Origin of the sequence: Flavobacterium aquaticum, assembly GCF_003259835.1 — a bacterium.
In the GTDB taxonomy this organism is placed as follows: domain Bacteria; phylum Bacteroidota; class Bacteroidia; order Flavobacteriales; family Flavobacteriaceae; genus Flavobacterium; species Flavobacterium aquaticum.
The window spans coordinates 115343-173013 of record NZ_QLMI01000006.1; the positions used below are offsets into that span (position 1 = coordinate 115343).

A 57671-nucleotide genomic window follows, 5' to 3' on the forward strand; every position below is an offset into this window, starting at 1 on the left:
CAAGAGCAATGGGAGGTTTGTCAATTACTGGAGACAGCATTCAATTAGGATTAATGAATCCAGCCTCATATTCAAAACTAAAATTAACCACTTTTGCAGTTGGAGGGACAAATTCATCAACAAATTTCTCAACAGATACAGAAAAAGAAAAAGCGCAAAGAACCAGTTTTGATTATCTTGCCGTAGGATTACCTTTAGGGAAATTTGGAATGGCATTTGGATTGATGCCTTATTCTGCTGTTGGTTACAAAAACGAAAACACGGTTGAATCAACAGAAGGTACTCGATATTTTAGATCACAAGGAAATGGATTTATCAACAAAGTATTTGTTGGTGGTTCTTATACCTTTAACGACAACTTAAGTTTTGGTTTTGACTTCGCATACCATTTTGGCGACATAATAAATGAATTTACAGAAAAAGCACTTTCTCCTGAATTAACCCAATACACAACTCGCGAAAAAAACACAACTGAATTAAATGGTGTTTCATTCAACATAGGATTATTGTATAATAGACAAATAAACTCTAAACTCACATTCCACTCAAGCTTAACCTATTCGCCTGAAAGTAAATTAAGTACCACAAATTTTAGAAACATTGCAACAGTTGTTTATACTATTGATGGAACAGAATTATCTAACGACGATGAAGACATTAACTTACCAAACAAGGAATTAACAATCCCAAGTAGATTAAGCTTAGGCTTTGGTTTAGGTGAAAACAAAAAATGGTTGCTTGGTTCAGAGCTTACATTCACACAAAACAAAAACCTAGTAAATAGATTTACAGAATTAACGCAAGTTTCTTATGAAAACTCAACTCGTTTTGCTCTTGGTGGTTATTACATCCCTAAATATGATTCTTTTTCTAATTATCTTCAAAGAATTGTTTATAGAGCAGGTTTTAAATATGAAAATACCGGTTTAGTATTAAATAATAAAAGTATAAACGATTATGGCATGAATTTTGGTTTAGGCTTACCACTAGGTTTCTCTAGAATCGATTTAGGTTTTGAATTTGGGAAAAGAGGAACTACATCAAACGGTTTAATAGAAGAGAATTATTTTAACATTAGTGTTGGATTAAATCTTGGCGCTAAATGGTTTGAAAGAAGAAAAATTGATTAATAATTATTTATAAGCAGAAAAATGAAAACGAAATTAACATTATTATTTATAGCTTTAACTAGTTTTTTTGTTCAGGCTCAAAATACGGAAGCTTGTACAGAAACACTAAGCTTAATGTCAACTTCTGTAAAAGCAAAAGATGTTACGGCTTACGACTATTTAACAACTTTAAGAAAAGATTGCCCGTCTTTCCATAAAAGCATTTACACTTTAGGAGAATTTGCAGTTAAATTGAAAATTGAAAAAGCAACAACTCCTCAAGATAAAGAAAAGTACGTTCGTGATTTATTGAAATTATATGATGAACACGACCAACACTTTCCTGGAAATGGCGCTGGAAATAAAATGAAAAAAGGTTTAGTATTGTTTGAAAACAAAGTTGGAACGACTGATGAAGTATTTCAATTGTTAGATGTTGCCTTCAAAACTGATTATGCAAACTTTAAATATGCAAAAGCAATGTATGTTTACTTCGAAATTTTAGTAAACAACCACAAAGCTAACAAAGGTGTAGAATTACAACAAGTATTCGATAAATATGACGATATTTCTAAAAAACTTGATGAAGAAGAAAAAGAATTATCTGAAGAAAACGATACTTTTTTAACAAAAGAAGAAGCAGGACAAGCATTAACTGACAAAGAAAAAACAAGAAAAGCTAGAATTGAAAATAGTTTGGAAATTTTTGGAAATGTTAGAAATGACATGGACAATATTGTTTTAGAATTATCTACTTGCGAAAAACTTATTCCATTTTACCAAAAAGGATTTGAGTTAAACAAAACTAACGAAGAATGGTTAAAAAGAGCCGCAAATCGTTTAGATGCAAAAGGATGTGATTCTGACCCAATATTCTCAAAAATATCAGAAGCACTTTACAAATTAAACCCAAGTGCTGATGCAGCATATCAATTAGGTGTAGTAGAAATTCAAAGAAAAAATACTACTAAAGCTTTAGATTATTTTAATCAAGCAGCTAATTTATACACTGACAACACTAAAAAAGCAAATGTATATTACAGAATTGCAGCTATGTATAGTAAATCAAACAAAGTTCAAGCTCGTACGTATGCAAGAAAAGCTCTATCTGTAAAACCATCATTTGGTAAAGCTTATTTATTGATTGCACAACTTTACGGAAGTAGCATCAACGAATGTGGTAATGACCAATTTGAAAAAAGAGCTATGTACTGGTTAGCTGCACAATATTGTGACAAAGCTGGAGCCGTTGATTCATCAATCAAAGCAACAGCTAACAAAACAGCTGCAAGCTATAGAGCAGCCGCTCCTTCTAAAACTGAAATTTTCCAATCAGGAAAAGCAGGACAAAGAGTTGCGTTTAACTGTTGGGTTGGAGAAAGTATTGTAGTTCCAAGCTTATAAGATGAAACTATTCATTAAAAATAATATTTTAAACATGGTCACGATATTTATCGTGACTATGTTTTTTTCATGTGAAAGCGACATTAAAAAGGTGCAACAACTTAGCGAAACAAGTTTTATCCCTACAGGTGAAGCCGACACTTTAAATTTAAAATATACAGATTCTGGCAAAATCAGATCAATTCTAAAAAGTCCAAAAATGATGGACTATAGTAACATTTCAAATCCTTTTACAGAATTTCCAAAAGGAATTCACGTAACCTTATTTGACAACAAAGGAAACACTACAACTATTGAAGCTGATTATGCTATTTCGTATAAAAAAACAGATATAATTGACTTACAAGGAAATGTTACTATTAGCTCTCAAAATGGCAAAAAACTAGAAACTTCTCAATTATATTTTGACCAAAAAAACGAATGGTTCTTTACAGAAAAACACTTTAAATATACTGATGAAGGCGGTAGTTATTTAGAAGGCCCAGGAGTTGACTTCAGCAAAGATTTCAAAATTTTTAATATGCAACAAAGTAGCGGAGAAGTTAACACTACCGACAAATAATTGTTTTACATTTTCCTTTTCATTACATTTGATAAAATTAACACACCATGACTTATTTAAAATTCATTCAATACATCTATCTAATATTTGCAGCTTTCTTTTTATACGATGCATTTAAAAAATATTCAGAAGGCAAACCATTTAATGACATTCTTTTAAGTATTATCATTGCGGTAGTTGCTGTTGGCATGTTCTTTTTTAGAAGACATTTCCAAAACAAGTATCAAAACAGAAAATAGCTAAATGGAAATCGCCATTATTGTAATTTGTTTATTGCTTTCAGCATTCTTTTCAGGAATGGAAATTGCTTATGTTTCTTCTAACAAAGTGTATTTATCTATCGAGAAAAGACAACAAAACTTTAATGCTTCTATACTAAATAAACTTACCGAAAAGCCATCTCAGTTTATTACCTCAATGCTCGTTGGAAACAATGTTGTATTAGTAATTTACGGAATTTATTCGGGCGACTTAATTATCGATTGGTTAAACAACTACTTCGAGCTTACTTCATTTGTTGGATTATTGCTTCAAACTCTAATCTCAACAGCCATCATTTTATTAACAGCTGAATTCCTTCCGAAAGTTTTCTTTCAAATTTATGCGAATTCTTTTATTAAGTTTTTTGCTGTTCCAAGTTATTTCTTTTACCAATTATTCTTTTGGCCTACAAAGTTTATCATTTGGATTTCAGATATTATCTTAAGAACATTCTTTAAAACTCCTGGAGATCAAGTTCAGGAATATTTCAGTAAAGTAGAATTAGGCAATTACATTACCGAACAAATGAATAATGTGTCGCATGAAAACGAAATAGACTCGGAAATTCAAATTTTTCAAAATGCTCTTGAATTTTCCGACTTAAAAGCAAGAGATATTATGACGCCAAGAACCGAAATTAGTGGTGTTGATATTTTAGATTCGGTTACTGAACTTAAAGAAACTTTTATTAAAACGGGTTATTCTAAATTGTTAATTTATCAAAATTCAATTGATGATATTTTAGGTTATGTACACTCATTTGAACTGTTTAAAAAACCAAAAACTATCAAAAGCATAATGATTCCTGTGGAATATATTCCAGAAACCATTTACATTAAAGATGCTTTGGATTTACTAACCAAAAAAAGAAAAAGTATCGCAGTTGTGTTAGACGAATATGGAGGAACTTCTGGTATTATAACTGTTGAAGATATTATCGAACAATTGTTTGGCGAAATTGAAGACGAACACGATTTAGATGAAGAATTAATAGATGAAATCATAGAAGAAAACACCTTTTTATTCTCTGCAAGACTAGATGTTGAATACCTTAACGAAAAATATAATTTAGAAATTCCCGAATCTGATTCTTACTCAACATTAGGTGGATTTATTGTAAATTATACGAAAGAAATTCCGTTAAACGAAGAAAAAATCAATATCGAAAATTTTGAAATAATCATTCATTCCGCAAGCAATAAAAAAATCGAATTGGTGCGTTTCTCAGTAAAAGAAGAAAAAAGATAAAAATCTTTAAAAAAAACAAGTAAAATATAACTTTACTATTTTATTATTAAATAGATAATTGTATTTTCGCCCTCTGAAAAAAATTAAACACAAATAAAAATGGCAGTTTTATCTAAAATTAGACAACGTTCATTCTTCCTAATTATTATCATTGCTTTAGCATTGTTTTCATTTGTATTAGCAGATGTTATTCAAAGCGGAACATTTAGCTCTGATGCTAACAATGTAGGCTCTGTTAATGGAACAGATATTGATGCGCAACAATTTATGCAAAATGTTGCAATGATTGAAAAACAAGGACAAGGAACTACTTCAACACAAGCTCTTAACAGCGCATGGGATCAAGAAGTTAGAAGAATTATCCTTACTGAAGAATTTGAAAAATTAGGCTTAAAAGTTGGTAGCGAACAATTAATCAACGTTATCAAGCAAAATCCTAACTTAGCTCAAAATCCTCAATTTTTAAATGCTGCTGGACAATTTGACGAAAACAAATTTAAAGAGTCTTTAAAAGGAATCAAAAATGCTCCAGACCAAACGCAATGGTTACAATGGAAAGAATTTGAAAAAAACATTGAAAGATATGCTGTTGAACAAATGTACAACACGATGATCAAATCGGGTGTGTATACAACAAAAGCTGAAGGTAAATTCCAATATAAATTAGAAAACGATAAAGCAAACTTTGATTATGTAACAGTAGCTTTTTCAACTGTAAACGACGATCAAGTTAAAGTTACTGATGCTGAGATTATCGATTTCATGAAAAAATCTCCAAAAAAATACAAGTCAGACAACACTACAAGCGTTGATTTTGTATTGGTAGAAAACAAACCTTCTAAAGAAGACGAGCAAGCTATGTTATCTTCTATTGGTGATGTTAAAGTGAAATTTGATTCTGTTGCGAATGTAGGTGAATTTGTTAATGCTAATTCAGACATTAAATTTGACTCTACTTATGTAACTAAAAAAGATTTACCTATTGATTATCAAGAACAATTATTCAACTTACCAGTTGGTGGTGTTTTTGGACCATATGTTTTCAACGGACACCAATGTATTTCTAGAATGATTGCTAAAAAAGGCAATGCAAGTGCAAAAGCAAGTCACATTTTATTAGCTTACAAAGGAGCTCCTCAATCTACTGCTACAAGAACAAAAGAAGAAGCTCAAGCTTTAGCTAATGATTTATTAGCACAAGTAAAAGCTAATCCAGGAAACTTTGTTATGTTAGCAATGGCTAACTCAGACGATCCAGGATCTAAGAACAATGGTGGTGAGTATGACAACATTACTCCTGGACAAATGGTTCCTCAATTTAATGATTATGTATTCAACAATCCTGTTGGTTCTATTGGTGTAGTTGAAACTGATTTTGGTTTTCACGTAATCAAAGTAACGGCTAAATATGATGCTGTTTTAATGGGAACAGTTGCTCAAAAAATTCAACCTTCTGAAGCTACAATTGATGCGATTTATACTAAAGCGAGTCAATTAGAAGCGGATGCTAATGAAAATAAAGATTTTGCTGCAATTGCTAAAAAAGCAGGATTTGAAGTAGTTCCAGCTACAAATTTAAAAGGTTCAGACGAATACGTTCAAGGTATAGGTTCTCAAAGAGAAATTGTAAGATGGTCTTTCAATAAAGATACAGAAATTGGAGATGTTAGACGTTTTGAAGTTCCTCAAGGTTTTGTTATTGCAAAATTAAAAGATAGAAACGAAAGTGGTTTATTACCAATTGATATTGCAAAACTACAAGTAGAACCAATCATCAAAAATCAGAAAAAAGCTGAAATTATCAAGAAAAAAATGAGTGGTAGTTCTTTAGAGGCAGTTGCAAAAGCTTCTGGTGCTTCTGTTCAAATTGCAGCTGGAGTTTCTTTAAAAGCACCAGTAATTCCAAATATTGGGAATGAGCCTAAAGTTGTTGGTAAAGCATTTGGTTTAACTCCTGGAAAAACTTCTGAAATTATCGAAGGTACATCAGGAATGTTCATGGTAAGAGCTAAAGCTGTAACTAAAGCTCCAGAAGTTCCAAGTTATGAAACTTACATTACTCAAGACAGATCACAAAATAGATCTTATGCTATCTCAATGTCTTATATTGCATTAAAAGATAAAGCAGAAATTAAAGATAATAGAGCAAACTTCTAAGAAGTTACGCTTAAAAAATAAAAGGCTATCCGAAAATCGTGATAGCCTTTTTTTATTTAATTTGTTTTATAACATAGGTCACAATTCCCCAAATTATAAACTCATTATGCGGTTCTATTTGAATTGGAGCATAATTTGGATTCTCGGGAATTAAAAAAATAGCTTCTTCTGTTTTCTTAATTCTTTTTACGGTAAACTCGCCATCGATAAAACAAACTGAAACGGCATTATTTCTTGGTTCTAGACTCCTGTCGATCACTAAAATATCACCATCATCAATCCCTGCTCCTATCATAGAATTTCCACTTGCTTTAGCATAAAAGGTTGCTTCTTTGTTTTTAATCAACAAATGATCTAAACTTACCTTTGATTCTTCAAAATCGGCTGCAGGCGAAGGAAATCCTGCTTTAATTTCGCTCGAAATAAATGAAGTTTCCATCGGATTATCAAAATCGGGAACAAAAAAAGTTATTTTCGGATTTACTTGCATTTTACTTCTAGTAATTCGTTAAAATTCGTAGTATATCGATTGGATAAATGATTCTGTTTCATTTTCCAAGTGCGTTTTAAATCTTGTGAAGCTAATCGAAGTTTACGTTCGCCAGTTTTATCCTGAACCGCATCCATAACTTCCATAAGTTTTTGGTACTTTGGATTCTCTTCGTCAAAAAGTTTAAATTGACGTTGCGAAGAAGGCACAATTTCCGTAACAATAACACCCGCTTTTTTATAAGCAGTTCCTTCTTGATACAAATCTTTTAACATAGAAATCGCTGTTTGACTAATTGAAAAAGACGTATTGGACGAAAAAGGCAACGTTTGCATGCGATAAAAACTATACTTTTCACCATTAGTATTAAATGGATCTTTTCGCAAATACAAAATAACCGCATTACAAAACGAATTTTGCTTGCGTAACTTCTCAGAACAAACACTTGCAAATGTAACCACGCGCTCTTTAAGTTCGTTGAAATCAGATATATCTTTCTCAAAACTTCTTGTAACCGCAATATTTTTTTTGGCTTTTGGTTCTTCCATTTCTAATACCGATTTTCCTTCTAATTCATATTTCAAGCGCATTCCAACCACTCCCATTTCTTTGCGAATAAAAGCTTCGTTATGCGGAAGAGTAAAATCATAAGCCGTTTTAATATTTTTAGATTGCATTTTTTTAGTAAGACGAAAACCAATTCCCCAAACATCTTCAATTTTTGTCCATTTTAAGGCTTTGATTCTTTTCTCATCAGTGTCAATTACATAAACTCCTTGTGTTCTTTCGTGAAATTTCTTTGCAATGTGATTGGCAATTTTAGATAATGCTTTGGTAGGCGCAAAACCGATTCCTGTGGGAATACTTAACCATTTAATAATACGTTGTCGAATTTGCAATCCGTACTCGTGATAATCGACTATATCTTGACCTGAAAAACACAAAAAAGCTTCATCAATACTATACACCTCAACATTTGGAGTAAAATGTTCGAGTGTTTTCATCACACGACAACTCAAATCGCCATACAAAGCGTAATTAGAAGAAAAAACCTTTATGTCATGTTGCTTAATCAAATCACGAACTTTAAACTCGGGCGCACCCATAGGAATTCCTAATCCTTTGGCTTCATTACTACGCGAAATAATACAACCATCATTATTAGACAAAACCACAACAGGTTTACCATTTAATTGAGGTTGAAAAACACGTTCACACGAAACGTAAAAATTATTACAATCGACTAAAGCATACATCTTGTAAAGTTACTTTAACTTTTACAAAAAGAAAATGAGTCAATTGTTAATGTTAATAAATTATCGCTTCAAAGAAAAATGGGCTTTGAAAATTTGTCCTAATTGTAAATTTTGGGATAAACAATCCGTCTAAACTATCTGAGCATAAAAGCATATTTTTCTTTACATTTGACAAAAACAGATGACCATACCCTATGAACCAGTTGTTTTCAATTATAAAATAAATATTCATTTAATTCTTGAATATTTGGCTTTTTTTATTGCATTTAGATACTATATTTTTTTAAGAAAGCAAACAGAAGACACTATTCCAAACTCAAACAGACTTTCAATAATATTAGGCGCTGCGTTGGGAGCCTTCTTAGGATCACGAATAATTGGCTTCTTAGAAAACCCAATATATCCTACAGATATTAGTTCATTTATTACTATTTTAAACACAAAAACCATAATGGGTGGTTTGTTTGGAGGCTTATTGGGAGTTGAACTGGCGAAAAAAATTATTGGCGAAAAACAATCTTCGGGCGATTTATTCGTTTTCCCAATTATTGTTGGGATTTTTATTGGACGAATTGGTTGCTTTTTATCTGGAATAAACGAATTCACCTATGGAAAAGTGACAAATTTATTCGTTGGAATGGATTTAGGTGATGGTTTAAAAAGACATCCTATTGCGCTTTATGAATTACTATTTCTCATTTGCTTATTTGCATTTTTGTGGAAAACGAAACTAAAAAATATAAAAAATGGCATACTGTTTAAATATTTTATGATTAGCTATTTTTCCTTCCGATTTTGCATCGAATTTTTAAAACCTAATACCTTTTTTATTTTAGGCTTAAGTTCTATACAGATTTTATGCCTAATTTGTTATCTTTATTATTATAAAACCATTTTAAATTTATTCAAAAATGCCCGTTAGAAATTACACCTATTACGACTATACTTTAAGCCTTTGTCCAGAATGTTTAAAGCGAATTGACGCAAAAATTGTTTTTGAAAACGATAAGGTATATATGCTAAAGCGATGCCCCGAGCATGGAAAGTCTAAAGTTTTAATCGCAGACGACATTCCGTATTATAAAAACATAAGAAATTATAATAAACCTTCGGAAACTCCTTATAAATTTAATACCAAAACCGATTATGGTTGTCCGTATGATTGTGGATTATGTCCAGATCATGAGCAACATTCTTGTTTGACAGTGATCGAAGTAACCGATAGATGTAATTTAACTTGCCCTACTTGCTACGCAGGCTCATCTCCAACTTATGGTAGACATCGGACATTAGATGAAATAAAAACAATGTTAGACACCATAGTTATAAATGAAAAAGAACCTGATGTTGTTCAAATTAGTGGTGGAGAACCAACTATTCATCCCGATTTTTTTGCAATTTTAGATTATGCAAAATCACTTCCTATTCGACATTTAATGCTAAACACAAACGGTATCAAAATAGCAAAAGACAAAGAATTTGCAAAAAAACTGAAAGGTTATTCGCCAGATTTTGAAATTTACCTACAGTTTGATTCTTTCGAGAATAGTGTTTTACAAGAATTAAGAGGTGCCGATTTGAATGAAATTAGGAAACAAGCTATTGAAAATTTGAATGAACTTAATCTTTCAACAACATTAGTAGTTACCTTACAAAAAGGGTTAAATGACAACGAAATTGGGAAAATAATTGAATTTGCGTTACAACAAAAATGTGTTAGAGGAGTAACTTTTCAACCAACACAAATTGCCGGAAGATTAGACAACTTCAACCCAGAAACAGACAGAATGACTTTAACAGAAGTTAGAAGAAAAATATTGGAACAAACAACCATTTTTAATCCAGATGATTTACTTCCTGTACCTTGTAATCCAGATGCTTTAGTTATGGGATATGCATTAAAATTAGACAACGAAGTATTTCCTTTAACACGTTACATTAATCCAAATGATTTATTAGACAATAGTAAAAACACTATTATTTACGAACAAGATAATGTACTTCAAGAAAAAATGATTGAATTATTTAGCACTGGAAATTCTGTAGAAGTTGCAGAAGAAAATTTAAAATCAATCATGTGTTGTTTACCAAATATTGATGCTCCTAATTTAGGATATGACAATTTGTTTAGAATCATCATTATGCAATTTATTGATGCTTACAATTTTGATGTTAGGGCAATAAAAAAATCATGTGTTCATATTGTTAATAAGGACAATAAAATAATTCCTTTTGAAACAATGAATTTGTTTTATAGAGATGACAAATCAGTACAATTAGAAAAACTTCGCAATGAAATTAAATTTTAAAATATGAAAGCATTAGAAATAGGAAATCTAAATGGTATATTTATTCTAATCATAATAATAATGATTGGCCCACCAATATTGTTAACTTTAATTGGATTTGGCGTAAAAAAAAGCAACCCTAATGCTGCAAAAGTATTATTCATTTTAGCAGCAGTATATTTATTGGTTGGCTTAGGAATATGTGGAAGTTTAATGATTTAATTTTATCGTTTCAAAGAAAAGTGTGCTTTAAAAATTTGCTTTGTAGTTCCATTCTGAGGCAAATATTCCACCGTAAACCAATAGTCCGTAGAAGGCAGTTTTTCACCATTATAAATTCCATCCCAACCTGAACTAGCTGGCGACATTTGTTTTAAGAATTTTCCGTAACGATCAAAAATATTAATCACTGCATCAGGCTGATGACTTAAATCCCAAATATTCCAATTATCATTAGTACCATCTGCATTTGGTGTAAAGTAATTTGGATAATTGATGATGTAAATAGGACCAATAATTGTTGGATTACAATCTCCTAAAACATCATAAATATTTACATAGTATTCGCCTGTAGGCAAATTAGCAAATACATTACTCGATTGATACTCAGTTACGCTTCCATCAGGATAAACTAATTGATATAGATAATCCCCGAATCCACCAGTTAAATTTACAGTAATAAACGTGTTGTTTTCGAACGGAGTACTCACAGTAAAATCAGCAACAGCAGGACTCGATTGTACAATAGTTACTGTTGTTGTAGCGTAATTACAATTCGCTCCCACATCAGGTGTAAGTTTTATAAATTCAACCGTATAAACTCCAGCTTGCGAAGCAGTATAGCTAGGCCCTGTTCCCATTAGCGTACCATTTAAAAACCAATTAACAGTAAAAAATGCTGGACTTAATCCAGAATTCATAGTAAATGTTCGTAATACATCACCTGTTTGAGAATCCACACAGATAATTCCGCCTTGAATCGTAATATTTAAAAGAGGATGAACTGTGAATGTAAACGAAATTTCGTCGTTACAATTAGGGTTTCCAATGGCTGAAGCATGTACATAATACGTATAAGTTCCCGGAGTTGTGATATTCAAATTCGTAATTAAATCAGCCGTATTTCCACCTGGTTGCGAATAATAATTAATATTGTAAGTTGTTGTTGGTAATGTTGGTAAAACATAAGTTCCGCATTCTTCATTATCGAAAACCAAACCTAAAGTAGCTAAATTAGGTGTTTCGGAAACGATGATATCAAAACTATCTTCTTGTGTACAAGTAGTTCTAACATCGGCATTCACCGCATAAACATAGATAGTTGTTGTATTTGGCGTATTGAAAATGGTTCCAGGAGGTACAGGATTTACTCCATTAGGATCATAAAAATATCCAATGGTATAATTAAAAGGTGTTGGTGCTACATGTGTTAAGGCTGGTAATTGATAATTTTCAAATTCACACACATTTACGTTTGGATAATCCGGTAAATTAATTCCATTATAAGTAATTGTAAAAGGACGATTAATTTCGCAACCTGTAGTAGTATCAATATTATACAAATAGAAAGTTTGGGTAGTATCAAAAACTTGTGTAGAAGAAACAATAGTTCCTCCTCCACTTGGTCCACCAGGCGCAGTATAAATTGTTCCGTTAACTGGTGCTGAAATAGTGTAAGGATTACATTCGGTTCTACCAATAACATTATCAGCAGGCGGAAACGGATTCAAAGAAATAGTAAAACTTGATTCGTTTTGACAACCATTAGCATCAATACCATTGTAAACATAATAGGTTCCAGGAGATAAATTCACACCTGATAAATCAATCCTATCACCAGCATTTAACTGAACTTGTCCCGGAGTTGTTGATCCACCAGACAAAGTATAATAAGTTCCATTTACTAAAACAGGCAAAACAAACTCTCCGCAATAAGTTCCACTAGGAATTACATCCACTAAAGGTAACGAATGAATTGTGATATTATAATTCAAGTTAGAAGTACAATTTGGCAAAGTTGTAGTGTTGGCAAAATAGTAAACCACTTGTGAAGAAGTAATGTTCAAATCGGTAATTTGAGTTCCTCCTCCGTTTGGTGCTGTGTAATATCCTCCAAAAGAAACTGCAGGCAACGTATAAACACCACAACCTGAAGTAGCTGTAAAAACCGTTGTATCCACCAAGTCAATTCTGAAATCATTTTGAAGCGAACAGTTCCCTGGCGCTCCCGAACTTGTTGTATGGGCTAACTGATTGTAAACATAATAGGTACCTGGTAAATTAGGTCCGGATACACTTATTACATCACCCGCAAATAATGGAGTTCCTGAGCCATTTGGTCCAGAAAAATAATTTCCATTCACTAATGCTGGTAAAATATAGTTATCACAACTTACAACATCTGCAGGATCATCTGCTAATGGCAATGGATGCACGTAGAAAATAAATTGGTCATCTCTACACAACACACCATTTACTTCTGCATAATAATATAAAGTCTCTGTAAAAGTTGCGGCTGTTGTATTCAAATATTCTGTTCCTGCTGGAACAACAACTCCAGTTCCAGAAGGTCCTCCTGGTTGTGTGTAAAAATTCCCAATATTTTCTGGTGGTGTTGGCACAATAAATCTACCACAGTGGTCTAACTGCGGAACATATTCATCAATTAAAGTCAGATTAAAACTCTCTTCATTTGTACAACCATTTGCATCTGGACCCGCAAAAATATAATACGTTCCTCCATCTACTAAAATATCTCCAATATTAAACTGTACTTGCCCGGGTGTTGTTGGTCCGCCTGGTAAAAGATAATACGTTCCATTCACAATAACTGGCAATGTAAATTGACTACATTCAATTGGATCTGGAATATCATCAACAATTGGTAATGGATTAACCGTAATCGTTAAAGAAGTAACGTCAAAACAACTTGTATTAGAATTGTCTTGAATTCGGATTCCAACAGTAACCGTAGTGGTTCCATTAGGAATTGAAATAGAAGTTATAGGATTAGTTCCAGAAGAAGCTTCTCCAACAGAATTATAATAAGTAACTGTATAATTTGCTGGCGATTGTCCATTTAAAACTTCATTTGTTGTAGTATTTGTAAAAGTATAATTCGTATTCCCTTGTCCTTCACAAACCGATATTGGATTAGGTGGAGTTGCAACAGCGGCATTATTAACAATCAAATCAAAAGGATATTCAGCATCACAAAAATTACCTGAAATGGTATTGAATATTTTAATGTAAATTGTTTGACCACCAGTACTCGGATAAGAAGTTAAATTCGCACTAGGAATTGGATTATTCGCCACAATATCGGCTGGAGATTCGTAATAAAAAACATCGTAAATGGCAGTATCAATTCCTAAAGCTAATTCATTATTTGTTGCTAAATCGAAATTATAAGACGCTGCGCCAGTGTTACAAGTTAATAAATCAAACGGATTTGTAACTGCTAAATCAGTAAATACAATAGTGTCTGTAATTGTACAACTTCCTCTTACAGCTTCAACTGTATAAGTTCCTGCATGAGTTACTGTATAGGTTGAATTCGTTTCACCTGAAATAGGATTACCGTTTTCGTACCAAGTATATCGAAATGTACTGTCTAAATTAGTATTTAACAAAACCTCATCACCCGTACAAATAATCTGATCTAAACCTAAATCTAAAGTCGTAGTAAAACTTCCTGCAGCAATAAAAACAGCCGAATCAAAACCTGTGTTGGCATAATCACCAATTACTAATCTTATTTTGTAAGGCGTATTAGGAGTTACAGCTGATGAAGCATTCATAACTACAGTTTGTCCTCTCATATTTAATGCCGATGTCGGATTCCCTACATTGTACGTTCCAAAAAAACTAGGATTTACAGAAGCACAACTGTTATTTGGACTTGAAGGATCGTTATAAATACTGTTTCTAATTGTAGTTACCGAAACGGGAATACTTGTACCCGGAATCACAGCGAGATTTGTTGAAACTCCAGAAGACAAATCGGTTAAAACAAAAGCAAAAACATCGCTGAATTCACATTGATAAAAACCATATTCATTAGAAGCAAACAAGAAATTAAAGCTAAAACTATTAGAAAGCGGAATAAAATCAAATTCTAAATATTCTGCATTTACAATTGGGCTTATTCCACCATTATTGTCACTTAAAGTTTGTAAGAAAGCATCACCAGAAGCAGTTACCGAACTACTTAAATTCACACCTGTATATTGACCTTGTGTAAAAGTAGCTACACCATTTCTAATGATTATTCCTTCAGAAATTGGAAAAGACGAACCATTTTGATTAAAATAAGCAACAGCTCGAGTTGATGAAACCGAGATATTAGAAACTTCAACACATGAATTTCCTAATAACAAATCGACTAATTGTGCTGGTGAATTTGTAGTATTATCAACAGTTATTCCTTGTGAAAACAAACAAGTTGAATATAAAAGGGCGAATATAAAAAGTAAGTTTTTCAAGATTTATGGGGGATTTAAATCATTGACATAAATATAACTAAAAAAGAAAAACCAACTATTATTAAATGCAAAAAAGTTTGAATATAAAACAATATTCAAACTTTTTGTTAATTATTTAAATTATTTCTAATCGTTCAACTTCAAAACAGCCATAAATGCTTCTTGAGGAATTTCTACATTTCCAACCTGACGCATACGTTTTTTACCTTTTTTCTGTTTTTCTAAAAGTTTACGTTTACGTGAGATATCTCCACCGTAACATTTCGCTGTTACATCTTTTCTCAATGCTTTAATGGTTTCACGAGCAATTACTTTTGCACCAATAGCTGCCTGAATTGGAATATCAAACTGTTGTCTTGGGATTAATTCTTTTAATTTCTCACACATTTTTTTACCAATGTTGTACGCATTACTTTCGTGAATTAAAGCCGAAAGCGCATCTACTGGCTGTGCATTTAATAAGACATCTAAACGGACTAATTTTGATTCGCGCATTCCTATTGGATGGTAATCAAAAGAAGCATATCCTTTAGAAACGGTTTTTAATCTATCATAAAAATCAAATACGATTTCCGCTAATGGCATATCGAAATTCAATTCAACACGTTCTGTTGTTAAATACGTTTGATTTGTAATTAATCCACGTTTTTCAATACACAAACTCATTACGTTTCCTACGAAATCTGATTTTGTAATGATGGTTGCCTTAATATATGGCTCTTCTACTCTATCTAATTTTGAAGGCTCTGGTAAATCTGATGGATTGTTTACAATTAAAATAGTATCAGGCTCTTTTTTAGTAAATGCATGGTACGAAACGTTAGGAACCGTAGTAATAACGGTCATATCAAACTCACGCTCTAAACGCTCTTGAATAATTTCCATGTGTAACATTCCTAAGAATCCACAACGGAAACCAAATCCTAAAGCCGCCGAACTCTCCGCTTGGAAAACCAACGAAGCATCGTTCAATTGTAATTTTTCCATCGAAGCACGCAAATCTTCGTAATCTTCTGTATCTACAGGATAAATTCCGGCGAAAACCATTGGTTTTACATCTTCAAATCCTAAAATGGCATTTTTTGTTGGTTCTTTAGCATCCGTAATCGTATCTCCTACTTTTACTTCTTTCGCTTCTTTAATTCCCGAAACTAAATAGCCTACGTCTCCTGCCGAAATTACATTTTTAGGAACCTGATTTAATTTCAATGTCCCCACTTCGTCTGCATAATATTCGTTTCCGGTGGCCATGAATTTAATTTTCTGACCTTTTTTCATTTCTCCGTTAAGTACACGGAAAATTACTTCAATACCTCTGAATGGATTGTAATGCGAATCGAAAATCAAGGCTTGAAGCGGTTCGTTTGGATCACCTTTTGGAGCTGGAATTTTTTCAATAATAGCTGCCAAAATATTTTCAACACCAAAACCTGTTTTTCCAGAAGCGTGAATAATATCTTCTAATTTACATCCTAATAAATCAATAATATCATCACTAACTTCCTCAGGATTAGCACTTGGTAAATCAACTTTATTTAAAACTGGAATAATTTCCAAGTCGTTTTCTAAAGCCAAATACAAATTTGAAATCGTTTGTGCTTGAATACTTTGCGCTGCATCCACAATCAACAAAGCTCCTTCACAAGCCGCAATTGAACGAGAAACCTCATACGAGAAATCCACGTGACCAGGAGTGTCAATTAAATTTAAAATATAATCTTCTCCTTTGTATTTGTACTCCATTTGAATGGCGTGACTTTTTATGGTAATCCCACGTTCGCGCTCTAAGTCCATGTTATCTAGTAACTGAGCTTTTTCTTCACGAGCCGTAACGGTTTGCGTAGCGCCTAATAAACGGTCTGCCAACGTACTTTTTCCGTGGTCAATGTGTGCAATAATGCAGAAATTTCTAATGTGTTTCATCTTTCAATGTAAAGTTCAGGTACAAGAGCCATTTTCATCTTCCAAACTCTTGTTCGTTTAATCTGCAAATATAAGCTAAAGTTTTGATTGTATATCAACAAAAAGCAACTCCAAATACCAAAAAAGAATACAAACCACATAGAAACATAGAATTTTAATAAAGGCTAGAGGGATTCATAGTATTTACATTCTTACATAGGCTCCTATATTCTTAAAAACCTATATAAACTATCTTAAAGCGAAGCTTCTATTTTTCAATCCAAATCAACTATGTTTCTATGTGGTAAAAACTTAAAAAAACAATAATTAAAAAATCTTGTCGTATTTTTGCAAAAAAATTGAAGCACCATGCCTAAAATTGGTAACATCATACTACCCGATTTTCCCTTATTATTAGCCCCAATGGAAGACGTGAGCGACCCCCCATTTCGTCGTTTATGCAAATTACATGGCGCTGATTTGATGTATTCTGAATTCATTTCTTCGGAAGGATTGATTCGTGATGCGATGAAAAGCAAGCAAAAATTGGATATTTTCGATTACGAACGTCCAGTGGGAATTCAGATTTTTGGTGGAGATGAAGAAGCTATGGAAATGAGTGCTAAAATTGTAGATACGGTTCAACCTGATTTGGTCGACATCAATTTTGGTTGTCCGGTGAAAAAAGTCGTTTGTAAAGGTGCTGGCGCTGGGGTTTTAAAAGATGTAGATTTGATGATTCGTTTAACGAAAGCTGTTATCAAAGGAACAAGTTTACCTGTTACTGTAAAAACGCGTTTAGGTTGGGATGAAAATTCGATTAATATAGATGAAGTTGCTGAACGTTTACAAGATATTGGCGTGCAAGCTTTAACGATTCATGCCAGAACGCGAGCACAGATGTACAAAGGTCATTCCGATTGGTCACACATTCAACGAGTGAAGGAAAATCCGAGAATTACGATGCCAATTTTTGGAAATGGCGATATCGATTCTCCTGAAAAAGCATTGGAATACAAAAACAAATACGGTTTAGACGGCATGATGATTGGTCGTGCTGCGATTGGTTATCCGTGGATTTTCAACGAAATTAAACATTATTTCGCCACTGGAGAAAAATTAGCTCCGCCAAGCATGAATGACCGAATTGAAGCTGCAAAAAACCACTTAATTTGGAGCATTGAATGGAAAGGCGAACGTTTAGGTATTAACGAAATGCGTCGTCATTACACCAATTATTTCAAAGGAATTCACGGTTTTAAAGAATACAAACAAAAATTGGTTACCACAGATGGCATCAATCAATTATTGGATGTATTTACCGAAATTGAGCAAGTGTATGCGGATTATGTTTTTGAGGGGTAAACTACACCTCAATTCTTTTCCATTTTCCTTTTTTGTACAAAACATATCCTGCAATTGTAATGCATGTTTCTGCAATTGGAATAGCCATAAAAACGCCTGTTGGTCCCATTTTTAGATACTTCGCCAAAAAATAAGCTAACGGAATTTGAAACAACCAAAATCCGAAAAAGTTAATTTTTGTGGGTGTCCACGTATCTCCAGCTCCGTTAAAAACATTAATGAGTACCATACCAATTCCGTAAAAAACATAACCAATACTTACTATTTGAAGTGCCTCAACGGCAATTTTTAAAACTACCGCATCGTTTGTAAACAACGAAACCATATATTCTGCACCAGTTAATGTAATAACCGTGATGATTGCCATAAAAATTACATTGTATTTTGCAGTTACAAAAACCGATTTTTCAGCGCGTTCGACTTGTTTTGCACCTAAATTTTGCCCTACCAAAGTTGCAGCTGCACCACTTAATCCCCAAGCAGGGAGTATAAAAAACATCATGATTCGCAATGCCGTTTGATATCCTGCTGAACCTTGATCACCGCCTGTAGTTGCCACCAATTTGGCTAAAAATATCCAACTGCACGATGCAATCACAAATTGCAAAACACCTGGAGCAGCAATTTTCACTATTGCCTTTATCTGCTCAAAATCGGGAGTAATATAGGCAAGCACTATTTTTATTACACCCTTGCCATTAAACAAATTATATAATTGATATAAAACACCGATGCTTCTTCCTGTTGTGGTTGCCATTGCAGCTCCTGTTAATCCAAAGGCAGGAATTGGTCCTAAACCGTTAATGAATATTGGACATAAAATAATATTACAAATGTTTGCCAACCACAAACTTTTCATAGCTATTGCAGCATTTCCGGCACCTCTAAAAATTCCGTTTATCAAGAATAAAAGCATGATAGACGTGCTTCCACCCATCATAATTTGAACAAAAGAAGTTCCGTAAATGGCAGATTCTCTGGAAGAACCCATCCACATAAGCATATCGGTCGCAAAAACAATTCCCAAAATGCTAATTACAATATTTATTGCAACGGCTATAACGATAGCTTGCATTCCTGCTTTAGCGGCAGCAACCGGGTCTTTTTCACCAATTCTTCTGGCAACAACAGCCGTGGCTGCCATACTAATTCCAATGGCTAACGAGTATATTATTGTGAGTACCGATTCGGTTAAACCCACGGTTTGCACTGCAAAACTGCTGTTTTCTAAATGCCCAACAAAATACAGATCTACTAATGCAAAAACCGATTCCATCATCATTTCTAAAACCATTGGAATGGCAAGTAAAATAACGGCAGTATTTATTTTTCCTGATGTAAAATCATAATTTGATTCACCGTTTAAAGCCATTTTAATGGTAGAAAAAATGCGGGAAAATATGTTTTTTGATGATTTTTCTGTCATTTTGAAGTGAATATGAGATTGGTTTTAAAAAGTATTAAAAACAAATATAAGTAATTTCACAAAATAGATAACAAATGGAAAACTTCCATTTCCTACCCATGATACACCCTCGAAAACACAATCTTCCCTTCTTTAATTTCTAAAACTTCAGCTACTAACATATCGGCTTCACCTTCAACTTGACGTGTGTATTCCATAAAAACTCGGTCAGTGTTAGCTGTTAATGAGGTTACTTTGTAATGTAACGTTGGTAATCTATCAAAAGCGTCTTGCCACCAAACGCGCATCGCTTCTTTTCCAATGATTAAACCATTGGTTTCGGGTTGACGAATTTTTAATTTTGGACTGAAATGTTGGGCTTCGTCGTCGTATAATTCTAATAATTTCTCTAAGTTTTTTGTATTGAAAGCATCGAACCATTTAATGGCGATTTGTTGTAGTTGATTTGGCATAGATAACACTATTTTTTATTTGAAACACATAGACATATAGGTTTCATAGTTTTAAAAAAAGTGGTTTCACTCTGCATAGAAAACATAGCGTTGTGAAAAATTTAAAAAAAAGGCACAAAGAAAAAATCAATGTGCCTATGTGTTTCAAAAAATACGTTTAAGCATTTTTAAGGTTGATGATTTCTTGTTCCGTTAAGAATCTCCAATCACCTCTTGGTAAATTTTTCTTAGTTAAACCTGCGAAAGTTACGCGGTCCACTTTTAAAACATCGTATTTCAAATGTTCGAAAATTCTACGAACGATTTTTACGTTTGAAGTTTTCATTTTTAAACCGATTTCGCTTTTTGGCTGATCTTCGATGTAAGTGATTTCTTCCACATAAACTCTGTGGTCATCTATTGTTAATCCTTTTTGGATACGCTCTAAATCTTCGAATTTTAAGTTTTTATCTAACGAAACTTGATATACTTTCGATGAACGTTGGTTTGGAGCAGTAAATTTTTGGATAATTTCTGTATCATTGGTAAACAATAACAAACCTGTCGTTGTTTTATCCATTCTTCCTACAGGCATTAAATTCGCTTTTGTTGCATTTCGAACTAAATCTAAAACATTAGTTGAACCTTGCGAATCATCTCCAGCAGTTGAAAAGTTTTTTGGCTTATTTAAAAGGATATATTCTTTCTTTTCTGGGGTGATGTTTACACCATCAAACTGAACTGAATCGGTTAATTTTACTTTGTAACCCATTTCAGTAATTACTTCACCGTTTACTTTTACATTTCCACTTTGAATGTAAATATCCGCATCTCTGCGGCTACACATTCCCGAATTAGAAATATAACGATTTAGACGAATTTCATCTGGATTAGATGGTTTTTTTGGAGATTTTGGAGCTTTAGGCGCTTCTGGTTTAGTTTTAAACTTTGAAGGCGCTTTACGAATTGGCGCATTTCCTCTTGAATTACTATCTTTTTTGTAACCTCCTTGTCTTCCTGAACCTGGACGACTTTTATCGCTATCTTGATGACGTGACATATTATAAACAATTTTTGCAAAGATATAACTAATATATGGAAATCAATTTTTTGCCATGAATTAAAACCGAAGGTTCTATTAAAACAATACAAAAAACACCTGAAACAATAATAAATTTCAATAAAAAATGAAGTTTTAGATATTCCGTCTTAGAAGTTGATTTCCATAAAAGTAAAGCAAAAAACAACAACCCAATCAAACTTAAATAAAAGTAAATATCCATGTAACCTACATCATAAACTTCAATTAAAAAATAAACTGGAATTAAAGTAGAAATCGTTAAAACCGAAATAATAGATTTAGCCATTTTTTCACCAAAAACAACAGGAATGGTTTTGTAATCGGCTATTAAATCGCCTTCGATATTCTCTAAATCTTTGATTAATTCGCGAATTAAAATAAGCAACAACAAGAAAGTCGCATGAGCAAAAATGACGTGATAAAAGTTTTTGTAATACATCAAAATTCCGAAAAAAGGCAGAACAGCTAAAACAGCAGCAGTGATGTTTCCAATTAAGAACATTTTTTTCAATTTGTGCGAATAAAACCAAATTAGAAAAATGTAAGTCGAAAAGAACAAAACCGCTCGCCATGAAATGAAAAACATCAACAAAGCAACAATGAAATTAATTCCGAAATAGACTTTCAACTTCGTTTCCTGACTCACCAAACGATCAATCATGGCTTTTTTAGGGCGATTGATTAAATCTTTTTTCGCATCGTAAAAATTATTAATAATATAACCTGAAGCAATGGTTAAAGTAGAAGCAACAACAATCAAAAACAAACGCCAATCGAGAATAATATCCAACGCTCGTTTCTCAGGAGCCAAAATGAAAATAGCAGAAAGATATTGCGCTAATGCCACGACCCAAATATTGTATCCTCTAATCACAGAAAAGAAGCTGAAGATTTTAGTAAGGACTAACTTGGATTTACGGGTGAGCATGAGTTTTTGTTCAAAGTTTAAAGTTTAAAGTTTCCTTCAAACTAAAAACATTAAAAATTATAAACCACTTCTAATTTATAGTCTTTCAGCGATTCTTTTGCTTTGTCTAAATCTTGAGTAAATCCTAAAATATAACCGCCACCGCCAGAACCGCATAATTTCAAATAGTAATCGTTGGTATCGATACCTTTTTGCCATACTTGGTGAAATTGCTCTGGAATCATAGGCTTGAAGTTATTCAAAACTACTTTTGATAATTGTTTGGTGTTTTCTAATAACGATTTTACATCGCCGTGCAAGAAATTTTCCACACAAGCATCGGTATATTTTATGAATTGTGATTTTAACATCGTACGGAAACCGTTATCTTTTAAGTTTTCCATAAAAATCGAAACCATTGGAGCTGTTTCTCCTACGATTCCTGAATCAATTAAGAAAACAGCACCTTTTCCTTGTGTGCTTTGAGTTGGAATTCCAGTTGCTTCAATATTATCTTTCGAGTTGATTAAAATTGGAATACTCAAATAACTATTCAACGGATCTAAACCTGAACTTTTTCCGTGGAAAAACGATTCCATTTGAGAGAAAATCGTTTTTAATTGCAATAATTTTTCACGAGTTAAATTCTCTAAAACAGTGATTTTATCATTAGCATATTTATCGTAAATAGCTGCTACTAAAGCACCGCTACTTCCTACTCCATATCCTTGTGGAATGCTCGAATCGAAATACATTCCGCTGTTTACATCTTGTTTTAAAACTTCTAAATTGAAAGTTACTAACTTAGGTTGTTCAACTTGTAATTGCTCCAAGTAAACAACGAATTTTTTTAAACTTTCGTTAGATTTAATAGCGCTTTCAGACGAATTTCCATCGTTCTTCAATGCGCCATTGTAAAAATTATAAGGAATTGAAAGTCCTTTCGAATCTTGTATAATTCCGTATTCTCCGAAAAGTAATATTTTTGAGTAAAAAAGTGGTCCTTTCATTTATATAAACTTTTTAATTTTTGATGGATTTTGACGTGTGTCAAAAACTGACAAAACTTTAATTTCTTTTATTGTGTAAGTGTAATACAAAGTTGATTGTTTCGTAATTACACATTTATGAATTCTAATATTTAATTCTGACTTTGGAAAAAGTTCAGGATTTTTAACAATTAAATTTAAACTTTTACTGACTTTATTAGCAAACTTTACCCTAGAATTAACTCCAAATTCGGCCTCAATAAACTCAAAAACATCTTTTAAATTTTCACGAGCTAAAGTTGTTAATACTAACTTCCTCATTTTAAATAAGGCGCAATGAAGGTATTAAAATCATGTACTTCTCCATTATCTGCCTGCTTTAATGATGCTTCAAGAAATTCTTTTTGTTCATCCGACAATTCATCCCACCAATCCTTCTCATCTTTTTGAAAAATTTTTCTAACAGCTTTCAGCACCGATGGATTTTCTGTCTCCATCAGCATTTTTATAAGCTCTAATTTTTCTAATTGAATATCCATTTTAACCGAAATGTATGGTAAATATACAAATTATTTTAATTGATTTGCACCGTTCCCAATTTGGTCGCAAATATAATGCCCTTTTTGACAAAACTCAACCAATTCATCTTGAATAAATTGCAACACATTTTCCTTTACATTTTCAGGGTATAAAACATGTACATTCGCTCCCGCATCTAAAGTAAAACTAACCGGAATCTGTGTTTCATTTCTGAACTTCCAAATTTTATTAATAATTTCCAATGTATTGGGTTTCATCAAGATAAAATACGGCATCGAAGTCATCATCATCGCATGTAAAGTCAATGCTTCACTTTCTACAATTTTGATAAACTCTGCTACATTTCCTGATGATAAAATGGCTTTTATTTTGGATAAATTTTCGTGCGCTTGAGCAAAACGTCTTTCTGCATAAGGATGATTGTGCATTAAATCGTGTCCAACCGTACTCGATACTTGCTTTTCTCCTTTATCGACTAACAAAATAGTATCTTGATAATTTTTAAAGTTAGAATGCATTTCAGAAAATTCAACTCCAAATAAATCCGAACTTCCTTTAATTTCGGCATGATTGCCCCAAACTACCACTTCACCTTTGACACTTCTACAAGCGCTACCACTACCTAATCTTGCTAAAAAAGAAGCTTTAGAATAAAAATAGTCATCAGAAATTGTTGGATTGATTGCTTTTTCTAAACTCATAATATTCATTGCTAAAGCCGCCATTCCAGATGCAGATGAAGCAATTCCTGAGCTATGAGGAAAGGTATTTTGCGTATCGATTTTAAAATGATATTCTTTTAAAAACGGACAATATTTTTCAATCCTTTCAAAGAATTTTTGAATTTTTGTCTTAAAATCTTCTTTTGGTTTCCCTTCAAAAAGCAAATCGAATGAAAAACTATTGTTTTCCGCTTTTTTAACTGCTTCTAATTTTGTGATTGTTTTACAATTGTTCAACGTAAAACTTATTGAAGGATTCGCTGGAATTTGGTTTTCTTTCTTGCCCCAATATTTCACTAAGGCAATATTACTAGGCGCGCTCCACTCAAAACTAGCCGATTCAATGGAATTATATGAAGTTGCGATAAAATCTTTTTCGGTAAGCATAGCTTAAAATTTTGACAAAAATACCGATTTTCATTGATTTGTTCCCTTGATATTTCGTTAATTTGCCTATAAAATTGAAAATATGAGCAAATATCTTAAAATAGTATATTGTGTTGCCATTTGTTTGGCTGTAGGTTACTTATCAAGCAACGTAACGCAATCAAGCATCAATACTTGGTATCCCGAAATTAAAAAGCCAAGTTTTAATCCGCCAAACTGGGTTTTTGCACCTGTTTGGACTATGCTTTTCATAATGATGGGAATAGCGGCTGGAATGGTTTGGAACAAACTAGAAAGCAACAAAGAATTGGTTAAAAAAGGTTTATTGTTTTTTACCATTCAATTACTTTTAAACGCTTTATGGTCGTATTTGTTTTTTGGATTAAACAATGTCCTATTAGCCTTAATCGAAATTATTTTACTTTGGTTAATCATTTATGAAACGTATCATATTTTCAAACAAATTGACAAAAGAGCTGGGTATTTATTAATTCCATACTTGGCATGGGTTGGATTTGCTACAATTTTAACAGGAAGTATTTATTGGTTGAATAGATAATTAATTTGCTTCAGAAATAGAATTTGCCACAATAAAACCACCTGTCCAAGCATTTTGAAAATTGAATCCGCCGGTAATGGCGTCGATATTTAAAATTTCGCCAGCAAAATACAGGTTTGGTAAAATTTTACTTTCCATTGTTTTGAAGTTCACTTCTTTCAAGTCGATTCCACCAGCAGTTACGAATTCTTCTTTAAACGTACTTTTTCCGTTTACTTGAAATTCAGCATTGGTTAGTTGTTCAACCAAAGTATTCAATTGCTTTTTGTTGACATCAGCCCATTTTAGTTCGTCTGAAATTCCCGCTGCTTTCACAAGGTTTTCCCAAAGGCGTTTTGGTAATTCGAAATGTGCATATTTAGAAACTAATTTTTTAGCATTTTCTTCTTTGATGGTTTTCAACAAATCAAGAGCTTCTTCAAAAGTAGTTTCGTTTAACCAATTGACTTGAATGGCAAACTGATATTTTTTATCCGCTAATTCTCTTGCTCCCCAAGCGGAAAGACGTAAAATTCCAGGACCACTCATTCCCCAGTGCGTAATCAATAATGGTCCAGAAGCTTCTAACTTAGATTTCTTAACCTTTACTGAAGCAACCGCAGAAAGTCCCATCAAATCTTTAATTCGAGGATCTTTGATGTTAAACGTAAATAAAGACGGAACAGGTTCGACAATTGAATGACCTAAATTTTGTAGTAAATCCCACATTTTTGGATTACTTCCAGAAGCCATTACTATTTTTTCGCAAGTAAAAATTTCTTGAGTTGTGGTTACTTTCCAATGGGTTTCAGTTTTATACAATTCTTGAACGCTGTGATTGGTTAAAACATCGATTTTCAGCTTTTTAACTGCTTCTTGAAAGCAATCAATTATGGTTTGAGATGAATTAGAAACAGGAAACATTCTTCCATCCTCTTCGATTTTAAGTTCTACTCCGTGTTTTTCGAACCAATCTATTGTATCTCCTGAACAAAACTGGTTAAATGGTCCTTTTAATTCGCGTTCACCGCGAGGATAAAATTTCACTAAATCATTTGGCACAAAACAAGCGTGCGTCACATTACATCTTCCGCCACCAGAAATACGTACTTTTTCTAAAACGCTTTTTCCTCTTTCAAGAATAGCTACTTTTAGATTTGGATTCTTCTCTACAATGTTTATTGCTGTAAAAAATCCGGCAGCTCCACCGCCAATGATGATGATGTTGTATTTTGAGTTCAAGTGATTTGTTTTTGCAAATATCGGTAATTTCAAAATAAAAAATCCTATCGACTTGCAATAGGACTTTAAGTATTGGTTTGAAAGGATTCTTAATTGTTTAATATGAAATATTGAAAAGGTTGTAGCGTGATGACTTCGTTATCTTTTAAACTCATTGGCTTTCCCGTCATGTAATTAGTAAAATCTCCTTTAATCGCTACTTTTGAATTAATTGGTTTGCTTGAAAAATTGGCAATATAAACTACTTTTTTACTGTTTTTCTCACGAATAAAAGCTAAAATATTGGTTTCGTCGTCTGTTTTAATTCTAGAATATTTCGCTTTATTTTTTCCTCCGTTTAACGCAGGATTTTCAGCTTTAAGCTTTCCTAATTTTGCTCTTAATTCCCAATCTTTTCCTTTGGTTTTTGGAATTGAATCTTTTTCGAAGAACTTCAAACTGTAATTCAAACCATATTCATTTCCACTGTAAATTAATGGCATTCCTGGCATCACATAAGACAAAGCTGTCATAGCTTCTTCTCCTTTACCTAATCTTCCTTTAATCGTTCCGTTCCAAGAATTCTCATCGTGATTATCCACAAAATTCATTAAAATATCATTTGATTCATAATCTTTGTTGATTTTCTCAATGTAGGCATCCCAATTTTTAACGGTTTCTTTCCCTTGTGTAATTTTATTCATTGTATGGTGCGCCTCCCATCCATAAGCCATATCAAAAAGACCTTCTTTTAATAATTCAGGTTCCCAAGCTTCTGCCAACATGAAGATATTTTTTTCTCTTCTTAATTGCGGAATTGCCTGTTGCCAAAAATCTAAAGGTACATTTCCAGCCACATCACAACGGAATCCATCGATATTTTCGTTTTTGATCCAATGCAACATATCAGAAGTCATTTCTTTGCGAAGTTCTTTATTATCATAATTCAAATCTGCAACATCAGACCAACCCCAAGATTTACCCGTTTCAGGATTAATTGGATCGATAATTTCCCCTTTTTTATTTTTAGTGTAATATTCAGGATGTTCTTTTATCCAAGTATGATCCCAACCCGTGTGATTTGGTACCCAATCTAAAATCACATAAATACCATTATCATGAGCAGTTTTTACCAGATTTCTGAAATCTTCGATAGTTCCAAACTCTGGGTTAACTTTTTTAAAATCAGAAACCGCATAATAGCTTCCTAAGAATTTGTGCTGTTCGTCTTGTGGCATTTCTGAAGCAAACTTGCCACCTGTTGCTTTTCTTTTAGTTTGAGAAATTGGAAAAATTGGCATCACCCAAATGATTTTTACTCCCAATTCTTTCAATTGCGGAATGTCTTTTGTAAAGGCATTGAAAGTTCCTTCTGGTGAATACTGACGGATATTTACTTCATAAATAACAGCACTTTCTTCTACTTCAGGAGAAAATTTTGCAATTTCTTTTGATGTTGCTGTTGCTGATGGTTTGTTTTCGTTTTTGCATCCGATAACAAGCATAACAGTTAATGCAATGACCATTTTCTTAATCATAATTTCTTATTTTAATTCTAAAATCATAGAGGTTTTACCTTCAACCGCTAATTCAGTTTTTAAATCGATAATTTTTCCTGAAAGAATATCATTTCCAGAAGTAAACGATTTGATATTTTCTTGAAAACGAGTAAGATTCAATTTCTGAGAATCTGGTGCATTATTGATGATTACCATAACCGTTTCTTTGTCATTGTGACGGAAATACACATACACATTGTTTTCAGGTATATAATGCGTTAATTTCCCAGTATGAATTACTTCTTTGCTTTTTCTCCAATTCAATACTTTTTTTGAAAAATCGAAATATTTTGCTTGTTCAGGAGTTCTTCCACTAGTTAAAAAAGCATTATTTGTATCGCCTTTCCAACCACCAGGGAAATCTTGACGAATATCGGCATCGCCTTTTCCTTTATCTCCAGCCATTCCAATTTCAGAGCCGTAATACAATTGTGGAATCCCTCTCATGGTTGCCATTATGGTCATTCCTAATTGGTATTTTTTGAAATCGTTTTGATAAATTTGATTGAAACGTCCTGTATCGTGATTCTCTAAGAAAATCAATAGATTATTTGGGTCAGCATACAAGAAATCATTAACAAAATTCTCATAAAATTTAATCATTCCGTTGCTCCAATCCGCTCTATCCTCATTGAAAACATTTCCAAAAACATCGTGTAATGTAAAATCCATCACACTTGGACAATTAGAATTGTAACTTTGGATTTTAGCAATCGGACTATCTTTTTGCCAATAGGAAATTTGGGCTTGATCGTGCATCCAAACTTCACCAACAATATTGAAATAGGGATATTCATCAGTAATCGCTTTTGTCCATTTTGCGATTCCTTCTTTATCGTTATACGAATAGGTATCAACACGGAATCCATCTAAATCGGCATATTCAATCCACCAAATCGCATTCTGTATTAGGTAATTCAACACCAAAGGATTTGACTGATTTAAATCGGGCATACTTGGCACAAACCAACCATCCATACACATTTTGGCATCAATTTTTGAACCATTAATATCATATTGCGTCGTCATGCGATAGTTACTTTGTTTGTAACCTGGAAATTGATGAAACCAATCGTAGGTTGGCATATCTTTAAACATCCAATGTTCAGCTCCCCAATGGTTCGTAACGTAATCTTTGATTAATTTCATGCCTCGTTTGTGCATTTCATCGGCTAGCTTTTTATATTCTTCATTGGTTCCATAACGCGGATCGATTCTATACACATCTGATTGTCCGTAAGTATGATAGGAATAGCCTTTGTCGTTATCTTCACACATTGGTGTGCTCCAAATTGCTGTTGCTCCTAATTCTTTGATGTAATCTAAGTTATTGATGATGCCTTGAATATCACCACCATGTCTTCCTCCTGGTAAACTTCTATTTACTTTTTCTTGTAATTCAGGCGATGAATCGTTATTTGGATTTCCGTTTGCGAAACGATCTGGCATCAATAAATACATCACATCAGATGCATCAAAACTTTTACGAAGTGCAGAATTGGGTCTTCTTTTTTTGATTTCGAAATTTCTTTTGAAAGATTTTTTGCCATTGGTAAACGTAAATTGCAGTTCTTGTGCTTTAACATTTTTAGTATCAATCGTAACAAAAAGGTAATTTGGATTCTCGGTTTTAGTTACATTCGTAATTACTACATTATTTGAAATGCTTACCGAATTTTGAGCAATATTCTTTCCGTAAAACAATACTTGAACTTCGCTTTTATTCATGCCTTCGTACCAAAAAGGTGGTTCCATTCGGTCAATTTGTGCCGATAGCGAAAGTGTAAACAAAGTAATTAGTGAGAAAATTATTTTTTTCATAGCTTTTATTATTTAACCTCAACAATACTAATAGCGTAACCACCACCTGCCGCTGTTCTCAATTGCAATTTAGTTTTATTGGTTACCTTTTGTTTTGAAATTTTGTAAGCTTGTGGATTAGTTTTATAATCCGCATCGGCAGCATCCGCATATATAGTGGCTTCGTATTTTTTTCCTTTTTCTAAGAAATCTAATGTAATAGTTGATGTTCTAGCATTGTATCCGTTTGAATTTCCAACAAACCAATTGCTAGAATTTTTGTCTTTTCGAGCAATTGTGATATAATAGCCTGGTTCTGCTTCTACATATTTTGAATTAGACCATTCTACAGGAACATCCTTGATAAATTGGAACGCATCTAAGAAACGGTTGTAGTTTTCTGGTAAATCGGCAGCCATTTGAAGTGGCGAATACATGACCACATACAATCCTAATTGATTCGCTAATGTTGTATTGACATGTGAATTGTTGTTTGGATTTAATTTTGCGATATCCATTTCGAAAATACCAGGGGTGTAATCCATTGGTCCGCCTAATAAACGTGTGAAAGGCAACAAAGTAGTGTGATTCGCTTTTGAACCACCAAACGCTTGGAATTCTGTTCCACGAGCTGATTCGTTTCCAATCATGTTAGGATAGGTTCTACAAATTCCTGTTGGGCGAACCGCTTCATGCGCGTTAATCATGATTTTATAATCCACCGCTTTTTCAATCACATATTGATAATGATTTAAAATCGATTGGCTGTAATGATGTTCGCCTAAAGGTAAAATATTCCCAACATAACCCGTTTTAGCTGCATCATAACCATTTTCATTCATAAATTGAAAAGCCTTATCTAAATGACGCTCATAATTTCGGGTTGAACCAGAAGTTTCATGGTGCATAATCATTTTTACACCTTTAGATTTTGCATATTCGTGAATTCCTTTCACATCAAAATCAGGATAAGGAGTAACGAAATCGAATACATAATCTTTTTCGTGACCAAACCAATCTTCCCAACCTTCGTTCCAACCTTCCACTAAAACCGCATCGAAACCATGTTTAGCAGCAAAATCGATATATTCTTTTACGTGTTTGGTATTGGCAGCGTGTTTCCCATTTGGTTTTGCTTTGATGAAATCCGTTACTCCTAATTGTACGGATGGAATTTCATCGGTGTACGCCCAAGAGCTTTTTCCGGTAATCATTTCCCACCAAACTCCTATGTATTTTACAGGTTTAATCCAAGATGTATCTTCTATTTTACAAGGTTCATTTAAGTTCAATGTCATTCGAGATGCTAATATATCACGAGCATCGGAACTTGCGATAATGGTTCTCCATGGCGAAACACATGGTGCTTGTAAATGTCCCTTATTCCCTTTAGCATCTGGAGTTAAATGCGATTGAAAAACTAAATTTTTATCGTCAAGATTCAAATGCATGCAAGAATAATTAATCAAAGCCGCTTCATGAATATTGATATAAATTCCGTCCGCAGTTTTTAACATTAAGGACGTTTGAACTCCCGTATCTGAAAATTGTTTTTGAGAAGCATTTTCAGAAACAGCACCACGGAATAACTTTCTAATTTCGGTTAACTTACTTTCTGTAAAATCGTATTCTTGCGTATCGTAGTCGCCCGGAATCCAAAATGCGGTGTGATCGCCGGTCATAGCGAACTCGGTACGTTCTTCTTTTAGCACAAAATATGTTAGGTTTTTTTGTTCTGGAAATTCGTAACGAAAACCTAAACCATCATTGAATAATCGAAAACGAATGATTACTTGTCGTTCCGTTTCGTTTTGTTTCAGAGTTAATGCTAATTCGTTGTAATGATTGCGAATTTCGGTTTCTTCACCCCAAACAGTTTTCCAAGTTTCATCAAAAGTATTTCGGACTTCGTTTACCAATTTAAAATCATTCAATAATGACTTTTTATCTTTTTGAAGTTCTAAACCTAACTTACTTTTTTTGATGATTTCTTTATTTTTCATGAAAAGTTGATACGTTGGTGTACCATCATTTTCTAAAGCGAAAATCATCTTGAAATTCCCATTTGGCGATTTTAATTCTTGAGCATTCATCCCAAAAATCGAAAAAACCATCACGAATACTGAAACAAAATATTTATACATATCTTACTATTTAATTAATTGCGATTCACCATTTACAAAAACATCCACATCCGAATTTCCTTCAATGGAAACATTTGTTCCTTCTTGTTTTACTTCAACTTTTACAATGGCGTTTCTGAAATTTACTTTGAAAGAATACCCTTTCCATTGTGCTGGAATTTTTGGTTCAAAATGCAATTGGTTATTTCTAACACGCATTCCACCAAAACCTTCAACGATGCTCATCCAAGTTCCCGCCATTGAAGTAATGTGTAAACCTTCTTCTACTTCTTTGTTGTAATCGTCTAAGTCCAAACGAGAAGTTCTTAAATAAAATGTATACGCTTGTTCCATTCTACCCAAAACAGCGGCTTGAATCGAATGCACACAAGGCGAAAGCGAACTTTCATGAACCGTAAATGGTTCGTAAAAATCGAAATGTTTTTCTAATTGTTCTTTGGTAAAATGATCTTCGAAGAAATAGAATCCTTGTAATGTGTCGGCTTGTTTGATGTAAGGTGAACGTAAAATTCTATCCCAAGACCATTTTTGATTAATTGGTCGTTGCGATTTATCTAAATCCGCTACTGTAATTAATTCTTTATCTAGGAAACCATCTTGTTGTAAATATACGCCGTGTTCTTCTGAATAAGGGAAATACATATTATCCGCCACTTTTTTCATTGCTGAAATTTCGGCTTGTGATAATTTCACTTTATTCATGATTCGAGTAAAATCCGATGGATATTCGTTTTCAATTTTGTTGATTTGCTCAACAGTGTAATCAATACACCATTTTGCTATGTAATTCGTGTACCAATTGTTGTTTACGTTATTTTCGTATTCATTTGGTCCCGTAACACCGAGAATTACATATTGATTTCTGTACGTTGAAAAAGTAGCTCTTTGATGCCAAAAACGCGCAATTCCAATTAAAACTTCTAAGCCTTTTTCTGGAATATAAGAATAATCGCCTGTAAATCGGTAATAGTTATAAATAGCGAAAGCGATGGCCCCATTTCTGTGAATTTCCTCGAAAGTAATTTCCCACTCGTTGTGACATTCTTCTCCATTCATGGTTACCATTGGATAAAGAGCAGCTCCATTTTTGAAACCTAATTTTTCAGCATTTTCGATGGCTTTATCCAATTGGTTGTATCGATACGCTAATAGATTTCTTGCAACTTGTTGGTCTTTGGTTGCCATATAAAAAGGAATACAATAGGCTTCGGTATCCCAATAAGTAGAACCACCGTATTTTTCACCTGTAAATCCTTTTGGACCAATATTTAATCTGGAATCTTTTCCTAAATAGGTTTGATTCAATTGGAAAATATTGAAACGAATTCCTTGTTGTGCTTTTACATCGCCATCAATGGTAATATCGCTCATTTCCCAAATTTTTGCCCAAGCTTCTTTTTGGTTATTAGTTAATTGCTTTACACCTATTTCCAAGGCAGTTGCAATACTGTTTTTTGCACCTATAATAGTGTTCTCATGATTCATAGAAATGGTATAACCACCTATTTTTTGAATCGTAGTCGTTTGTCCCTTCGTTACCGCAACTTGGTAGCAAAACTGAATCTTTTCTTTCGTTTCTTCAACACTTACGGGCGCTACACTCAAATTTGAACCTTCTAACAAAATACTATTTTGCATGAAAGTAGTTGCCGTGAAATGCGTTTTGAACGTTCTAGCCGTTACGAAAGCTTCATTACCTGAATGCTTTACGCTTATTGGTTCCCAAAATTTTTCTTCCCAATTGGCATCTTCATTATGAACTCCAGCATCCACATAAGGCTTGAAAACAATTTTTGCATCCGAATTCAAAGCGGTGATTTCGTAGTTGATAACCCCAACTTCATCCAAATCTAAAGATAAGAAACGTTGCACTTTTACAGCGATTTCGGTTCCATTTGCTAAAGTGGCAATAAAAGAACGATAATAAATACCTTCTTTCATGTTCAATTCACGACGGAAATTAGAAACCGACTGACATTTGGCTAAATCTAAATTTTCGCCATTAATTTCGATGTCAATTCCAATCCAATTTGGTGCGTTTAATACTTTTGCGAAATATTCTGGATAGCCGTTTTTCCACCAACCTACTTTTGTTTTATCGGGATAATAAATTCCGGCAATGTAACTTCCTTGAAACGTTTTGCCTGAATAGTGTTCTTCAAAATTAGCGCGTTGCCCCATAGCACCGTTTCCAATACTAAATAAACTTTCAGAAGATTTAACTCGCTCTGCATCAAATTCTTCTTCAATAATCGACCAATTGTCGGGTTGTATATAATCTTGATTCATTTTTGTAATATGTCAATTTTGTTAATGTGTCAATTAGTCAATTTCTTAACCAATTAATTGCGATAAAAAGGCTTCATCAATAAAAGTGAAATCTTTAAAATTGTAATTTGCTTCATGTAAAACGGTGGCATCGCCAATTCCTACACTTATCATGTTGGCAATATTAGCCGCTTGAATTCCAGCTACCGAATCTTCAAAAACGATGGCATTTTCATTGGAAACTCCTACCAATTGTGCTGCTCTTAAAAATACTTCCGGATCTGGTTTTGCGTTGGAAACGTCATTTCCATCCACAATAGCATCAAAAAAGTGCATGATATTGGTTTTTTCTAAAATAGGTCGCGCGTTTTTACTTGCCGAACCTAAAGCAATGAATTGGTTTTTACTTTTCAGATATTCCAATACTTTTAGTACACCTGGAAGAATTTCACTTTCGTCCATGTCTACTAAATAGGAAAGGTATTCTTCATTTTTTTGAACCAACCATTTGTTTTTATCTTCTTGGGAAGCTTGTACGTTTCCCAATTCTAAAATAATGTCTAACGAACGAACACGGCTAACGCCTTTTAAACCTTCGTTATGATCGTGCGTAAACTTGATTCCTAATTGGTTGGCCAACTTTTGCCAAGCTAAAAAATGATATTTAGCCGTGTCAACAATTACGCCGTCAAGGTCGAATATGAATGCTTTTTTCATGGTCTAAATATCTTTTTGATCTTTAACTTTTAATACCAAAAGGGCAGCTAATAGGAAACTTACACCACTCATAACAATAGCATAAATAGCATGATCGTTATAAACGTATTTCACTAAAGGACCGCCAATTAAGGCATTGATAATTTGTGGAATTACAATAAAAAAGTTGAAAATTCCCATGTAAACACCCATTTTTTTAGGCTGAATGGAGCCCGCCAAAATAGCGTAAGGCATAGCCAAAATACTTGCCCAAGCAAATCCGACTAAAACCATTGAGAAGATTAATGCTTCTTTGTTAGGCATAAAATACATCGAGATTAATCCGATTCCTCCTAAAACTAAAGAAAGTGCGTGTGTTTTTCTTCGTCCAATTTGTTTTGCGATGTAAGGCAACGCAAATGCTACTACAGCAGAAACTGCATTATAAACTCCGAAAATAATTCCTACCCAATCTCCAGCAGATTGAAATTCTGGACTTTTAGTATCACCTACTGATAACCCATAAATGTGTTGGGCAATTGCCGGAGTTGTAAAAACCCACATTCCAAACAATCCAAACCAAGAAAAGAATTGTACCCAACTTAGTTGACGCATCGTTTCTGGCATTTTTGCAAAATCTGAAAAAACATCTGAAAGTTTGGCTTCTTTGGTTTCACCAATAGCTTCTTTGTGTTCTTTCTCGTCTCTAAATTGTTCTAATTCTTCTGGAGAATATTCTTTAGTTGTGAAAATGGTTACTAAAATTGAAGCCACTAAAATTAGAGCTCCAATAATAAAAGAATAAATTAAGTTTAATGGAACAGCAGAAGTTTCTGAAGGTTGATTACTGATTCCAAACCAATTGGTTAAAACATAAGGCAACCATGATCCTACCACGGCTCCAATTCCAATTAATGCGGTTTGAACGCTAAAACCTAACGTATGTTGGTCTGCCCTTAAATTATCTCCCACCAAAGCACGAAAAGGTTCCATGGCAATGTTAAAAGAAGCATCCATAATCATTAACATTCCAGCGCCTACCCACAGTGCAGGCATAAAAGCAATGAATATTTCGGCTTGCGGCATTAAAATTAAACCAACTGATGCTAAGATCGCACCTGCCAAGAAATATGGTTTTCTTCTACCAAATTTAGACCAAGTGTTATCGCTATAGTGTCCGATTATCGGTTGCACAATTAATCCCATTAAAGGAGCAATTATCCAAAACCATGATAATTCATGAACATCGGCACCAAAAAGCTGAAGAATTCTACTTGCGTTAGCATTTTGTAGGGCAAAACCCATTTGGATTCCCAAAAAACCGAAACTCATGTTCCAAATTTCCCAGAAACCTAATTTACGCTTTTCCATTATCGTAATTTATTGATTAATAAATCGATAAGCGTTCTATGTGCTTATCAAAACTTATGTTTTTAGAAGTGAAGTTACAAGCTTTGATATCACAAATATAAAAGGTTATTTTAATAAATAATCTTATTTGAGTAAATATTTTTTATTCGAATAATGTAAATTAAAATTTTAATTAATTGATTTTCAGTAAATTAAACTCAACTATCACGATTTCGTAGATTCTCGAATTATTAGATTCGTTTCGATGATTTCGGTTTTGTAATGTTCGTCTTCTTCATCTTCTAATTCCAATCTTTTAATTAGCATTTCGGCAGCTTTTCTTCCCATTTTAATACCATTTTGACTGATGGTGGTAATGGTTGGCGTGGAATATTTTGAGATAATTCCATCTGTGAAAGCTACTACTGATAAATCTTCAGGAATTTTGATTCCTTTAGACATTGCTAATTTTAGTGCAGTTACAGCAAACAATTCGTTAACCGCCAAAATAGCATCAATAGATTGATTTTCTAATAATTCATTGATTTTCTCATCGCAATGTTCGGTATCTTCAATTCGGATTATTAAGTTTTCATCTACTTCTATTCCGTGATCGTGTAAAACATTTAGATAACCATCTGTTCTTAATTTCCCAACACTAACGTAATCAACTGTAGTTAGTAGGGCGATTTTCTTCAATCCTTTAGAAATTAAGAAATTGGTAGCTTCGTAGGCCGCCAATTGATCATCAATAATTACTTTATCACATAGAATATCATTGGAAATTCTATCAAAAAGCACTACCGGCATTCCTTGGTTAATTACCTCTTGAAGATGGTGAAAGTCTTTCTTTTGTTGGGTTTCTTTTGATAACGACATAATAAAACCATCGGTACTTCCATTGGCCAACATTTCCATATTGATGACTTCTTTGTCGAAAGACTCGTCTGACAAACATACAATTACATTATAGCCACATTCATTTGCCACTTGCTCTATACCACTAATTACTGTAGCAAAAAAGTGATGCACAATTTCAGGAATTATAATACCAATTGTCTTAGTTTTCTTGTTTTTTAAGCTTAGCGCAATATTATTAGGTTTGTAATTATATAACTTGGCAAAAGCTTGAACTTTCAAACGAGTGTCTTCGCTGATTTCAGGGCTATCACGTAATGATTTTGAAACAGTAGAAATAGATACATCCAATTCTTTTGCAATTTGCTTTAACGTAACTTTTCTTCTCATAGCAATCTAGGCGGTTATAATTTTTTAATAAATGTAACTTATTTTTTTGGGTCTTGCAATATTATGTTAAAAATTGACACTTATTGATAAAGTTTTCAACACGAAAACGTTTTCGAAAGGTTTTTACCAAAACTCAGTTTTTTTATCTGCAATTTTTACATAAATTTAACATTAGAAGTGGATTTACAAGCGAATAAAAAACAATTTAACCTAAACAATTTGTATGAAAACACTGCAAAAAAAGTTATTGCTTTTGCTACTGATGTTACCCTTAGGCTTATTGGCTCAAAACACCCTTAAAGGGGTAGTTTTAGACGGCTCTTCAAAACAAACCTTACCAGGAGTAAATGTATTAGTGGCGGGCACAACAAACGGAGCTACTACCGACTTTGATGGAAATTTCACTTTAACAAACATCAAAAAAGGAGATAAAATTGTATTCTCATATATAGGCTTTAAAGATGAAACCATAACATATGAAAATCAAAACACAATAACAATTACTTTACAAGAAGATCAAAAAGAATTAAAAGATGTAATAGTAATTGGATATGGAACTACAACTAAGAAAGATGCGACAGGGTCTGTTACATCTGTAACATCAAAAGAGTTCAATAAAGGAGCCATTGTTTCAGCAGATCAACTACTTACAGGCAAAGCACCAGGAGTTAGGATAACCAACAATGGTGGACAACCAGATTCTGCTCCTAATATTAGAATTAGAGGAGGTTCTTCATTAAATGCAAATAGTAGTCCTTTATTGGTAATTGATGGTGTTCCAGTAGATAACACAACACCTGCTGGGGTTTCTAATCCATTATCGTTAATAAACCCTAATGATATTGAAAGCTTTACAATTCTTAAAGACGCTTCTGCAACTGCAATTTATGGTTCTAGAGCATCAAACGGAGTTATCATAATTACAACAAAAAAAGGAAGCAAAGGAAGTCCTGAATTTAATTATTCTTCAAGTGTTTCTTTTGGGAATGTTTCTAAAAAAATCAATGTAATGGATGGTAAAACATTCTCAAAATTTATTCAAGAATATCATCCAGATTTAGTAAATAATTTAGGTATAGCTGATCCAAGTGCTCCTGTAGGAACAGTTGATGATCCAAGCACTCCAGATGTTATTGAAGGTCGTATATTATCTAATACAGACTGGCAAGATGCAATCTTTAGAAACTCTATTTCTACAGATCATAACATTAGTGGTAGAGCAAATTTATTTGGATATTTACCCTTTAGAGCGTCTCTTGGATACACCCGAAATGAAGGTATAGTAAAAACAAATGATTACGAAAGATATTCATATTCTATCAAAATGAATCCTAATATGTTTGACAATCATTTGAAGTTAGACGTTAATGCAAAAGGAATTATCACAGACAAAAATGCGATAGATGAGGGAAGCGCATTAGCTGGTGCAGTTAATATGGACCCTACAAAACCAATTTATGATTCAAATAGTATTTTTGGAGGTTACTATCAAACTATGACTGCAAGCAACCCAAATATAGTGAGTGGCCAATACAATCCAGTTGCGCTTTTAGAACAAAGAAGCAGACCTGAAAGAAGTATCCGTTTTTTAGGAAATATTGAAATGGATTACAAAATGCATTTTTTACCAGAGTTAAGAGCTGTGGTAAATTTAGGTTTAGATGCTTCAGAATCAAAAATTAGAGAAACTTTTACCGATAATGCAATTGCAACATATAACGGAACAAACGTTGTATTTAATCCTGGAAAAAATTATCAAGAAAATCAAACTATTACAAATACCACATTTGATAGTTATTTAGTTTATACTAAAAACATGAATGGTTTACTTAAAAAATTTGATATTCAAGGAGGCTATTCTTATCAAAACTTCAAAAATGATGGTAACAAAGAAATTTACCAATACAACCCTAATACTGGCATAAGAGAAATTCTAATAAACCCTAACAATCCAAACAACAGGTATTATAACGAATTGAATTTACAATCTTTCTTTGGAAGAACAAACCTTGACTTTGCAAACAAATATTTATTAACACTATCGTTTAGAGCTGATGGTTCATCTTTGTTTAGAGAAAAAGACAGATGGGGCTTCTTTCCAGCAGCAGCATTAGCTTGGAAATTAAAAGAGGAAGACTTTCTTAAAAACGTAACTTTTGTTAATGATTTAAAACTACGTTTAAGTGCAGGTAAAACAGGGCAACAAGACATTACTGGAAATGTAGGGTTTTACCCATCAATTCCTTTATTCTCTATAGGTAGTACAACCAGTCAATACTTACCAGGTTCTAACTTATATTCAGCATTACCATTTAATGAAAATTTAACTTGGGAAAAAACATCGACTGTAAATGCAGGATTAGATTTTAACTTCTTTAAAAACAGTTTAATCAGTGGTGCATTTGATATTTATTATAACAAAACTTCTGATTTATTAGCAAGAGTTCCTACAGCTCCTGGACAATATTTAAGTGATAGTTTTATAACTAATGTTGGAAAAACTGAAGGAAAAGGTTTTGAACTTAATTTAAACATTAAACCTATTTCTAACGACAATTCAACTCTTGAATTCTATTCAAATATTGCTTATAACAGTGTTGAAGTAACAGATTTAGGAGATGTTGAAAGACTAAACGCTGGTGGAGGATTACCAGTTGGAACTAATGTAAACTCTCAAGTAAATGCAGTTGGTTTTCAGCCTTATGCTTTTTGGTTATTCCAACAATTATATGATACAGATGGAAATGTAATTCCTGGTGCATTTGTGGACAGAAATGGAGATGGTCAAATTACTAATGACGACCGTTACTATGTAGAAAGAACACCAAAATGGACTTTTGGATTTGGATTTAACTACAACTATAAAAACTGGGATTTTGGAACAAGTTTTAGAGGTCAATTTGGTGGACAAACTTATAATTCTAGAATCCTTACATCTGGATGGATTGATGCGGCTGTACCAACAAATTCTAGTAGCTTATCAAATGTTTTAGATTTTTATGCAGGTGAAGCTAGCACATCATTTATCAATTTTAATGGAAATGAAAAATTCTCTGACTACATGGTAGAAGATGCAACATTCTTAAGATGTGAAAATATAGTTTTAGGATATAGATTTAACAAATTCTATAAAGATGCTTCTTTAAGACTTTACGGAGCAGTTAACAACGCATTCCTTGTAACAAAATATGGCGGTCAAGACCCTGAAAACTTTGGAGGAATTGACAACAATTTCTATCCAAGACCAAGAGTATATACAGTAGGTTTAAGCTTAGATTTCTAAAAAAACACTATGAAAAAAATAAAATTATTTAGCTTCATTGCATTAATATCAGTTTCAATTTCATGTACTGATGATTTAAATACAGAGCCTGTAGTAGAACTTTCATTAGAACAACTTTTGGCGCAAGATCCTAATGCAATAAATGGAATTATGTCAAAACTATATGGTTCATTTGCCTTATCAGGACCTAATGGCCCTGGAAGTTCTGATATTAGTGATGACCCAGGAGAATCTCCATTCTTAAGAGGAATTGTAAATTTACAAGATTTTACTGCCGATGGAATGAAAAACAGATGGGGAGATGATGGCTTAGATCAATTAACAACAGCTTCTAACTGGGATGAAAATAATAAATTCTTTAGATATTTGTATAATAGAGTTTACTACACCGTACCACAATGTAACAATTTATTAGTAGTATTAAACTCTGTTTCTATTGAAAACAAAGATCAAGTTATAGCTGAAGTTAAATTTCTTAGATCTTTAGCTTATTATTACATGATTGATTGTTTTGGAAAAGGCGTATTAGTAACAGAGGCACAAAATGGTGTTTCAACTCCTTTACCTGAATCAACAAGAACAGAACTATTTAACTTTGTTGAAAGTGAACTTGTTCAAGCAATTGAAAATTTACCTCAAACAAATTCATATGGAAGAGCTAATAAATATGCCGCTTCAATGCTATTAGCAAAACTATATATGAATGCTGAAGTCTATACAGGCACTCCAAGATACACTGACGCTCTAACATATATTAATAAAATCATCAATGAGGGTGGTTATGTATTAGATGACGACTTTGTTGAAGTTTTCTCTGCTGATAACTACATGTCTTCTGAAATTATTTTCCCTTTAATTGCGGATGCTATTGTAAGTCAAAGTTTTGGAAATACTACTTATATCATTAATGGAAGTATGAATAGTGCTACAATGACAACAACTCTGTTTGGTAACCCTGGCGGTAATGATGCATGGGCAGGTCACAGAGCAACTAAAGCATGGTATGGATTATTTGGTCCATTAGGTTCTTCAACAGATGATAGAGCTGATTTATTTTGGACATCTGGACATACTTATGAAATGACCGATTACAAAGAATGGACAAACGGATATCCTTCTACTAAATTTAGAAATACTAATTTTCATTCAACTTCTGGAACACCAACAGTTTTTTCAAGCACAGATTTTCCACTTTATAGATTATCAGATGTTTATTTGATGTATGCAGAATGTGCAATAAGAGGTGCTGGAGGAACATTAAGTCAAGCTGCAACATATGTAAACTTGGTGAGAAATCGTTCAAATGCTACTTCAATTACTGAATCTGACCTTACATTAGATTTCATCTTAGACGAAAGAGGAAGAGAACTTAACTTAGAAGGACATAGAAGAAGTGATTTAATTCGTTTTGGAAAATTTACTGGCGGATCATATCTATGGCCATGGAAAGGAAACGCTCAAACAGGCACTAGTATACCAAGTACATATAACGTTTTCCCTATTCCTTTGACCGCTTTACAAGCTAATCCTAATTTAACACAAAACCCTGGTTATTAATATAAAAAGTATATCAAATGAAAAATTTATTAAAAATAGGTGCATTAGCAATTTTATTTATTGCAAATGTGTCATGTGAGAATGATGATCAAACAATTATTAACCCTAGTGGAGGTCCAGAATTATTAACTCCATTAACAGGAAGTTCATATATTTTAAATCGTAGCACCCCATCAGCTGAAGTAACAACTTTAGTTTGGAATCACGCTGATTACGGCGTTCAAACTGAAATTAATTATGAAGTTGAATTTTCTTTAGCAGACACAGAATTTGCAGTAATTACTTCAGGTGGTTTAACAAATAATCGCTTTATAACTTTTACACACGAATCTCTTAATGCTATTGCTCTTAGTGCTGGGCTAACACCTTACATTGCTGGAGATTTAGACCTAAGAATTAAATCGTCTTTAGGAACTAATGAAGATGTTGTTGCTTATTCAAATGTTGTTACTATTACTGTAACTCCATATCCTACAGATCTACCAAAACTTGCCGTAGCTGGTAATCATCAAGGTTGGAATGCTGGAAACGCTCCTCTAATAGCAGCTTCAGATTTTGGAAGAACTGACTTTGAAGGATATGTTTGGTTAGATGGCGAGTTTAAATTTGTTGCTCAAAGTGCTGACGGAACATTTAACTTCCCTCCCGCTGGCGGACCTGACTATGGAGATAATGGTGATTTCTCAGGAATCTTAGCTGAAACAGGAGAATCAAACTGTACTGCTATAGCTGGTTATTACAGAGTAAGAGCAAATACTGGTGCTATTACAACTCAAAATCCTGATGGAATGACTTACTCAACAACTGCAGTTAGCTGGGGAATCATCGGTTCTGCAACTCCTACAGGATGGGATTCTGACACAGATTTAACGTACAATCCAACAACTAAAAAATTAGAAATTGCTAGTATCGCATTAGTACCTGGAGCATTCAAATTTAGAGGAAACAATGCTTGGAGTAATGGTTTCGATTTAGGAACGGTTAATGCTGACGGATTCTTAGTTGACGGTGGTGATTTAACATTCTCAGGAGCGGCAGGAAACTATAAAGTTATTTTAGATTTATCTAATCCTAGAAGATACACTTACGAGTTAATTGCTCTTTAATTCAAATTATAAAGGGCTGCCTTTAAGCAGCCCTTTTTTCTATTATAGCTATGAAAAAAATATTATTCACATTATTACTGTCGTTAAGCAATTTATTCTTTGCTAATGCACAAGTGACCATTACCCCCAGCAGTTTTAATGTTACGGATCAAATTACCATCACTGTTTCAACTGCAGCTCAAGCATGCAATCTTATGGGAACAACTCCAACTAAAGTTTACATGCACGCTGGAATTGGAGACGATAGCAACGCTTTTGGATTCTCAGTGGTAGGAAACTGGGGGCAAGACGACACCGTTGGATTAATGACTAATAACGGAAATGGCACATGGAGTATAACTTTAACTCCTAGCACATATTTTGGTTTAAATGGTACACAACAAGCTAATACTACAAAATTAGGAATGGTTTTTAGAAATGCTAATGGAAGCCAAACTTTAAAACTACCTCCATCTTGTGGTGATTTTATCTTCAATGTAGGTACTTTTCAAGTCAACTTAACAGCGCCGACAAATAATAGTGCAACCATTATAAATTCTGGAGGCAATTTAAATATTTCAGCTACAAATACTGGAGGTGTGGCTAGTTATAATTTGAAAGCAAATGGTGTAAGTATTAATACAAATACTACATCAAGTTATGCGTTTAATCACACAAACATAACAACCAATACAAGTTATGATTTAGAAGTAACTCTAGGAGCATCAACCATAACAAGAAGATTTTCTGTTATAGTAAACCCTGGAAGTACGTCTCAAGCAATCCCAAACGGACTTGAAAACGGAATTAATTTAAATGTTTCAGATAATACTAAAGCTACTTTAGTATTAGAAGCTCCTGGCAAAGACTTTGTTTATTTAGCTGGTAGTTTTAACAACTATACTCCAGATAGCAACTATGCAATGAAGAAAGACCCTACTTCAGGGAAATTTTGGTTAGAATTAACTGGACTTACACCAGGTGCAGATAATACTTATCAATATTGGGCAGTTGATCAAACTCCAATTACAAATTCACCTTCATTAGTAAAAGCAGCAGATCCATGTTCAAAAATGGTTTTATCTCCATATGATGACCCATGGATTTCAAACAGTACTTTCCCAAATTTACCAACTTATCCTACAGGGCAAGAACGTGAAGTAACATGGTTTAAAACAGGGGTTACACCATACAATTGGCAAGTAAACAACTTTAACAAACCGGATAAAGATAAATTAGTAGTTTATGAAGTTTTAATTCGCGATTTTGATGCCAATAGAAACTTTCAAAATATTATCGACAGAATTCAATACTTCAAAAACCTAGGAATCAATGCAATCGAATTAATGCCAGTTATGGAGTTTGAAGGAAATGAAAGTTGGGGTTATAATACGTCTTTTCATATGGCATTAGACAAATACTATGGAACTCCAGAAAAATTAAAAGAGCTTGTCGATGTCTGCCATCAAAATGGAATTGCAGTGATATTAGATATTGCATTTAATCATGCATTTGGAAGAAATCCAATGGTTAGAATGTGGATGAACGATCCTGATGGTGATGGATGGGGAAGTCCTGCAAGCGATAATCCTTATTTTAATACTACTGCAAAACATAGTTATAGTGTAGGAGAAGATTTTAATCACTCTTCTACTCTAACTAGAAACTATGTAAAACAAACCATCAAACATTGGATAACAGAATACAAAATAGATGGCTTCCGTTGGGATTTAACAAAAGGATTTACTCAAAATTGTAATTCTGGAGACGATGGTTGTACCAATGCATATCAACAAGACAGAGTGGATGTATTAAAAGAATACGCAGATTACTCCTGGAGTTTAGACAATGACCATTATGTGATATTTGAACATTTAGGAACTGACAATGAAGAACAACAATGGGCAAATTACAGATTAGGAGAAGGAAAAGGAATTATGATGTGGGGTGAAATGTTCACACAATACAAAGAGCTTGCTATGGGATTTTCTACTCAAAATATTTCGAGAATGGGACACACAAGCCGCGGATTTACAGGTAAAAGATTGATAGGTTACCCAGAAAGTCATGACAAAGATCGATTAATGTATGAAGCAATAACCTATGGCAATGGTGGCGGAACTGCTCCAGTAAACGGAAATCTAACCAATGCATTAGCTAGAATGGGCGCCATAGGCGCTATGAGTATTCTTGTTCCGGGGCCAAAAATGATTTGGCATTTTGCTGAACTAGGAAACAATCAATCCATTTACACTTGTGCAAATGGAACCGTTAACGACGAAGGTACATTCTATCCTGGTGACTGTAAATTAGACACTAAAGAACAAGTGCAATGGACCCAAAATTGGCTAGCAGACACAAGAAGAACAGCCATTTTAAGCGATTGGTCAAAATTAATTAGCCTAAAAACTTCAGAACCTGTATTTAGTTCTGATTTTGCAATTAGCCCAGATGGAAGTAACATTCGCCAAAGATTATACGTATATAACAATACTTACCCAACAACTCAGTTGCGAAATGTAGTAGTTATTGCAAATTTCTCAGTGGGAAATCAAAATATAAACCCAAGTTTCCCAACAGATGTTTACACCTACCCTATGACTTGGTATAATTTAATGGATAACACTCCAATAACCATAACAAGTCCAACAGCAACAATTGCTTTAACACCAGGTCAATTTAGAGTATACGGAAACAGACCTTCAACCTTATCTTCAGATGATTTTGAAGCAAACCAAAATAATATCAATCTTTATCCAAATCCTACTAAAAACAGTTTTGCTCTTACAGCAGATATGGCTAAAGTGGAAATTTACAACATAACCGGACAATTGATAAAATCCTTTAATAACATAATTTCAAATCAACAATTAGATATTACAAACTTAGAAGTAGGTATATATCTAATTAAATTAACAGATCGTAATGGTACAAGCCAATCAAAAAAATTGATAAAAGAATAAATTTACAGTTAGTTTAAAAAAGCCGTTTGAAATTAAAACGGCTTTTTTTATGCTTTTTACTAAATAAAAAAGCCCTAACTTTCGTTAGAGCTTTTTGTGCGGGTAAAAGGACTCGAACCTTCACACCTTGCGGCACCAGATCCTAAGTCTGGCGTGTCTACCAATTTCACCATACCCGCGACAATTGGAGTGCAAATATAGATATTCGTATATATAAATCAAACAAAAAAGAAAATAATTTCATTAAAATTGATAAACCACTCCTACACCTAGTATTTGCTTCAACTGAATCTTTGGACCTTTAATAACTTGAACTCCATTTTCCTCTTCTTTAGATTTAATATCATCATCATAAACAACATGTGTTCCAATATTAGCTTTTACATATTGATTAACAGTCATATCTAACTGCAATTGCCAATCTACATCTATATTACCAAAATTGTTAATATAATCGGTATAAAGAGCAATTCTATGCTCAAAATTTATATTTTTATATACTTCTGTTTTCCATTGATTCGTAATTAAAACCCCTGTTTCATTTCTAATATTTTTACCTTCTCTTACCAAAACCCCAAATTCATCATAAATAGCCTTTTCCACTCCAAAAGCTCCCTGATTAGCCAACCTTTGATCAAAAACCATTGTAGTTTTTTGTGTTAAAGGAGAAATATAAAGATTCAAATTCAAATCTTTCCTTGAATATTCTGCCCCAACCCCTAAAAACGTATACGCAGGTGCAAATGGTTTAGAAATTGCTAAATCAGTATTTGGATAAGCATAACCATTGGCAAATTGCGTATTAAAATTAAATTTACCCGCATAATACCAATTAGAAATGGTATCCCTCTTATATCCAAAAGTAGAATTAAAAGCAACCTGATCATCTGTTTTTCTAGCTTCTTGACTTTCTTGCTTATTAATTCCGTAGCGAGCAATTAATTCGTTTTTCCAATTAACATTATTTCTAGTATACGTGCGAATAAATTGTCCTTTTAAAAGTCCAGAAACGGAGTTATTACCTCCAGCATTCCAATTTACAAATGAAATCTGAGAAATATCTAAACCAACTTTATTTTCTTTTGACCAATAGGAAATGGTGTCTGGTAATTCTGTTCTGATAATTTGACTGTAATTGGTTTGAAAAACAAAAAATAGAAGTCCAAAAAAGTAGGTTTTTTTCAACATTTTAGAATGTGTTTAATAATTGAATAATGCTTTTAACGTCGATTTTGCAAAGTTGTTGTAACTCAAAAACTGTTCCATGCTCTATGAATGAATCAGGAATTCCGAGATTTATGATAGATTTATTGAAATTATTTGTTGCAATAATTGCACTAATTTGTTCTCCAAAGCCTCCTTTAATTACGCCATCTTCGATAGTAATAATGTGCTCGTGAGAATTTATAATTAACTTTAAAGAATCTAAATCTAATGGCTTTATAAAAGGAAAATGATAATGCGAAAATAAATTTGAAGTTTCAACTTCTTTTAAGGCTTTTGTGACGTTATTACCAATGGTTCCCGTAGATAAAATCGCAACTTTACTTCCTTTTTGAAGCGTTACAATTTTACCGATTTCCATTTTCTCAAAAGGTTGCTCCCAATTCACATTTTCAACTCTTCCTCTTGGATAACGAACTGCAATCGGATGGTTCAGTCCTTCAGAAGCCGTAAACATTATGTTTCTCAATTCCATTTCGTCTTTTGGAGCGGCAATAATTATATTGGGAATACAATTCAAATACGCAATATCGAAAACGCCATGATGTGTTGCGCCATCTTCACCCACCAAACCTGCTCTATCTAAACAAAAAATAACAGGCAAATTCTGCAAAGCAACATCATGAATTACTTGATCGTACGCGCGTTGTAAAAAAGTGGAATAAATATTGCAAAAAACTATCATTCCTTGCGTTGCCATTCCAGCGGATAAAGTAACGGCGTGTTGCTCAGCTATTCCTACGTCAATTGCACGTTTTGGAAAAGCTTCCATCATATAGGTCATGGAACTTCCTGTTGGCATTGCTGGAGTAATTCCAATGATTTTTTCATTTTGCTTTGCTAATTCTACTAATGTATGTCCGAAAACATCTTGAAATTTTGGAGGCAAATGCGATTCGTCATTCGGATGAATTTTGCCAGTTTCAGCATCAAATTTTCCTGGCGCGTGATATTTGACTTGATCTTCTTCAGCTAATTGTAATCCTTTGCCTTTGGTAGTTATAACATGCAAGAATTTCGGACCTTTTACTGATTTTAATCTTTCTAATTCTAAAATCAATTTTGGTAAATCGTGACCATCTATTGGTCCTGAATAATCAAAATTCAAGGATTTTATAATGTTATTTTGTTTTGGATTTTTGCCTTCTTTAACGGCTGTCAAATAATCTTTCAAAGCACCAATGCTTGGGTCAATTCCAATGGCATTATCGTTTAAAATAACCAATAAATTCGCATCAGTAACTCCAGCATGATTCAAGCCTTCAAATGCCATTCCGCTTGCGATTGAAGCATCTCCAATCACTGCAATGTGTTGTTTTTCAAGTTCACCTTTTAATTGCGATGCCAATGCCATTCCTAAAGCAGCCGAAATTGAAGTTGAAGAATGCCCTACACCAAACGTATCATAAACACTTTCACTACGTTTTGGAAAACCTGAAATTCCGTTTAATTCTCTGTTGGTATGGAAAATGTCGCGTCTTTCGGTTAAGATTTTGTGTCCGTACGCTTGATGACCCACATCCCAAACCAGTAAATCTTCTGGTGTGTTGAAAACGTAATGAAGCGCAATCGTTAATTCGACAACGCCTAAACTCGCACCCAAATGCCCTTCTTTTTTTGAAACAATATCAATGATAAAGTCTCTCAATTCTTTGGCCAATTGAGGTAGTTGATTTTCAGGAAGTTTCCTTAAATCGATAGGCTTGTTAATTTTTGAAAGCAAATTTTCCATCACAGCACAAAAGTAAGAATTGGTTGTTGTATTTTTGTACTTATGGAGAATATTTTTACCGACGCCTTTTTTATGAAGAAAGCCTTACAAGAAGCCGAAATTGCTTTTGAAAAAGGTGAAATTCCAGTGGGAGCTGTTATTGTGATAGATAATCGTATCATTGCTCGAACGCATAATTTAACCGAATTACTTCACGACGTTACCGCTCATGCCGAAATGCAAGCCATAACCAGTGCTGCAAACTTCATAGGTGGAAAATATTTAAAAGATTGCACATTGTACGTGACTTTAGAACCTTGCCAAATGTGTGCTGGCGCTTTGTATTGGTCGCAAATTTCTAAAATTGTTTTTGGTGCTTCCGATGAAAATCGTGGTTTTCAAAAAATGGGAACGCAATTACACCCGAAAACCCAAGTAATTTCAGGAGTTTTGGAAAAAGAATGTGCTGATTTGATGAAAGCATTTTTTAAAAATAAGCGATAAATTTTTGTAAGGATTTTATTCAAAAAATATTTTTATATTTACATAAGAATTTGCACGGTTTTTGTTATTGCTAATTTGAGAACAAAAACAAACTAACTCTCTAATCTCCTTCCAAATGAAAACAACTCGTTTTTTACAATTGATATTTGTATTGATTGTAGCTTTGTCGTGCTCTAAAAGCGCTAAAGATTTCAATTCTGATTTCTCTCAGTTCAAAGCGTATATTCTCAACTTTAGTTCGGGATTGGTCTCGGCAAACAGCGACATTAGAGTAGTTTTAGCATTTGATAAAAAAGAATGGACAACCAACGAAGAGTTAGATGAAAATTTGTTTACCATTAGCCCAAGTGTTGATGGAAAAGTAGTGGCGCTTTCGAATAATACCATCGCTTTTATTCCAGAAAAAAAATTAGACCAAAACAAGGAATATCAAGTTACACTGCATTTGTCGGAATTAACAAATGTTCCTAGCAAATTAAAAGATTTCAATTTCACAATTAAAACCATAAAGCAAGATTTTATGGTAACGACAAATGATTTGCAATCGTATAGTAAAGATTACCAATATTTAAACGGAGTAATTACGTCGAGCGATGATTTGGATTTTGAAACCGCTAAAAAACTTATTTCTGTTAATCAAGAAGATAAATCGGTTAAGGTTAAGTTTGTCAAAGAATTAAGCAATAAAAAGGAATACAAATTTGTAATCGATAGCATAAAAAGACAAGTCGAAGACAGTAAAATTAAAATTTCTTGGGATGGAACTCCATTTGATATCGACCAAAAAGGCGAAATGCTTTATGATATTCCCGGAAAAAGTAATTTCAAAATTGTTTCAGCTGAAGTTGAGAAAGACAACAATCAAGTTTTATTGTTAAATTTTTCAGATCCATTAAACAGAGATCAAGATTTTTCTGGTTTAGTGCAAGTTGAATCGGCTCTTAATTTACGTTTTGCAACAGCAGGAAATTTACTAAAAGTGTTTTTCAACGAACCTTTAAAAGGCGAACTTTTAGTAGAAGTTTTTCAAGGAATTGAAAGCGAAGACGGCTATAAAATGAAACAAAACTTCTCCGAAAAAGTTACTTTCGAACAAGTAAAACCTGGAGTTCGTTTCATAAAAAGCGGAACTATTTTGCCAAGTTCAAACAACTTAAAAATCAATTTTGAATCGGTAAATCTTAGTGCGGTTGACGTTAAAGTGTACCAAATTTACAAAAACAATATTCTTCAATTCCTTCAAGATAACGAATTAAACGGAAGTCAAAATCTAAGAAAAGTTGCGCAGCCAATCGTTAAAAAAACTATCGCATTAAATAAAAATAAATTGCAAAATTCTAGCAAATGGAATGCGTATGCTATTGATTTATCTAAGATAATCACGCCAAATCCTGGTGCTATTTATCGTGTTGAAATATCTTATAAACGTAAATATTCGCTTTACAAATGTACTTCGGCTTACGTTGATGAAGGAAATGAAGAAGAGGAAGAACAAGACGATGAAGTAAGAAGCAGTCAAGATTATTACGACGATTACTATTACGAAGGTTATGATTGGTACGAAAGAGAAGATCCTTGTACCGATTCGTACTATTATAATAACACTATTTTCACGAATGTTATTGCTTCTGATTTAGGAGTTATTGCAAAACGTGGCGGAAACGGTTCGTATGTTTTTGCGGTAAACAATATTGTTTCGACACAGCCGGTTGCATCAGCTAAAATTGAATTGTATAATTTTCAACAACAACTTTTAGGAACTATCACAACCGATAGTGAAGGAATAGCTAAAACCGAGTTGAAAAAATATGCTTTTTTTGCGATTGTTTCTAAAGATAAAAACACCACTTATGTGAAGTTAGATGAAGGGCAATCTTTATCGGTAAGTAATTTTGATGTCGGTGGCGAAGAATTACAAAAAGGCTTAAAAGGTTTTATTTATGGTGAAAGAGGTGTTTGGCGTCCCGGAGATACTTTGCATTTGGCTTTCATGTTGAATGATGTGGAAAGCAAATTAGAAAAATCGCACCCAATTACTTTTAAGTTAAGCGATCCGCAAGGAAAAATGCGTTACCAAATGGTTCAAAAGTACAATGGCTGGAATCATTACAAATTCAAATTAGCCACAAAAGATAGTGACCCAACAGGAAATTGGGAAGTTAAAATTTCTGTAGGTGGCGTACATTTTTACAAAAGCATCAAGATTGAAACCATCAAGCCAAACCGTTTAAAAATCAAAAATACTTTCGCTGACAAACAACTTTCTGGCAATAGACTAAACGGTGGCGAAGTCGAAGTAGCTTGGTTGCATGGAGCAGTTGCGAAAAATCTGAAAGTAGAAATGCAAGCCAAATTTCTAGAGCAACAAACCGTTTTCAAAAAGTATGAAAAATATGATTTTGATGACGAAGTACGCAAATTCTATACCGAAGAAGTAAATGTTTTTTCAGGAAAAGTAAATGATTTTGGAAAAGCTAAAGTAGCAATTCAACCAAAAATTACCAGTCAAGCACCAGGAAAACTTAAAATGGTTTTCCAAACAAAAGCCTTTGAAAATGGTGGTGATTTTAGTACTGATGTGGCTACAGCAACGTATTCTCCATTTAAAACGTATGTTGGAATTAAAGCACCTGAACCTAACAAATACGGCTTATTAGAAACTGATAAAGTAAACAGATACGACATTGTAACTTTAGATGAATTGGGCAAACCAAAATCAGTTAAAAATTTAGAAGTTCGTGTCTATAAAGTTGAATGGCGTTGGTGGTGGAATTCTGACGGAGATGATTTATCACAATATAATTCTTCGGAAGTAACAACCGCATATAGAAATTATGTGGTTTCAACTGATGCGTCAGGAAAAGCAAGTGTTCAATTTAAAATTCCTGAAGCCGACTGGGGAAGATATTTAATTCGAGTAGAAGACACGAATGATGGTCACGCAACGAGTTTAACTTCGTATATCGATTGGCCATATTGGTCAGGAAAATCGCGTCAAGGAAGTAGCGAAACGGCAAATATGTTGGTATTTACAACCAACAAAGAAAAATACAATGTTGGAGAAAACGCAATCGTTTCTTTCCCGTCAAGTGAAGGCGGAAGAGCTTTAATTTCAATTGAAAACGGTTCGAAAGTCATCAAAACACTTTGGGCAACCACTAAAAAAGGCGAAACGCAAGTGGAAGTTCCTATCACAGGTGATATGGCACCAAATGTGTATTTCCATATTTCGTTGTTAAAACCACACGCTTCTACGATAAACGATACGCCAATTAGGATGTACGGAATTTTGCCAGTAGAAGTTATCAATAAAAATACCGTTTTAGAGCCAGAAGTAACAATTCCTTCGGTATTAAAACCGGAGCAAAAAACAAATTTGAAAGTAAGTGAAAAATCAGGTAAAGAAATGACATACACCATTGCAATTGTAGATGATGGTTTGTTGGATTTAACCCGATTTAAAACACCAAATGCGTGGGAAAAATTCTATTCAAGACAAGCGCTAGGTGTAAAAACCTGGGATGTTTACGATGATGTAATTGGTGCTTATGGTGGAAAAATCAATCAAATTTTCAGCATTGGTGGTGACCAAGATTTAGCAGGTGGAAACGCCAAAAAAGCCAACCGATTCAAACCAGTTGTCATTTATTTAGGACCTTTCAAATTAGAAAAAGGGCAAACCAAATCGCATACGATTACTTTACCAAATTACGTTGGTTCTGTACGAACAATGGTTATAGCTGGAGATGCTAAAACAAGTGCTTACGGAAGTGTAGAAAAAACTTCTTTTGTGAGAAAACCGGTTATGGTTCTAGCTTCGGTACCAAGAAAAATTTCTCCAAACGAAAGAATTATGTTGCCTGTGACTGTTTTCGCAATGGAAAGCCAAGTGAAAAACGTTAATGTGCAACTAAAAACAAATAACGGAGTACGAATCATTGGAAATGCAACTCAAAATGTAAGCTTCAGTTCGCCAGATGAAAAAGTGGTGTACTTTAATTTAGAAGTTGGAAGCGCAACAGGTATCGGAAAAATAGAAGTCATTGCCACATCAGGAAAAGAAAAATCGACCTATGCTGTGGAAGTTGATATTACGAATCCAAATCCAGTTACCAATGATTACGTAGACATGGTAATTCCGGCAAACGGCTCCAAAACAATTAATTGGAAAACGTTTGGAGTTGCAGGAAGTAACAAAGCAAGATTAGAAGTTTCGTCTTTTCCAACCATTAATTTCAATGGACGATTGAGTTATTTGATTCAGTATCCTCATGGTTGCGTTGAGCAAACAACATCGGCTGTATTTCCACAATTATATTTGGCTGATATTATGGATGTTGATGCGAACAAAAAAGCAGAAATTCAACGAAATATCAATGCTGGAATTCAAAAATTGGGCAATTTCCAACTATCAAATGGTGGATTGAGTTATTGGCAAGGCAATAATTATGTGGATGATTGGGCAACTTCTTATGCGGGACATTTCTTAATTGAAGCTGAGAAAAAAGGTTATGTTTTGCCTATCGGATTTAAAAATAAATGGATTTCGTACCAACAATCCGAAGCAAAAAAATGGCGATTCAACGCGCAATATCGTAACGACTTTGCTCAAGCGTATCGTTTATATACCTTAGCATTAGCAGGTTCAGCCGATATGGGTTCAATGAACAGATTAAGAGAAACTACTGGAATTTCAAACGAATCGAAATTACGATTAGCAGCCGCTTATGCTTTAGCAGGTCAAAAGAAAGCCGCATTGTCGTTGATAGGAACAACAACTGTTCAAGATGATAAACGATATGTAGATTATTACTATGGTTCAGAAGAACGAAATAGAGCGATGGTTTTAGAAACGTACATTTTGATAGATAACAAAACGAAAGCGTATGAAATGGCAAACAAATTAGCCAAAGATTTATCGTCTAATCGTTATATGAGTACGCAAACTACTGCTTTTGGATTGTATGCGATGTCAAAATTCGCACTTAAAAATGGAGGAAAAGGTGTGAATATGACATATTCTATAGCTGGAAAATCAGAAACAGTGAGTTCTAAAAAAGCATTTGTCGATAGAAATTTAGTTGCGAAATACGGTTCTAATTCGGTAACGATTCAAAATAAAAACAGTGGAACGCTTTATGTTCGTGTATTGAATAGTGGAATTTTACCTGTTGGACAAGAAAAAGAAATTCAGAAAAACTTCTCGACATCTGTAGTTTATAAAGATAGAAAAGGAACTGTTTTAAATTTAAGTTCGGTTAAACAAGGAACAGAAATCGTAGCGCAAGTAACTATTAGAAATCAATCGGACGAAACATTAGAGAATGTAGCACTTTCACAAATTGTTCCTTCTGGATTTGAAATCATGAACTCACGTTATACCGATTTTGGAAGTTATGCCGAAATCAAAGCCGATTACATTGATATTCGCGATGATAGAACGCAATTCTATTTTGGAATCAGAGCTGGTGAAACCAAAACGTTTACCATGTTGTTAAATGCAACTTATTTAGGAAAATATTACTTCCCTGGAGTACAATGTGAAGCGATGTACGACAATAATTATTTGGCAAGAACCAAAGGACAATGGGTGCAAATAGTGAAAGAGTAAGTTGGTTTACTCGATTAAAAACTAAAATCAGAAATAATAAAATTAAAACTGCCATAAGCGTATTGCTTGTGGTGGTTTACTATTTCTCACTCCCAAGACAACTTTTTGAAAACAACTATTCCACTGTAATTGAAAGTCAAGATGGGCAACTTTTAGGAGCTAAAATTGCTTCCGATGGACAATGGCGTTTTCCAGAAAGTGATAGTGTGCCACATAAATTTCAGAAATGTATTGTTGCTTTTGAAGACCAACATTTTTATAAACATTTTGGTTTTAACCCAATTTCGATGTATCATGCTTTTAAGCAAAATCGAAAAGCAAATCGTGTAGTTCGAGGAGGAAGTACTTTAACCCAACAAGTGATTCGTTTGCACCGAAATGGAAAAAAACGTTCCTATTTTGAAAAAGGAATCGAAATGATTCTCGCAACTCGATTAGAATTTCGTCATTCGAAAGATAAAATTTTAGAACTGTATTGTGCGCATGCGCCTTTTGGAAGTAATGTAGTAGGGTTAGAAATGGCATCTTGGAAATATTTCGGGTTACAACCGCATCAATTATCATGGGCTGAAGCAGCTACTTTAGCGGTTTTACCTAATGCGCCAAGTTTAATTTATCCAGGAAAAAATCAGGAGCGATTATTAGCAAAACGTAATCGATTACTAAAGAAATTATATAACGATAAAGTCATAGACAAAGCAACTTACGAATTATCATTACAAGAAAGTTTGCCTCAAAAGCCGTTTGATGTACCGCAAATTGCGCCTCATTTGGTTCAAAAAGTAGCAAAAGAACATCCGGCAGAAAAAATAAAAACCACCATTCAATTAGATTTGCAAGAACGCACGAACGAAATTGTAAAACAATATTATAACTATTACAAGCAAAATCAAGTGTATAATATTTCTGTTTTGGTGGTTGATGTAAAAACGCGTAACGTAATTACATATGTTGGAAACAGTCCAACCGACAAAGAACATCAAAAAGATGTCGATGTCATTGAAGCGCCACGAAGTACAGGCAGTATTTTGAAACCGTATTTGTACGCCGCCATGCTGAATGATGGTTATATTTTGCCACAAACTTTGGTTCCTGATGTTCCAACCCAAATTTCAGGGTATTCGCCTCAGAATTTTAATTTAACTTATGATGGCGCTGTTCCTGCGAGTAGAGCTTTGGCGCGTTCATTGAATATTCCGTCGGTTTTGATGTTGCAAGATTATTCTGTGAATCAGTTTTATGAAAAATTGCAACAATTGAAGTTGCGAAATGTGAATCGTCAGCCTTCAAATTACGGCTTATCCTTGATTTTAGGAGGAGCGGAATCGAATTTATGGGATTTGTGTAAAGCCTATGCTTATATGTCTTCCACGCTAACGTATTTCAATCAAAACGATGCTAAATATCGAAAAAATGAAATGCAAAATTTGAATTACGATGCTAATTTTCAACCTGATTTTGGCAGTAGTTCACGTCAGAAAAACATTTTTGGTGCTGGCGCTATTTGGCAAACATTCAATGCGATGAAAGAAGTCAACCGACCTGAAGGTGATGAAGCTTGGAAATTCTACGATTCTTCATTAGAAATCGCATGGAAAACAGGGACAAGTTTTGGAAGCAGAGATGCTTGGGCAATTGGTGTAACTAAAGATTACGTAGTAGGAATTTGGGTTGGAAATGCTACAGGTGAAGGAAGACCATTATTAACTGGAGTTGATAGTGCAGCTCCGATTTTATTTGATGTTTTCAGGTTGTTACCAAAATCGAAATGGTTTGAAATGCCGTATAACGATTTAGATCCTGTTGAAGTTTGTGAGCTTTCGGGTTATTTAGCACAAGACCATTGCCCGAAAATAAAACAATGGATTCCAAAAACAGCTAAAAAAACGGATAATTGTCC

General features: G+C 33.6%; 40 protein-coding genes and 1 tRNA gene (2 of these 41 running past the window's edge). 18 read left to right on the plus strand and 23 right to left on the minus strand.

The annotated features are described in order from the left end of the window. From B0I03_RS10410 to B0I03_RS10435, 6 genes are all read left to right on the plus strand, one after another. A protein-coding gene (locus B0I03_RS10410) for an outer membrane protein transport protein (protein WP_111567377.1) crosses the window boundary here: on the plus strand, positions 1-1130 show its 3' portion. 127 nt of this gene lie to the left of the window's left edge; the window shows 1130 of its 1257 coding nt (coding positions 128-1257); the start codon falls outside the window, past its left edge; it ends in the stop codon at positions 1128-1130. Between the two features lie 21 nt (positions 1131-1151). Further along, entirely contained in the window at positions 1152-2513 is a 1362-nt protein-coding gene (locus B0I03_RS10415) for a tetratricopeptide repeat protein (RefSeq protein ID WP_111567378.1), read from the plus strand. A 34-nt stretch (positions 2514-2547) separates the two neighbouring features. Beyond that, positions 2548-3075: an LPS export ABC transporter periplasmic protein LptC gene (lptC, locus tag B0I03_RS10420; protein WP_245903016.1), complete on the plus strand. Its 528-nt coding sequence runs from the start codon at positions 2548-2550 to the stop codon at positions 3073-3075. 47 nt (positions 3076-3122) lie between these two features. Further along, positions 3123-3314: a hypothetical protein gene (locus B0I03_RS10425; protein WP_111567380.1), complete on the plus strand. Its 192-nt coding sequence runs from the start codon at positions 3123-3125 to the stop codon at positions 3312-3314. 4 nt (positions 3315-3318) lie between these two features. Continuing rightward, on the plus strand, positions 3319-4584 hold the full coding sequence (locus tag B0I03_RS10430) for a hemolysin family protein (RefSeq protein WP_111567381.1): 1266 nt from the start codon (positions 3319-3321) through the stop codon (positions 4582-4584). Between the two features lie 99 nt (positions 4585-4683). Then, complete coding sequence (locus B0I03_RS10435; RefSeq protein ID WP_111567382.1) at positions 4684-6741, plus strand: peptidylprolyl isomerase; 2058 nt, start codon at positions 4684-4686, stop codon at positions 6739-6741. A 52-nt stretch (positions 6742-6793) separates the two neighbouring features. Here the strand turns inward: B0I03_RS10435 and B0I03_RS10440 are convergent, their stop codons facing one another. After that, positions 6794-7231, minus strand: a complete 438-nt coding sequence (locus B0I03_RS10440) for a LexA family protein (RefSeq protein ID WP_111567383.1) — start codon at positions 7229-7231, stop codon at positions 6794-6796. After that, a complete protein-coding gene (locus tag B0I03_RS10445) occupies positions 7222-8487 on the minus strand; it encodes a Y-family DNA polymerase (protein ID WP_111567384.1) in 1266 nt (421 codons plus the stop codon). Before B0I03_RS10445 ends, B0I03_RS10440 begins: the two co-directional genes overlap by 10 nt. A gap of 181 nt (positions 8488-8668) precedes the next feature. Here B0I03_RS10445 and B0I03_RS10450 point away from each other — a divergent pair, with 181 nt between their 5' ends. From B0I03_RS10450 to B0I03_RS10460, 3 genes are read left to right on the plus strand one after another with little or no spacing between them, the layout of a single operon-like run. Beyond that, positions 8669-9409 (plus strand): prolipoprotein diacylglyceryl transferase, encoded by a 741-nt coding sequence (locus B0I03_RS10450; protein WP_111567385.1) that lies wholly within the window; start codon positions 8669-8671, stop codon positions 9407-9409. Next, complete coding sequence (locus tag B0I03_RS10455) at positions 9399-10796, plus strand: radical SAM protein (RefSeq protein WP_111567386.1); 1398 nt, start codon at positions 9399-9401, stop codon at positions 10794-10796. Before B0I03_RS10450 ends, B0I03_RS10455 begins: the two co-directional genes overlap by 11 nt. 3 nt (positions 10797-10799) lie before the next feature. Further along, a complete protein-coding gene (locus B0I03_RS10460) occupies positions 10800-10997 on the plus strand; it encodes a hypothetical protein (protein ID WP_111567387.1) in 198 nt (65 codons plus the stop codon). A gap of 2 nt (positions 10998-10999) precedes the next feature. On the opposite strand, the gene B0I03_RS10465 is transcribed toward B0I03_RS10460, so the two are convergent. After that, positions 11000-15259 (minus strand): T9SS type B sorting domain-containing protein, encoded by a 4260-nt coding sequence (locus tag B0I03_RS10465; protein ID WP_146603291.1) that lies wholly within the window; start codon positions 15257-15259, stop codon positions 11000-11002. Positions 15260-15385: 126 nt separating this feature from the next. Beyond that, complete coding sequence (gene lepA / locus B0I03_RS10470) at positions 15386-17182, minus strand: translation elongation factor 4 (protein WP_111567389.1); 1797 nt, start codon at positions 17180-17182, stop codon at positions 15386-15388. 348 nt (positions 17183-17530) lie between these two features. On the opposite strand from lepA, the gene dusB reads away from it, so the two are divergent. Then, positions 17531-18526, plus strand: a complete 996-nt coding sequence (gene dusB / locus B0I03_RS10475; protein ID WP_111567390.1) for a tRNA dihydrouridine synthase DusB — start codon at positions 17531-17533, stop codon at positions 18524-18526. Between the two features lies 1 nt (position 18527). Here the strand turns inward: dusB and B0I03_RS10480 are convergent, their stop codons facing one another. The 8 genes from B0I03_RS10480 to B0I03_RS10515 all read right to left on the minus strand — a co-directional run bounded on the left by B0I03_RS10480 (position 18528) and on the right by B0I03_RS10515 (position 25009). Next, positions 18528-19952 carry an MATE family efflux transporter gene (locus tag B0I03_RS10480; RefSeq protein WP_111567391.1) on the minus strand — a complete coding sequence of 475 codons (1425 nt, stop codon included), beginning with the start codon at positions 19950-19952 and terminating at the stop codon, positions 18528-18530. Between the two features lie 92 nt (positions 19953-20044). Then, the gene (locus tag B0I03_RS10485) at positions 20045-20404 is read right to left on the minus strand and encodes a nuclear transport factor 2 family protein (protein WP_111567392.1); all 360 of its coding nucleotides are present in this window, start codon (positions 20402-20404) and stop codon (positions 20045-20047) included. A gap of 157 nt (positions 20405-20561) precedes the next feature. After that, positions 20562-21443, minus strand: a complete 882-nt coding sequence (locus B0I03_RS10490; RefSeq protein WP_111567393.1) for a pseudouridine synthase — start codon at positions 21441-21443, stop codon at positions 20562-20564. 28 nt (positions 21444-21471) lie between these two features. After that, positions 21472-22392 carry a geranylgeranylglycerol-phosphate geranylgeranyltransferase gene (locus B0I03_RS10495; protein WP_111567394.1) on the minus strand — a complete coding sequence of 307 codons (921 nt, stop codon included), beginning with the start codon at positions 22390-22392 and terminating at the stop codon, positions 21472-21474. 50 nt (positions 22393-22442) lie between these two features. Then, positions 22443-23381, minus strand: a complete 939-nt coding sequence (locus B0I03_RS10500) for a mevalonate kinase family protein (protein ID WP_111567395.1) — start codon at positions 23379-23381, stop codon at positions 22443-22445. Then, positions 23382-23681 carry a type II toxin-antitoxin system RelE/ParE family toxin gene (locus tag B0I03_RS10505; protein WP_111567396.1) on the minus strand — a complete coding sequence of 100 codons (300 nt, stop codon included), beginning with the start codon at positions 23679-23681 and terminating at the stop codon, positions 23382-23384. It abuts the gene before it with no gap. Then, entirely contained in the window at positions 23678-23899 is a 222-nt protein-coding gene (locus B0I03_RS10510; RefSeq protein ID WP_111567397.1) for a hypothetical protein, read from the minus strand. Before B0I03_RS10510 ends, B0I03_RS10505 begins: the two co-directional genes overlap by 4 nt. Positions 23900-23929: 30 nt before the next feature. Then, a complete protein-coding gene (locus tag B0I03_RS10515; protein WP_111567398.1) occupies positions 23930-25009 on the minus strand; it encodes a diphosphomevalonate/mevalonate 3,5-bisphosphate decarboxylase family protein in 1080 nt (359 codons plus the stop codon). 82 nt (positions 25010-25091) lie between these two features. Between B0I03_RS10515 and B0I03_RS10520 the strand changes: the two genes are divergently transcribed. Continuing rightward, positions 25092-25568 (plus strand): TspO/MBR family protein, encoded by a 477-nt coding sequence (locus B0I03_RS10520; RefSeq protein ID WP_111567399.1) that lies wholly within the window; start codon positions 25092-25094, stop codon positions 25566-25568. Here the strand turns inward: B0I03_RS10520 and B0I03_RS10525 are convergent, their stop codons facing one another. The 8 genes from B0I03_RS10525 to B0I03_RS10560 all read right to left on the minus strand — a co-directional run bounded on the left by B0I03_RS10525 (position 25569) and on the right by B0I03_RS10560 (position 37833). Then, complete coding sequence (locus tag B0I03_RS10525) at positions 25569-26789, minus strand: BaiN/RdsA family NAD(P)/FAD-dependent oxidoreductase (RefSeq protein WP_111567400.1); 1221 nt, start codon at positions 26787-26789, stop codon at positions 25569-25571. Positions 26790-26878: 89 nt separating this feature from the next. Next, positions 26879-28306 carry an alpha-amylase family glycosyl hydrolase gene (locus B0I03_RS10530; protein WP_394338072.1) on the minus strand — a complete coding sequence of 476 codons (1428 nt, stop codon included), beginning with the start codon at positions 28304-28306 and terminating at the stop codon, positions 26879-26881. 6 nt (positions 28307-28312) lie between these two features. Continuing rightward, complete coding sequence (locus tag B0I03_RS10535; protein ID WP_111567401.1) at positions 28313-30148, minus strand: glycoside hydrolase family 13 protein; 1836 nt, start codon at positions 30146-30148, stop codon at positions 28313-28315. An 8-nt stretch (positions 30149-30156) separates the two neighbouring features. After that, complete coding sequence (locus tag B0I03_RS10540) at positions 30157-32271, minus strand: glycoside hydrolase family 97 protein (RefSeq protein ID WP_111567402.1); 2115 nt, start codon at positions 32269-32271, stop codon at positions 30157-30159. Between the two features lie 6 nt (positions 32272-32277). Then, on the minus strand, positions 32278-34560 hold the full coding sequence (locus B0I03_RS10545; protein ID WP_111567403.1) for a glycoside hydrolase family 65 protein: 2283 nt from the start codon (positions 34558-34560) through the stop codon (positions 32278-32280). A gap of 45 nt (positions 34561-34605) precedes the next feature. Next, positions 34606-35256, minus strand: a complete 651-nt coding sequence (gene pgmB / locus B0I03_RS10550; RefSeq protein WP_111567404.1) for a beta-phosphoglucomutase — start codon at positions 35254-35256, stop codon at positions 34606-34608. A 3-nt stretch (positions 35257-35259) separates the two neighbouring features. Next, a complete protein-coding gene (locus tag B0I03_RS10555; protein WP_111567405.1) occupies positions 35260-36606 on the minus strand; it encodes an MFS transporter in 1347 nt (448 codons plus the stop codon). 204 nt (positions 36607-36810) lie between these two features. Then, positions 36811-37833, minus strand: a complete 1023-nt coding sequence (locus B0I03_RS10560) for a LacI family DNA-binding transcriptional regulator (protein ID WP_111567406.1) — start codon at positions 37831-37833, stop codon at positions 36811-36813. A 223-nt stretch (positions 37834-38056) separates the two neighbouring features. Between B0I03_RS10560 and B0I03_RS10565 the strand changes: the two genes are divergently transcribed. The 4 genes from B0I03_RS10565 to B0I03_RS10580 are packed head-to-tail and all read left to right on the plus strand — an operon-like array spanning position 38057 to position 46721. Continuing rightward, entirely contained in the window at positions 38057-41116 is a 3060-nt protein-coding gene (locus B0I03_RS10565) for a SusC/RagA family TonB-linked outer membrane protein (RefSeq protein WP_111567407.1), read from the plus strand. Between the two features lie 9 nt (positions 41117-41125). Next, positions 41126-42673 (plus strand): RagB/SusD family nutrient uptake outer membrane protein, encoded by a 1548-nt coding sequence (locus B0I03_RS10570; protein ID WP_111567408.1) that lies wholly within the window; start codon positions 41126-41128, stop codon positions 42671-42673. A gap of 17 nt (positions 42674-42690) precedes the next feature. After that, positions 42691-43779 carry a SusE domain-containing protein gene (locus B0I03_RS10575; RefSeq protein WP_111567409.1) on the plus strand — a complete coding sequence of 363 codons (1089 nt, stop codon included), beginning with the start codon at positions 42691-42693 and terminating at the stop codon, positions 43777-43779. Between the two features lie 50 nt (positions 43780-43829). Beyond that, complete coding sequence (locus B0I03_RS10580) at positions 43830-46721, plus strand: alpha-amylase family glycosyl hydrolase (protein WP_111567410.1); 2892 nt, start codon at positions 43830-43832, stop codon at positions 46719-46721. A gap of 97 nt (positions 46722-46818) precedes the next feature. On the opposite strand, the gene B0I03_RS10585 is transcribed toward B0I03_RS10580, so the two are convergent. The 3 genes from B0I03_RS10585 to B0I03_RS10595 all read right to left on the minus strand — a co-directional run bounded on the left by B0I03_RS10585 (position 46819) and on the right by B0I03_RS10595 (position 49677). After that, positions 46819-46900, minus strand: a tRNA-Leu gene (locus tag B0I03_RS10585). A 64-nt stretch (positions 46901-46964) separates the two neighbouring features. Continuing rightward, the gene (locus tag B0I03_RS10590; protein ID WP_111567411.1) at positions 46965-47909 is read right to left on the minus strand and encodes a DUF3078 domain-containing protein; all 945 of its coding nucleotides are present in this window, start codon (positions 47907-47909) and stop codon (positions 46965-46967) included. 1 nt (position 47910) lies between these two features. Beyond that, the gene (locus tag B0I03_RS10595) at positions 47911-49677 is read right to left on the minus strand and encodes a 1-deoxy-D-xylulose-5-phosphate synthase (RefSeq protein WP_245903020.1); all 1767 of its coding nucleotides are present in this window, start codon (positions 49675-49677) and stop codon (positions 47911-47913) included. A 42-nt stretch (positions 49678-49719) separates the two neighbouring features. Here B0I03_RS10595 and B0I03_RS10600 point away from each other — a divergent pair, with 42 nt between their 5' ends. The 3 genes from B0I03_RS10600 to pbpC all read left to right on the plus strand — a co-directional run. Beyond that, positions 49720-50160, plus strand: coding sequence for a nucleoside deaminase (locus B0I03_RS10600; protein ID WP_111567413.1), 441 nt, complete (start codon positions 49720-49722; stop codon positions 50158-50160). A gap of 115 nt (positions 50161-50275) precedes the next feature. Continuing rightward, positions 50276-55771: an alpha-2-macroglobulin family protein gene (locus tag B0I03_RS10605; RefSeq protein WP_111567414.1), complete on the plus strand. Its 5496-nt coding sequence runs from the start codon at positions 50276-50278 to the stop codon at positions 55769-55771. Then, on the plus strand, positions 55747-57671 hold the 5' portion of the coding sequence (gene pbpC / locus B0I03_RS10610; protein ID WP_181452382.1) for a penicillin-binding protein 1C. 460 nt of this gene lie beyond the right edge of the window; only the first 1925 of its 2385 coding nucleotides appear in the window; it begins with the start codon at positions 55747-55749; the stop codon falls past the right edge of the window. The genes B0I03_RS10605 and pbpC overlap by 25 nt, the downstream gene beginning before the upstream one ends.

What these genes read in the sequence shown, in the direction of transcription:
- B0I03_RS10480 (WP_111567391.1), bottom strand. Translation starts at nt 19,952, where the DNA reads ATGACAGAAAAATCATCAAAAAACATATTTTCCCGCATTTTTTCTACC.
- B0I03_RS10580 (WP_111567410.1), top strand. Translation starts at nt 43,830, where the DNA reads ATGAAAAAAATATTATTCACATTATTACTGTCGTTAAGCAATTTATTC.
- B0I03_RS10440 (WP_111567383.1), bottom strand. Translation starts at nt 7,231, where the DNA reads ATGCAAGTAAATCCGAAAATAACTTTTTTTGTTCCCGATTTTGATAAT.
- B0I03_RS10600 (WP_111567413.1), top strand. Translation starts at nt 49,720, where the DNA reads ATGGAGAATATTTTTACCGACGCCTTTTTTATGAAGAAAGCCTTACAA.
- B0I03_RS10490 (WP_111567393.1), bottom strand. Translation starts at nt 21,443, where the DNA reads ATGTCACGTCATCAAGATAGCGATAAAAGTCGTCCAGGTTCAGGAAGA.
- B0I03_RS10495 (WP_111567394.1), bottom strand. Translation starts at nt 22,392, where the DNA reads ATGCTCACCCGTAAATCCAAGTTAGTCCTTACTAAAATCTTCAGCTTC.
- B0I03_RS10435 (WP_111567382.1), top strand. Translation starts at nt 4,684, where the DNA reads ATGGCAGTTTTATCTAAAATTAGACAACGTTCATTCTTCCTAATTATT.
- B0I03_RS10605 (WP_111567414.1), top strand. Translation starts at nt 50,276, where the DNA reads ATGAAAACAACTCGTTTTTTACAATTGATATTTGTATTGATTGTAGCT.
- B0I03_RS10560 (WP_111567406.1), bottom strand. Translation starts at nt 37,833, where the DNA reads ATGAGAAGAAAAGTTACGTTAAAGCAAATTGCAAAAGAATTGGATGTA.
- B0I03_RS10575 (WP_111567409.1), top strand. Translation starts at nt 42,691, where the DNA reads ATGAAAAATTTATTAAAAATAGGTGCATTAGCAATTTTATTTATTGCA.
- B0I03_RS10425 (WP_111567380.1), top strand. Translation starts at nt 3,123, where the DNA reads ATGACTTATTTAAAATTCATTCAATACATCTATCTAATATTTGCAGCT.
- pgmB (WP_111567404.1), bottom strand. Translation starts at nt 35,256, where the DNA reads ATGAAAAAAGCATTCATATTCGACCTTGACGGCGTAATTGTTGACACG.
- B0I03_RS10535 (WP_111567401.1), bottom strand. Translation starts at nt 30,148, where the DNA reads ATGAAAAAAATAATTTTCTCACTAATTACTTTGTTTACACTTTCGCTA.
- B0I03_RS10455 (WP_111567386.1), top strand. Translation starts at nt 9,399, where the DNA reads ATGCCCGTTAGAAATTACACCTATTACGACTATACTTTAAGCCTTTGT.
- B0I03_RS10430 (WP_111567381.1), top strand. Translation starts at nt 3,319, where the DNA reads ATGGAAATCGCCATTATTGTAATTTGTTTATTGCTTTCAGCATTCTTT.
- B0I03_RS10540 (WP_111567402.1), bottom strand. Translation starts at nt 32,271, where the DNA reads ATGTATAAATATTTTGTTTCAGTATTCGTGATGGTTTTTTCGATTTTT.
- B0I03_RS10500 (WP_111567395.1), bottom strand. Translation starts at nt 23,381, where the DNA reads ATGAAAGGACCACTTTTTTACTCAAAAATATTACTTTTCGGAGAATAC.
- B0I03_RS10590 (WP_111567411.1), bottom strand. Translation starts at nt 47,909, where the DNA reads ATGTTGAAAAAAACCTACTTTTTTGGACTTCTATTTTTTGTTTTTCAA.
- B0I03_RS10450 (WP_111567385.1), top strand. Translation starts at nt 8,669, where the DNA reads ATGACCATACCCTATGAACCAGTTGTTTTCAATTATAAAATAAATATT.
- B0I03_RS10460 (WP_111567387.1), top strand. Translation starts at nt 10,800, where the DNA reads ATGAAAGCATTAGAAATAGGAAATCTAAATGGTATATTTATTCTAATC.
- B0I03_RS10570 (WP_111567408.1), top strand. Translation starts at nt 41,126, where the DNA reads ATGAAAAAAATAAAATTATTTAGCTTCATTGCATTAATATCAGTTTCA.
- dusB (WP_111567390.1), top strand. Translation starts at nt 17,531, where the DNA reads ATGCCTAAAATTGGTAACATCATACTACCCGATTTTCCCTTATTATTA.
- B0I03_RS10520 (WP_111567399.1), top strand. Translation starts at nt 25,092, where the DNA reads ATGAGCAAATATCTTAAAATAGTATATTGTGTTGCCATTTGTTTGGCT.
- lptC (WP_245903016.1), top strand. Translation starts at nt 2,548, where the DNA reads ATGGTCACGATATTTATCGTGACTATGTTTTTTTCATGTGAAAGCGAC.
- B0I03_RS10545 (WP_111567403.1), bottom strand. Translation starts at nt 34,560, where the DNA reads ATGAATCAAGATTATATACAACCCGACAATTGGTCGATTATTGAAGAA.
- B0I03_RS10510 (WP_111567397.1), bottom strand. Translation starts at nt 23,899, where the DNA reads ATGGATATTCAATTAGAAAAATTAGAGCTTATAAAAATGCTGATGGAG.
- B0I03_RS10515 (WP_111567398.1), bottom strand. Translation starts at nt 25,009, where the DNA reads ATGCTTACCGAAAAAGATTTTATCGCAACTTCATATAATTCCATTGAA.
- B0I03_RS10530 (WP_394338072.1), bottom strand. Translation starts at nt 28,306, where the DNA reads ATGATTAAGAAAATGGTCATTGCATTAACTGTTATGCTTGTTATCGGA.
- B0I03_RS10595 (WP_245903020.1), bottom strand. Translation starts at nt 49,677, where the DNA reads ATGGAAAATTTGCTTTCAAAAATTAACAAGCCTATCGATTTAAGGAAA.
- B0I03_RS10555 (WP_111567405.1), bottom strand. Translation starts at nt 36,606, where the DNA reads ATGGAAAAGCGTAAATTAGGTTTCTGGGAAATTTGGAACATGAGTTTC.
- B0I03_RS10485 (WP_111567392.1), bottom strand. Translation starts at nt 20,404, where the DNA reads ATGCCAAATCAACTACAACAAATCGCCATTAAATGGTTCGATGCTTTC.
- B0I03_RS10415 (WP_111567378.1), top strand. Translation starts at nt 1,152, where the DNA reads ATGAAAACGAAATTAACATTATTATTTATAGCTTTAACTAGTTTTTTT.
- B0I03_RS10505 (WP_111567396.1), bottom strand. Translation starts at nt 23,681, where the DNA reads ATGAGGAAGTTAGTATTAACAACTTTAGCTCGTGAAAATTTAAAAGAT.
- B0I03_RS10445 (WP_111567384.1), bottom strand. Translation starts at nt 8,487, where the DNA reads ATGTATGCTTTAGTCGATTGTAATAATTTTTACGTTTCGTGTGAACGT.
- B0I03_RS10565 (WP_111567407.1), top strand. Translation starts at nt 38,057, where the DNA reads ATGAAAACACTGCAAAAAAAGTTATTGCTTTTGCTACTGATGTTACCC.
- lepA (WP_111567389.1), bottom strand. Translation starts at nt 17,182, where the DNA reads ATGAAACACATTAGAAATTTCTGCATTATTGCACACATTGACCACGGA.